General features: G+C 44.3%; 47 protein-coding genes and 1 pseudogene. 25 read left to right on the forward strand and 23 right to left on the reverse strand.

Going from position 1 to position 40,646, the window contains the following annotated elements; genetic code table 11:
* Positions 1–646: 646 nt before the first annotated feature.
* Both IM496_RS08005 and IM496_RS08010 read left to right on the forward strand, forming a co-directional pair.
* Positions 647–1,633, forward strand: coding sequence for an RNA polymerase sigma factor, RpoD/SigA family (locus tag IM496_RS08005; RefSeq protein ID WP_185238535.1), 987 nt, complete (start codon positions 647–649; stop codon positions 1,631–1,633).
* Between the two features lie 100 nt (positions 1,634–1,733).
* The gene (locus IM496_RS08010) at positions 1,734–2,207 is read left to right on the forward strand and encodes a DUF29 domain-containing protein (RefSeq protein ID WP_194013584.1); all 474 of its coding nucleotides are present in this window, start codon (positions 1,734–1,736) and stop codon (positions 2,205–2,207) included.
* 337 nt (positions 2,208–2,544) lie between these two features.
* Here IM496_RS08010 and IM496_RS08015 read toward each other — a convergent pair whose 3' ends face one another.
* Both IM496_RS08015 and nblB read right to left on the reverse strand, forming a co-directional pair.
* A complete protein-coding gene (locus IM496_RS08015; protein WP_194013582.1) occupies positions 2,545–3,636 on the reverse strand; it encodes a tetratricopeptide repeat protein in 1,092 nt (363 codons plus the stop codon).
* 73 nt (positions 3,637–3,709) lie between these two features.
* Entirely contained in the window at positions 3,710–4,375 is a 666-nt protein-coding gene (nblB, locus tag IM496_RS08020; protein WP_287661691.1) for a phycobilisome degradation protein NblB, read from the reverse strand.
* Between the two features lie 44 nt (positions 4,376–4,419).
* On the opposite strand from nblB, the gene IM496_RS08025 reads away from it, so the two are divergent.
* The gene (locus tag IM496_RS08025) at positions 4,420–5,172 is read left to right on the forward strand and encodes a tetratricopeptide repeat protein (protein WP_287661692.1); all 753 of its coding nucleotides are present in this window, start codon (positions 4,420–4,422) and stop codon (positions 5,170–5,172) included.
* 363 nt (positions 5,173–5,535) lie between these two features.
* Here IM496_RS08025 and IM496_RS08030 read toward each other — a convergent pair whose 3' ends face one another.
* The gene (locus IM496_RS08030) at positions 5,536–6,489 is read right to left on the reverse strand and encodes an ABC transporter ATP-binding protein (RefSeq protein WP_194013576.1); all 954 of its coding nucleotides are present in this window, start codon (positions 6,487–6,489) and stop codon (positions 5,536–5,538) included.
* A gap of 402 nt (positions 6,490–6,891) precedes the next feature.
* Between IM496_RS08030 and IM496_RS08035 the strand changes: the two genes are divergently transcribed.
* A complete protein-coding gene (locus tag IM496_RS08035; RefSeq protein WP_002735656.1) occupies positions 6,892–7,092 on the forward strand; it encodes a hypothetical protein in 201 nt (66 codons plus the stop codon).
* A 96-nt stretch (positions 7,093–7,188) separates the two neighbouring features.
* On the opposite strand, the gene IM496_RS08040 is transcribed toward IM496_RS08035, so the two are convergent.
* The gene (locus tag IM496_RS08040; protein WP_194013574.1) at positions 7,189–8,010 is read right to left on the reverse strand and encodes a sulfotransferase family protein; all 822 of its coding nucleotides are present in this window, start codon (positions 8,008–8,010) and stop codon (positions 7,189–7,191) included.
* A 90-nt stretch (positions 8,011–8,100) separates the two neighbouring features.
* Here IM496_RS08040 and IM496_RS08045 point away from each other — a divergent pair, with 90 nt between their 5' ends.
* The gene (locus IM496_RS08045; protein ID WP_287661693.1) at positions 8,101–9,042 is read left to right on the forward strand and encodes a hypothetical protein; all 942 of its coding nucleotides are present in this window, start codon (positions 8,101–8,103) and stop codon (positions 9,040–9,042) included.
* A gap of 310 nt (positions 9,043–9,352) precedes the next feature.
* Here the strand turns inward: IM496_RS08045 and rpmE are convergent, their stop codons facing one another.
* From rpmE to IM496_RS08100, 11 genes are all read right to left on the reverse strand, one after another.
* On the reverse strand, positions 9,353–9,586 hold the full coding sequence (gene rpmE / locus IM496_RS08050; protein ID WP_002760058.1) for a 50S ribosomal protein L31: 234 nt from the start codon (positions 9,584–9,586) through the stop codon (positions 9,353–9,355).
* 19 nt (positions 9,587–9,605) lie between these two features.
* Positions 9,606–10,019, reverse strand: a complete 414-nt coding sequence (gene rpsI / locus IM496_RS08055; protein WP_002737094.1) for a 30S ribosomal protein S9 — start codon at positions 10,017–10,019, stop codon at positions 9,606–9,608.
* Positions 10,020–10,023: 4 nt separating this feature from the next.
* The gene (gene rplM / locus IM496_RS08060; RefSeq protein WP_002780818.1) at positions 10,024–10,479 is read right to left on the reverse strand and encodes a 50S ribosomal protein L13; all 456 of its coding nucleotides are present in this window, start codon (positions 10,477–10,479) and stop codon (positions 10,024–10,026) included.
* Between the two features lie 132 nt (positions 10,480–10,611).
* On the reverse strand, positions 10,612–11,427 hold the full coding sequence (gene truA, locus IM496_RS08065; RefSeq protein WP_287661694.1) for a tRNA pseudouridine(38-40) synthase TruA: 816 nt from the start codon (positions 11,425–11,427) through the stop codon (positions 10,612–10,614).
* Between the two features lie 2 nt (positions 11,428–11,429).
* Positions 11,430–11,780, reverse strand: a complete 351-nt coding sequence (gene rplQ / locus IM496_RS08070) for a 50S ribosomal protein L17 (protein ID WP_002736334.1) — start codon at positions 11,778–11,780, stop codon at positions 11,430–11,432.
* A gap of 21 nt (positions 11,781–11,801) precedes the next feature.
* Complete coding sequence (locus IM496_RS08075; protein WP_002737965.1) at positions 11,802–12,743, reverse strand: DNA-directed RNA polymerase subunit alpha; 942 nt, start codon at positions 12,741–12,743, stop codon at positions 11,802–11,804.
* 193 nt (positions 12,744–12,936) lie between these two features.
* Positions 12,937–13,329 (reverse strand): 30S ribosomal protein S11, encoded by a 393-nt coding sequence (rpsK, locus tag IM496_RS08080; RefSeq protein ID WP_002735413.1) that lies wholly within the window; start codon positions 13,327–13,329, stop codon positions 12,937–12,939.
* A 39-nt stretch (positions 13,330–13,368) separates the two neighbouring features.
* Positions 13,369–13,752 carry a 30S ribosomal protein S13 gene (gene rpsM / locus IM496_RS08085; RefSeq protein WP_002735415.1) on the reverse strand — a complete coding sequence of 128 codons (384 nt, stop codon included), beginning with the start codon at positions 13,750–13,752 and terminating at the stop codon, positions 13,369–13,371.
* Positions 13,753–13,845: 93 nt separating this feature from the next.
* Positions 13,846–13,959 carry a 50S ribosomal protein L36 gene (gene rpmJ / locus IM496_RS08090; protein WP_012593611.1) on the reverse strand — a complete coding sequence of 38 codons (114 nt, stop codon included), beginning with the start codon at positions 13,957–13,959 and terminating at the stop codon, positions 13,846–13,848.
* 127 nt (positions 13,960–14,086) lie between these two features.
* On the reverse strand, positions 14,087–14,317 hold the full coding sequence (gene infA, locus IM496_RS08095; protein ID WP_002737109.1) for a translation initiation factor IF-1: 231 nt from the start codon (positions 14,315–14,317) through the stop codon (positions 14,087–14,089).
* A gap of 303 nt (positions 14,318–14,620) precedes the next feature.
* Positions 14,621–14,887, reverse strand: coding sequence for a YciI family protein (locus IM496_RS08100; RefSeq protein ID WP_002736524.1), 267 nt, complete (start codon positions 14,885–14,887; stop codon positions 14,621–14,623).
* Between the two features lie 160 nt (positions 14,888–15,047).
* Between IM496_RS08100 and IM496_RS08105 the strand changes: the two genes are divergently transcribed.
* Together IM496_RS08105 and glcD are read left to right on the forward strand one after the other, a co-directional pair.
* A complete protein-coding gene (locus IM496_RS08105) occupies positions 15,048–15,599 on the forward strand; it encodes a 2'-5' RNA ligase family protein (protein ID WP_194013572.1) in 552 nt (183 codons plus the stop codon).
* A gap of 147 nt (positions 15,600–15,746) precedes the next feature.
* Positions 15,747–17,213: a glycolate oxidase subunit GlcD gene (gene glcD, locus IM496_RS08110; protein ID WP_194013569.1), complete on the forward strand. Its 1,467-nt coding sequence runs from the start codon at positions 15,747–15,749 to the stop codon at positions 17,211–17,213.
* A gap of 141 nt (positions 17,214–17,354) precedes the next feature.
* On the opposite strand, the gene IM496_RS08115 is transcribed toward glcD, so the two are convergent.
* Positions 17,355–18,119: a hypothetical protein gene (locus tag IM496_RS08115; protein WP_194013567.1), complete on the reverse strand. Its 765-nt coding sequence runs from the start codon at positions 18,117–18,119 to the stop codon at positions 17,355–17,357.
* Between the two features lie 320 nt (positions 18,120–18,439).
* On the reverse strand, positions 18,440–19,195 hold the full coding sequence (locus IM496_RS08120; protein ID WP_287661695.1) for a creatininase family protein: 756 nt from the start codon (positions 19,193–19,195) through the stop codon (positions 18,440–18,442).
* 69 nt (positions 19,196–19,264) lie between these two features.
* On the opposite strand from IM496_RS08120, the gene IM496_RS08125 reads away from it, so the two are divergent.
* The 3 genes from IM496_RS08125 to phoU all read left to right on the forward strand — a co-directional run bounded on the left by IM496_RS08125 (position 19,265) and on the right by phoU (position 22,275).
* A complete protein-coding gene (locus IM496_RS08125; protein WP_104397878.1) occupies positions 19,265–20,020 on the forward strand; it encodes a response regulator transcription factor in 756 nt (251 codons plus the stop codon).
* A 47-nt stretch (positions 20,021–20,067) separates the two neighbouring features.
* Positions 20,068–21,369 carry a sensor histidine kinase gene (locus tag IM496_RS08130; protein ID WP_194013563.1) on the forward strand — a complete coding sequence of 434 codons (1,302 nt, stop codon included), beginning with the start codon at positions 20,068–20,070 and terminating at the stop codon, positions 21,367–21,369.
* A gap of 237 nt (positions 21,370–21,606) precedes the next feature.
* Positions 21,607–22,275: a phosphate signaling complex protein PhoU gene (phoU, locus tag IM496_RS08135; RefSeq protein WP_287661696.1), complete on the forward strand. Its 669-nt coding sequence runs from the start codon at positions 21,607–21,609 to the stop codon at positions 22,273–22,275.
* 48 nt (positions 22,276–22,323) lie between these two features.
* On the opposite strand, the gene IM496_RS08140 is transcribed toward phoU, so the two are convergent.
* Complete coding sequence (locus IM496_RS08140) at positions 22,324–23,193, reverse strand: ABC transporter permease (RefSeq protein ID WP_194016827.1); 870 nt, start codon at positions 23,191–23,193, stop codon at positions 22,324–22,326.
* 312 nt (positions 23,194–23,505) lie between these two features.
* Here IM496_RS08140 and IM496_RS08145 point away from each other — a divergent pair, with 312 nt between their 5' ends.
* Complete coding sequence (locus IM496_RS08145; RefSeq protein WP_002747620.1) at positions 23,506–23,982, forward strand: NAD(P)H-quinone oxidoreductase subunit N; 477 nt, start codon at positions 23,506–23,508, stop codon at positions 23,980–23,982.
* A 147-nt stretch (positions 23,983–24,129) separates the two neighbouring features.
* Here IM496_RS08145 and IM496_RS08150 read toward each other — a convergent pair whose 3' ends face one another.
* Positions 24,130–24,417: a hypothetical protein gene (locus IM496_RS08150; protein WP_287661697.1), complete on the reverse strand. Its 288-nt coding sequence runs from the start codon at positions 24,415–24,417 to the stop codon at positions 24,130–24,132.
* A gap of 296 nt (positions 24,418–24,713) precedes the next feature.
* Here IM496_RS08150 and gltX point away from each other — a divergent pair, with 296 nt between their 5' ends.
* Positions 24,714–26,156, forward strand: coding sequence for a glutamate--tRNA ligase (gltX, locus tag IM496_RS08155; RefSeq protein WP_287661698.1), 1,443 nt, complete (start codon positions 24,714–24,716; stop codon positions 26,154–26,156).
* A 314-nt stretch (positions 26,157–26,470) separates the two neighbouring features.
* Positions 26,471–27,553 carry an ATP-dependent 6-phosphofructokinase gene (locus IM496_RS08160; RefSeq protein ID WP_287661699.1) on the forward strand — a complete coding sequence of 361 codons (1,083 nt, stop codon included), beginning with the start codon at positions 26,471–26,473 and terminating at the stop codon, positions 27,551–27,553.
* 322 nt (positions 27,554–27,875) lie between these two features.
* Here the strand turns inward: IM496_RS08160 and IM496_RS08165 are convergent, their stop codons facing one another.
* On the reverse strand, positions 27,876–28,466 hold the full coding sequence (locus tag IM496_RS08165) for a PEP-CTERM sorting domain-containing protein (protein WP_287661700.1): 591 nt from the start codon (positions 28,464–28,466) through the stop codon (positions 27,876–27,878).
* Between the two features lie 276 nt (positions 28,467–28,742).
* Between IM496_RS08165 and IM496_RS08170 the strand changes: the two genes are divergently transcribed.
* The 4 genes and pseudogenes from IM496_RS08170 (at position 28,743) to IM496_RS08185 (ending at position 30,224) form a co-directional block, all read left to right on the forward strand.
* Positions 28,743–29,018 carry a BrnT family toxin gene (locus tag IM496_RS08170; protein WP_287661701.1) on the forward strand — a complete coding sequence of 92 codons (276 nt, stop codon included), beginning with the start codon at positions 28,743–28,745 and terminating at the stop codon, positions 29,016–29,018.
* Positions 28,999–29,256 carry a hypothetical protein gene (locus IM496_RS08175; protein WP_287661702.1) on the forward strand — a complete coding sequence of 86 codons (258 nt, stop codon included), beginning with the start codon at positions 28,999–29,001 and terminating at the stop codon, positions 29,254–29,256. The genes IM496_RS08170 and IM496_RS08175 overlap by 20 nt, the downstream gene beginning before the upstream one ends.
* 79 nt (positions 29,257–29,335) lie before the next feature.
* Positions 29,336–29,620, forward strand: a pseudogene (locus IM496_RS08180) (AvaI/BsoBI family type II restriction endonuclease); the annotation flags it as partial.
* 235 nt (positions 29,621–29,855) lie between these two features.
* Positions 29,856–30,224, forward strand: a complete 369-nt coding sequence (locus IM496_RS08185; protein ID WP_287661704.1) for a SpoIIAA family protein — start codon at positions 29,856–29,858, stop codon at positions 30,222–30,224.
* Between the two features lie 525 nt (positions 30,225–30,749).
* Here the strand turns inward: IM496_RS08185 and IM496_RS08190 are convergent.
* Positions 30,750–31,691, reverse strand: a complete 942-nt coding sequence (locus IM496_RS08190; protein ID WP_287661705.1) for a DUF1517 domain-containing protein — start codon at positions 31,689–31,691, stop codon at positions 30,750–30,752.
* Between the two features lie 238 nt (positions 31,692–31,929).
* Here IM496_RS08190 and IM496_RS08195 point away from each other — a divergent pair, with 238 nt between their 5' ends.
* Positions 31,930–33,189 (forward strand): phosphopantothenoylcysteine decarboxylase domain-containing protein, encoded by a 1,260-nt coding sequence (locus IM496_RS08195; RefSeq protein WP_287661706.1) that lies wholly within the window; start codon positions 31,930–31,932, stop codon positions 33,187–33,189.
* A 43-nt stretch (positions 33,190–33,232) separates the two neighbouring features.
* Positions 33,233–33,532: a 2Fe-2S iron-sulfur cluster-binding protein gene (locus tag IM496_RS08200; RefSeq protein WP_002801057.1), complete on the forward strand. Its 300-nt coding sequence runs from the start codon at positions 33,233–33,235 to the stop codon at positions 33,530–33,532.
* 70 nt (positions 33,533–33,602) lie between these two features.
* Here the strand turns inward: IM496_RS08200 and psbQ are convergent, their stop codons facing one another.
* Together psbQ and IM496_RS08210 are read right to left on the reverse strand one after the other, a co-directional pair.
* Entirely contained in the window at positions 33,603–34,043 is a 441-nt protein-coding gene (gene psbQ, locus IM496_RS08205) for a photosystem II protein PsbQ (RefSeq protein ID WP_045360899.1), read from the reverse strand.
* Positions 34,044–34,282: 239 nt separating this feature from the next.
* Positions 34,283–35,413 carry an FAD-dependent oxidoreductase gene (locus tag IM496_RS08210; protein ID WP_287661707.1) on the reverse strand — a complete coding sequence of 377 codons (1,131 nt, stop codon included), beginning with the start codon at positions 35,411–35,413 and terminating at the stop codon, positions 34,283–34,285.
* 219 nt (positions 35,414–35,632) lie between these two features.
* On the opposite strand from IM496_RS08210, the gene phaA reads away from it, so the two are divergent.
* The 6 genes from phaA (at position 35,633) to IM496_RS08240 (ending at position 40,464) form a co-directional block, all read left to right on the forward strand.
* The gene (phaA, locus tag IM496_RS08215) at positions 35,633–36,823 is read left to right on the forward strand and encodes an acetyl-CoA acetyltransferase PhaA (RefSeq protein ID WP_149974201.1); all 1,191 of its coding nucleotides are present in this window, start codon (positions 35,633–35,635) and stop codon (positions 36,821–36,823) included.
* Between the two features lie 12 nt (positions 36,824–36,835).
* The gene (gene phaB, locus IM496_RS08220) at positions 36,836–37,552 is read left to right on the forward strand and encodes an acetoacetyl-CoA reductase PhaB (RefSeq protein ID WP_194017910.1); all 717 of its coding nucleotides are present in this window, start codon (positions 36,836–36,838) and stop codon (positions 37,550–37,552) included.
* A gap of 75 nt (positions 37,553–37,627) precedes the next feature.
* Complete coding sequence (locus IM496_RS08225; protein WP_228009836.1) at positions 37,628–37,921, forward strand: BrnT family toxin; 294 nt, start codon at positions 37,628–37,630, stop codon at positions 37,919–37,921.
* Positions 37,905–38,117, forward strand: a complete 213-nt coding sequence (locus IM496_RS08230; RefSeq protein ID WP_002784823.1) for a hypothetical protein — start codon at positions 37,905–37,907, stop codon at positions 38,115–38,117. Before IM496_RS08225 ends, IM496_RS08230 begins: the two co-directional genes overlap by 17 nt.
* Before the next feature lie 79 nt (positions 38,118–38,196).
* Positions 38,197–39,192 carry a class III poly(R)-hydroxyalkanoic acid synthase subunit PhaE gene (gene phaE, locus IM496_RS08235; protein WP_194017912.1) on the forward strand — a complete coding sequence of 332 codons (996 nt, stop codon included), beginning with the start codon at positions 38,197–38,199 and terminating at the stop codon, positions 39,190–39,192.
* Between the two features lie 177 nt (positions 39,193–39,369).
* Positions 39,370–40,464: a class III poly(R)-hydroxyalkanoic acid synthase subunit PhaC gene (locus tag IM496_RS08240; protein WP_002744485.1), complete on the forward strand. Its 1,095-nt coding sequence runs from the start codon at positions 39,370–39,372 to the stop codon at positions 40,462–40,464.
* The last annotated feature ends 182 nt before the right edge of the window (positions 40,465–40,646 follow it).

Below are 40,646 nucleotides of genomic sequence, written 5' to 3' on the forward strand. Positions count from 1 at the left end.
GCAAAATTAATTACACATATCTAACCCCCTCTTGCCTTTTGCCTCTTGCATGAGTGCCTATCTTTACTAGGAAATTAATTTTGCACGACTACTTATTATACGCCGCGAGCGGCGGGGAATTAGACCCGAAGAGATTAAAATTTTGTAGCAAATACTACAGAAAATAGTTCGGAAATCCGCAATGATTACATCTCACTTTGCTGGTGTTGATCGGTCATTATATATATAGAAGTCGGTTCTCGGCTGTCAGTCTTCCTCTCAAAGCTGAGGGTGGAAGGGTCGGAAGTCAGCCGGATTGTTGAAGGCTAATCGGGAAAACCACCTTTTTGTCTTGTAATCTTACCTAAAAGTATAAGCGGCACTGCCGATGATTCAGGAAAAAGCGACCCAAAAACAAGCGATTGTAGTTGATAGTTCTAGTCTATAATACTTTTGTTCTAGATGTTGGGGGAAAAAGGATAAACCTAACATCATACCAAAGAATGAATTAACTATGAACCTTTAGGGGGTTGTCTGCGTCTAAAAGCACAGGATACAATCAAAAAAATTCCGAATCAAACTCATACCGACTTCAGATAAGCCAGACTCACCCGCGAGTCGGAATAGTAACAGACTTTTTCTGTGTCAAGGAGTCACCACCAAACCAATGCCCACAGCAAAAACCAACCAAACTCAACCACAGCCCACCCTCAATGCCGATATGGTGCGTACCTATCTGCACGAAATTGGGCGGGTTCCCCTCCTAACTCACGAACAAGAAATTATTTACGGCAAACAAGTCCAACGGATGATGAGCCTGTTAGAAGCGAAAGAAGGACTATCGAAACAATTAGGACGGGAACCACAGCGCTTGGAGTGGGCGGATTCGGTGAATTTAAGCGAAAATGAACTGGATCGCGCCTTGAAAACTGGCGATCGAGCTAAACGGAAAATGATTGAAGCTAACCTCCGCTTGGTAGTTGCGATCGCCAAGAAATATCAAAAGCGGAATATGGAATTCCTGGATCTAATTCAAGAGGGTAGTCTGGGATTAGAAAGAGGTGTAGAGAAATTTGATCCCACCAAAGGTTATAAATTTTCTACCTATGCTTACTGGTGGATTCGGCAAGCGATTACTCGTGCGATCGCTCAACAAGCCCGCACCATTCGTTTACCGATCCATATCACCGAAAAACTGAACAAAATCAAAAGAACCCAGCGCGAACTCGCCCAAAAACTGGGCAGAAGTGCCACTCCCGCCGAGATTGCCCTGGAATTAGAGCTAGAACCCGCTCAAATCCGCGAATATCTCAGTATGGCTCGTCAACCCATCTCCCTTGATGTGCGCGTCGGCGATAACCAAGATACGGAATTGTCGGAATTATTAGAAGATAGCGGAGTTTCTCCCGATACCTTCATCACCCAAGAGTTATTACGGCAAGACTTAGCCAATCTCCTGGCCGAATTAACTCCCCAACAACGGGAAGTAATTACTCTCCGGTTTGGTTTAACCGATGGTAAAGAGTTATCCTTAGCCAAAATCGGTCAGAGAATGAACATCAGCCGGGAACGAGTCCGACAATTAGAACACCAGGCCCTGGCCCATTTGCGCCGTCGCCGGGCCAACGTCAAGGAATATATTGTCGCTAGTTAGTAAGATTAGCAAATAACCAAGAAGGAGAGTTCAAGCTCTCTTTTTTTTGGGTTTAATTAATATAGAATCCCGATTAGTTTTCACCTGTGGCAGTTCCGTCATGACTAGATCAACAGAAACAGCGACCCCAACACTATACGAAGAAGATTTTTATCTCTGGCTAAAAACCACGGCAGAACAATTAAAAAAAGGCCAGTTTGCCGAGGTGGATTTAGACAATTTAATTGAGGAGATTGAATCGATGGGGAGAAGTGAAAGACACGCGCTCAAAAGTCTTTTAACTCGTCTCCTAGAACATTTACTCAAATTAACTTACTGGCAATTGGAAAGAGACCGGAATGGTAATCATGGTCATGGAGAAATCAATAATTTTCGGGCAGAAATCCAAGATTTACTGAAGGATAGTCCTAGTTTAAAGCCCTATCTTCGGGAGGTTTTTGAGCCATCCTACCATACAACTTTAGAGACCGTCCGGAAAAAAATGGGTTTATCCCCCGGCGGTTTACCTAGTCAGATAATTTTTAATCTCGAACAGGTTTTAGATCATCAATGGCTGCCGATCGATTGGGAATAAACTATTGACTATAGCGTTTCCTAAGCTAGTGAGGTACATCTATTTTTCTTCCCTTTTGCCTTTTGCCTCTTGCCTAAAACCCATAACTTTTGTACCTCAGCAGACAACGCTATATCTAAATCACTTCTTAAATCGCTAAACAGTCATCAGTGAACTGAAAACTCAAATCTGATAACCGATACTAAATCCGTTGAGTATAGGATACTTATGAGGACAGGCACTCATGCAAGAGGCAAAAGGCAAAAGAGGGAATAGATAATCAGTTTTTAATAACTGGATTTAGTATGATAACTGATAACTGATAACTGGTAACTGATAACTGATAACTGATCTGGTTTTACTCAACCAACTTCTTCAGCAGGGCATCCACTTCCTGGAGGCCGGATTGATTATTTTTCAGCACATAAACCGCTCGCGCTTGCTTAAAAGCTTCCTCCGCCTCTCTTTTTCGTCCTCGGCCCGCGTAGGCCCGACCGAGATTAAGATAGACATCGGCGTTATTGGGGGCGATTTCGGCCAAATCTTGATAGGCGATAATTGCTGCAAGATAATCTTTTCTGGCCAGATGGATGCGACCGATTCCCGCTTGTGCTTCCAAAGATTGGGGCTGCAGGAAAACAGCCCGACGATAAAAGGGGAGAGCTTCGTCAAAACGCTCTTGTTTTTCGAGTAAAATCCCTATTTTTAGCTGAATTAAAAAATTTCCTGCATTTTGTCGTTCTATTTCTTTTAAAATCTGGGTTCCGCCATTTAAATCGCCCTGTTTGAGCAAAAGGCTGGCCAGTTGCAATCTTAATTCACTATTGTTAGGGAATCTTTGCAGGGATTTTTGGAGAAAATCGAGGGCTTCGCTGCTTTTATTCTGTTCTATCAAAGCTTTGCCCATGATTTCGTGAGCTTGCTGATTATTGGGGTCGAGAGCTAAAACCCATTGGTAAACTTCGCCCGCTTTAGCATAGTTTTTTTGGCGTAATAACACCACCCCTAAACCGAGGTAGTGTTGGACGTTTTTCGGTTCTATTTGGATAGCGTAGTAGTAAGCGGTGGCTGCATTGTCATAATCACCGATATTAGCCAAACTATAACCGAGAGCATGGAAAAAGTCGGGATTACTCGGATCGAGACTTAAAGCTTTTTGGTATGCTTGGGCGGCGGCGTTATAATCCCCTTGCCGCGTTTGTAAAAAGCCAATCCCAGAGAAAATTTTGGCATTATTGCCATCAAGGGCGGCAGCCCGCTCGTAAACGGCTATAGCTTCCCCATAATTGCCATTTTTGACCAATTGCCGCGCTTGACGCAGTAGTTCGTTAACCTGTGAATCCTTGCTCACGATTGCCCCCGCCGGATTATCAGCGATCGCAATTGAGGCAGAGAAACAGCCCCCCGCGAGAAGACCGACGAGCAAGATTAAACGGGTAAATTGTTTCATCGCTTTACCTTTGTTAACGATTCTTAATTAAAGTTTATTGTAAATGGTATTGACAAAAATCAACTATTTTGCATCACCCTTGTACGAGATTATTGCGGGCCTCTTGGGCGACTTGGGCGCTTTTGTCGCCGGTTAACTGGGTCAAAACAGCGATCGCATCTTCCCCCCCTAAGCGGCCTAAAGCTTGAGCGAGACGATAGCGCAGTTGCCAGTCATCATCATTAGCCAAGGGAACGAGTAAAGAGACGGCGCGAGGGTCGCCTAGTTCCCCAAAAGCGCTAACGGCGGCCGTTTTTACCAATTCATTATCGGAGTTTAGGGCGATTTCGAGCAGTTCAAAGCCCCGGGGTTCCCCCAATTCGCCCAAGGCCGCCACAATGCTAAATTGAATTAACCAGTCGGAGGATTGTTGATAGACGGCCACCAGATCATCGTAGGCTGCCGTTAATTTTAACCCCCCGATCGCATCGGCCGCGGCCGCTTTCACGTCTGCTTCGGGATCATTTAACAAACGATCACGTAAAATAGTTAAGGCCAGATCAAGATTCTGACCACCGAGGACATCTAGCTGACTTACCGCCGAATAACGCACCCTAGCGTTACTATCGTTAATTAAAGGCTGTAACATCTCGAAGGCGATTTCTGAGGCTAAATAACGCAGTTGATTAACTCCTGATAAGCGATCGCCATAATCATTGGAATCGAGCAGCCGTTGCACGGATTCAGGGGAATAATTCATAATTTGATGACACCCTTAACAATTGGACTGGTATTAATTGTCCCATGAATAGTTATCGACTCCTGACTATTTTGATCATGTTTAGTTCCCCGGTTTTTTGGGGCTGTAGTCCCCCCTCTCCTATTAAAAAAGAACCGACGGCTAAGATAATCGTTTCTCCTTCTCCCAGTCCGATTATTTCCGCATCGGAGATTAAGGCCGCTAATCGTTATCGTCAATTGGGATTACAGTATCGTCAACAGGGAGATTTTATCAAAAGTATTGAGGCTTTAAAAAAATCGCTACAGTTAAACCCCAATCATCTAGACGGGAGAGTAATTTTAGGATGGACACAACACCTAGCTAAACAACCTTTAGCGGCACAAACAACCCTCGAAGAAACGATTAAAATTGCTCCCGATCATGTGGCGGCTTATAATGCTTTGGGTATTGTTTATCTAGTGGCGGGTCATCTTGAAAAAGCCGTAGGCACTCATACTAAAGCCGCTAATTTAAAACCCGATAATGAAATCGCCTACTATAATTTATCCCTTGCCTATCATCGCCTAAAAGATTTTGATTCAGCTATTAATAACGCTAAAAAAGCAGTTAAACTAGAGCCGAATAATCCCCATCCTCTTGTGGCTTTGGCAATGATTTATTTAGATCAAGGTGATAGTAAAAAAGCGCAGGATACCTATAGAAAGGCTAGGGATTTAGACGGTCGTTATCGAGAAAAATGGTTTCTGGCACACCTGAAGGAAGCGGGTTTTAGTCAGGAGCAAATTAAATTAGTCGAAAAGTTACTATTTAGTTAGGGTTTGCTGAAAAAGTTTGTTGGTGGGGTTAGGAGTCAGTAGCCGGTCGTTTCAGGCTTTGTTGTCCTCTTTTTTTTGTACCAGTTTGTGTACTCAAATAAGGGTAATGCAAGGTTTTTGGGCGTTGCTGATTTGAGATATGAATCTTCTTTTCTGGTATTTTTAAAACCTAGAGCCAAACTAACTTTTTCATCTGATGCACAGTTGGCATTCATACCTTGATTCAGCAACGCCGGTTTTTGAAGGTCTTAATCCTATTTTCGCAGCATGAACATCGGATTTTAGCAGGTCAAAAGCCTTATTTTAAAAGGGTTTTACTATTATTCAGCAAACCCTAGTTAGATTTAAAATTATTATTTCCCCTTAAGATGCCTGTCGATGTCCCAGTTTTAGGAAAATAGTTTCTAAATCTTCGCTGCAAGTATAAAACTCGCTTAAAGTCAGACCAGAAACGACTAAAGATTTCAACAATTCGGCACTATCTTCTAGGGTTCCCGTAAATTTAACCCGGAGAGTATTAGTATTAATAATTTTTTGCCAACTTTCCACAAAAACACATTGTTTAAGAGCGGTTTCTAAGGCTTCTAAATTGCCTAGAGTCGTAATCTGCAAGTATTGACTGGCTAGACGTTGATTTAATTCCTCTAAAGAGGTACTTTCCACTAGATAACCTAATTCCATGATGCCCACAGAACTACAAAGTTCGGCTAAATCACTAAGGACATGGGAGGAAATTAAAATAGTCATACCTGCCGATTGTAAGACTTTAATAATCTCACGAAATTGTAGGCGAGCGATCGGGTCTAATCCAGAAACCGGTTCATCGAGAAGTAAAATTAAAGGTTCATGGATAATGGTTCGGGCTAAACTTAAACGTTGTTTCATTCCCCGGGACAAAGTAGCGATCAAATTATGGCTTTTATTGGTTAATTGTACCAGTTCTAGAACCTCATAAATGCGGCGATGACGTTGGGAGCGAGGGATATGATAAAGACGGGCAAAATAATCCAGATAATTCCAGACATTTAAGTCATCGTAGAGAGGAAAATTATCGGGTAGATAACCTAAATTTCTTTTCAGACGGGGATTACTCTCATCTCTTAAAAGACGTTCTCCGTGCAGATATATTTCTCCCGTTGTTGGTTCTTCTGCTGCCGCTAACATCCTAATTAAAGTGGTTTTTCCCGCTCCATTTGGACCGATTAACCCGTAAACTTCCCCCGCTTCAATCTGTAAATCTACTTGATTAACAGCCCCATGGCGGTCGAATTGTTTGGTTAAACCAACGGTAGCAATGGCTAATTCGGGTGGGTTCATAAAGTTTTTTAGTTAGGTTCTGAGGGTGACTCGCTAACCACGAATACAGGGTTTATCTCCCATGACTTCCGCTGGTTGTTGTCAAATTGTTTAAGTCTTAATATCTTCTCAATTTTTTGATAATTGACCACTGTTACATTTAGTCAATCGAGGAGTTGCTCAAAATTTATCCAGATAACCCACCTCCTATTATGTATTGATATTATAACATCCTCACACAGAACCTAGGAGAGCCGCCTCATCTTCTGACCATTAATAATTGATCGGTAAACACCTTGTATAAAAAGAGTCCAGGCGAAAAAAAGCCAAAAAGCATCCGACTGTATAGCGCGGCACTACATCTCAGAAAAAACATCCTACAATGGAGACAAGAATAATCGGAGATCAATGGGGGTGAGCGTCATGTTAGTGATTTTAACCGACGAACACATTCTCGATACGGGTTCTGTATGTCAAGGCTGTCTTTTAGCCAACCAGCAGGGGCAACCCCGGTGGCGAGAGGGTAAACTAGGCTGTGGTCACTCCTTAGGCAAAGGAGGCAGCCAACAGCCCAATCTCTACGAGTGTCAGATGGGCTTTACAATTGCTAATATTGAAGGCTAATCAGACCTTTTAAATGATCAACTTAGAGTTGAATTAGGGTGGGTTTCTTTGGACTCCGAGGAGAGAATCAAAGCTATTGCTAATCCCCAATTCAGCTTAGATACAATGACAATAATGGCTAAGGGTTTCGTAGCATTGATCGTAGGCTTTTTGCGCTTGGGTTAAAACATCGTCGGAAATTTCTATATCTAATTTTCTGGCTTGTTTAATAATTTTACCCGCTTTGATATTCTCGGAAGAATCTCCTATACCACGGCTGCCAGTAGTGTTTAAAACTCGATATTCTTCAGAAAATCCCGTTTTAGTATCGAGATGACTCTGTAAACTATTAAAGACCAATTGACTTTGGTTTAATACTTGATCGTGGGTGATAAATAAACTCTTTTCTTTGCTGTTAATTAATCGAGCATAACTTTCTAAGGTGGCTAAACGACCAGTATAATAACCCAGGGCGTGCTGCTCATTTTGATGGGGTTTAATATCTAAAATACTAGCTAAAGTGCGCCGCGGTTCTCGTAGTAAAAATATGGTTTTAACTGGATCAGATTGTAAAAAACTATGATCTAAAAACTTCTGATCGTGAAGAACTTTATCTAAAATATATTTATGATTCATGTTTAAATCTTTCAAACGCCAGTAGAGTTTAAACATTAAAGTTTTAAAATCCTGTTCACTCTCATAAACCAGATGAGTTTCGCCAAAACCGATAATTTCGGGATTAGAATTGAGGATATGGGTCAATAAAGACGAACCCGATCGCATATGGCTAAGGATAAATAAAACCTGATAGGGTTGGGGACGAAAGAGGATTTTATAGGGGTCTTTGGGTGTATCAATGCGTACCTGAAAATACTTATAAGTTAAACGATGGGTTAAACCCTGCCAAGATTGGGGTAGGCGATCGAGGGCTATAGTCATAGGTTAATAAAGAATTGTGTCAACTTGTCGCTAAGATTCCCCTATAATGTATCCCATTTAAGACCCAAACAAAAGTGAGGTTTATACAAAATGGGATTGCCAAGTTGTTCGCTCTGGTTTTTTACGGCGCGAACCGATGTCTGGTTTATGATGAATACTATCCCTCATCTAGTCAAAATGAGTCAGTTTCCCTTCCAGGAAAAGGTACTCGCTATTGATACGGCCCCTTTAAGCGGGGAAAAGGTTAATCGCCCCGGACTGGGTACAATGGAGGAATTAAGAGCCTGTGGTGAAAAATTAGTTGAACATGGCATAATTGATCGCCTAGTGGATTTTAACTACGATCCCAGCTATCGTCAGCGTATCTATCAAAAGCATTTCGGCAGTCCCCTCCGTTCCACCCATAACTACAAAGGTTATCCGATTTTTGGCTCGATCTTCAAAATCGAGTCATGTCGCAGCGACTATATGGTTCATTATGACAGTGACATGATGCTCTACCAAGAACCAGATTACAGTTGGATCCGCGAAGGGATCGAGTTAATGGAAACCCATCCAGAAATGATGTTTGTGCGTCCTTTGTCCGGTCCACCGCGGCCTGATGGTACGATTTATTCTCAGCATCCTTACACAAAAAATCCCGATGGATTCTATCAATTTAAATTTTTTGGCAGCCGTGCCTATCTACTTAATTGTCGTCGCTACGATCGCCTTTTACCGATGACCCCCCTCTGGCGCTCTTATAAAAATACCTTTCTCGATCACTTACCCGATGGTTTAAAAGCTTGGGGCAATATTTTGACCGGCAAAGGAAAACTCGACTCTTGGGAAATTATGGTTTCTCGCTCCCTAGAACAAAGCAACTATTATCGCGCCACTCTCACCAATGCCAAGGGTTGGACTCTGCACCCCAACGAGCGCTCTGCCGCTTTTAGGCAAGCTTGGCCGACTATTATCGAAAAAATCGAAGCGGGTGTTTACCCACCGCCCCAAGCTGGTTATTATGACCTGATTCCGGAATTATGGTACTAAGAGAGCCTTAGTTCTCTAGATTTGAGGTGAGCGCTCTTTCAGGACTCTGGGAAAAGTCTTCAAGTCTCTAAACTCTAGCTCTCTTATGGGGTAAGCCTTCAAGCTATCGCTAACTAACAGAAACCAGAAATTTGAGTTTTTATTAGAAAAAAAGTTAGCGATCACTTGTCAAGCAAGGGTTTCAGAATCTGGATTCGGTCAGGGATTTCCGAAAGTTCCCGAAGAGCGATAATGACTCTACTAGCCTAAAGATAGCAAAAAACCCGGCGGGAAAATCTCCCCACCAGGTCAAAAAGGCAAAAGTAAAGAATTATTTCTGATCGGCCTTTTTGCTTGACTTATCACCCATTTTGTACTTACGCAAGAAGCGATCGACCCGACCCTCGGTATCGATCATCTTCTGGGTTCCCGTATAAAAAGGATGATTACCCGACCAAACCTCCACATGAATTTCTGGTTTTGTCGAACCCACCGTCATCACCAGTTCACCATTACAGATCACCTTGGCTTCCGGATACCAAGTAGGATGAATTTTTTTCGGCATAATAAACCTCTCTATTAACCTAACGTTTCGAGTATTGAGGCGCTTTACGCGCTTTGTGAAGACCGTATTTTTTCCGTTCCTTCGCCCGGGGATCCCGAGTCAGATAACCTTCACTCTTGAGGGGAGGACGATTTTCTGGTGCTAATTGACATAAAGCTCTAGCGACACCCAATTTCACTGCGTCCGCTTGGCCGGTCAAACCACCGCCCTCGGCCTTAACGATGATATCATACTCGTTTTCCAGTCCCAAAGTCTCCAGAGGAGCCTTGATCGTCTGGATATAGGTGGGAATGCGGTTAAAATGGGTTTCTCCATCGCGACCGTTAACGGTAATTGCCCCCGTCCCCGGCACCAGACGCACGGAAGCGACCGCCGATTTGCGTCGTCCCGTTCCCCAATAAACTACCTTATTTTTACTGTCCGTGGCTTGCATTGACTTAATTTCCTCCTGCGGGAATCGTATTAATTGCTAAAACTTCCGGTTGTTGTGCCTGATGGGGATGTTCCGCACCGGCATAAACTTTCAGTTTCGTGAACAATTTCCGACCTAAGCTATTTTTCGGGAGCATTCCCTTAACAGCGTGTTCGATAATCCGTTCGGGAATGCGTTTTTGCAGTTTATCGAAGGTTTCTACCTTCATACCACCCGGTCTGCCGGAGTCGCGGCGATAAACTTTCTGTTGACGTTTTTTGCCCGTCACCGTCACTTTTTCGGCGTTAATAACAATGACAAAATCCCCCGTATCCAGATGGGGGGTGAAGGTGGCTTTATTTTTGCCCCGTAGAATCATTGCGATTTCGGTGGCCAGACGACCTAGACGCTGATCGGCCGCATCAATGACGTACCATTTCTGCTCTAGAGTCTCTAAATTTGGTAGAGGTGTTTTGTTCATGGTGAGTTTGCCTTGGTTTACAAAAATTAATTTTTTTTATTGCCCACCTGGGTGTTGGGGGGTTAGGGTTTTAGGGTTTTAGTTGGAATTCCCCTATTTCCCTATTTCCCTATCTCCCTATTCCCCTATCCCCTATGCTCGGAAATAATAAAGAGGCTGAGTCTCGCACCAGACGCTATCGGCAAAGGGAAAATCGGCGTAACCCACCCGCAGTAAACATAGTCCTTTAGCTGGTGCGGCGTATTTGACCAATTCTCGGCGCTGATTGACCCAGATGTCGGTAAAGTTTTCTAGCGATCGCTCACCAGTTCCCACCTCCACCAACATTCCCACCAATAACCGCACCATCCCGTACAAAAAGCCATTGGCTTGAATTTCCATCTGTATAAACGGCCCTTGACGGTAGCATTCCACCCCCTGTACTTCTACCCAGGAATGGTCACGACTAGAGTTGGCACGGTGAAAGGCGGCCAGATGGTGCTTACCCAATAGGGGAGCCAGGGCCCTGGCCATCAAATCGGCATCGAGGGGACGATGGTAGTAGTGCCAACTAAAGGGGGTAACAAAGAGATTGGGGATGGGGTCGGTATAGAGGGTGTAACGATAACGTCGCCAGAGGGCCGAGAAACGGGCGTGCCAGCGATCGGGAACTTGAGCCGACGCCCGAATGACGATATCGTCATCTAGCCGAGCATTGAGAACCTTGGACCAATGGGAGGGTGGGATCGGACTCTGCTGCTGGAAATGGGCAACTTGGGCGGCGGCGTGAACACCGCTATCGGTACGTCCGGCCCCGTGCAGAGTGACGGCATGACCGAGAATATCGGCCAGAGCCTTCTCGATTTCCTCCTGCACGCTCCTGTGATGGGGTTGCCGTTGCCAGCCGTGGAAATTAGTTCCCACATACTGGATAATTAGGGCGATCCGCGACTGGGGGCAAGCTGTCATCGTTACATCAGTTCGATAATCGCCATGGGGGCATTATCCCCGCGACGGCGCAGGGTACGCACCACCCTGGTATAACCGCCGTTACGACTGCCATAACGGGTCTGGGCGCCTTCAAAAAGGGCGTGAACCAGTTGTTTGTCGTAGATGTAGCCCATGGCTTGGCGACGGGCGCTCAGAGAACCGTCTTTAGCTAGGGTGATAATGTGGTCTACCTCTGCTCGCACCGCTTTCGCTTTCGCTAGGGTGGTGGTGATCTGACCATGGCGAATTAGCTGGGTGGCCAAGCTGCGCAGCAGTGCCTTTCTTTGGTCAGCTGGTAGACCCAATTGAGGCACTTTACACCGATGTCTCATGGTATTTTCCTGGAATTGGGTTTACTTGCTTTTTTCTTGGGGTAGGGTGATGCCTAACCGTTTTTGTAGGGCTTCAATGACTTCTTCCGCCGATTTCTGCCCAAAGTTTTTGATTTCTAAGAGATCTTCTTGGCTGTAATCGAGGAGGTCGGCTACGGTGTTGATCTGCGCTCGCTTCAGGCAATTGTAGGCGCGCACGGATAATTGTAGTTCCTCGATCGGAATTTGGTTTTCTTGGTTGATCTCTTGGTCGTCAAAGTTACCGGAGGATTCGAGGGCGTTGAGATCCTTGAGCGGGTTAAAGAGATTAACTAGCATATCGGCCGCTTGGGAAAGGGCTTCTTTGGGGTTAATGCTCCCGTTTGTCCAAATTTCTAAGAGCAGACGATCTCTAGCTTGACCGCTTTCGGAACGGATATCTTCGACGCTGTAGTTGACTTTGGTTACGGGCATAAAGATAGAGTCGATTTGCAGAAAATCTAGCGAAGTGGCTTCTTCTTTACTGCGATCAATTGCCCGGTAGCCTTTGCCTTTTTCCACGCGAAATTCCATCTCTAGCTTGGCCCCTTCGGCTAGGGTGGCGACGTACTGATTGCGATCAACTATCTCGATTTCTGAGGGTAAATCGAATTGTGCCGCCACTACTGTCGCCGGTCCAGTTGCCACTAAACGCCCGATCTGGGTTTGATTGGTGTAGCTTTTGAGGATGATTTCTTTCATGTTGAGCATGAGTTCCATCACGTCCTCGCGTACCCCCTCGACGGTGGCAAATTCGTGATTGACTCCCGCGATCCGCAGGGCCGTCACGGCCGCTCCTTCCAGATTGGAAATGAGAATCCGTCTCAGGGCATTACCTACGGTCGTACCCTGGCCTCTTTCCAGAGGTTCTAGTACGAATTTACTGTACTGACTCTGATTCTTGTAAGTTTTTGCTTCTACACACTCGATTTGAAATTGCGCCACCGATTGACCTCCCTTGTTCAGTTTTCAGTTATCAGTTATCAGTTATGAGTTTTCTTTGGCTTTCAGCGTTTAGCGTTCGGCGTTCGGCTTTTTGAGCAGATGGTCTTTGACGACCGGATTCTGCGGCTGATGCGCTCAAAGCTAACGGCTGCTGGCCTCAAGATCCCTGTCACCTGAAAAAGCTGTTCACTGTTTACACTCTCCGGCGTTTGGGAGGACGACAACCATTGTGGGGGATGGGAGTCACGTCCCGGATCAGGGTGATTTCTAATCCTGCTCCTTGCAGGGCCCGGATTGCGGTTTCCCGTCCTGCCCCAGGGCCACTAACCATCACTTCTAATTGACGCATTCCCTGTTCGATCGCTCGGCGGGCAGCGTTATCGGCGGCGGTTTGGGCGGCGAAGGGGGTTCCTTTTTTGGCTCCTTTAAAACCACTCGATCCCGCCGATGCCCAAGAGATCACATCGCCTTTGGTATCGGCGATCGTGACAATGGTATTGTTGAAGGTCGATTGAATGTGAGCGACTCCGGTAGGAATATTTTTCTTCTGTTTTTTCGGTCCGGTTTTTTTGGTTGGTCGCGCCATAGTTTTTCTTGATTGGGGGATATCGCAATGAATAAAAAATTATTTCTTGGAGGGGGCTTTTTTCTTCCCTGCCACTGTCACCCGACGACCGCGACGGGTCCGCGCATTGGTTCGCGTCCGTTGCCCGCGCACGGGTAATCCTAGCCGATGCCGACGACCTCGATAGGTGCCGATATCGGCGAGGCGTTTGATGTTCATCGCCTCCCAGCGTCTCAAATCCCCCTCGATTTGATAATTTGTCTCGATATAAGTCCGTAGCGCCGCCACGTCTTCATCGCTGAGATCCTTGACCCGAGTGTCAGGGTTAACACCCGTCGCAGATAAGACTTCTTGGGAACGCGATAGACCCACTCCGTAGAGGTAGGTCAGGGCGATTTCCACACGCTTATCGCGAGGTAGGTCTACACCAGCTATCCTTGCCACGCTTTTTTTTTCTCCCTATGAACGATTTTTTTTCCAAAAACGACTACAATTAACGGTAACGATTCTCTGCCCCAAGACAGTGACTTTGGTGGTTTAACCTTGTCTCTGCTTGTGTTTGGGGTTAGAACAAATTACCATGACTCGACCGCGCCGACGGATGACGCGGCACTTTTCGCACATTTTTTTGACAGACGCTCTAACTTTCATGCCTAACTATTCTGGCAACACTGCAAGCTTATTATTATATCAGATTTCTTTTACTCGTGTCACCTATTTTTTTAAAATAAATTTGGCCGCTTATTAGACTTTTTGGCTTCTCTGCCCCCATTTGTCCCTATTTTTTTTGATTTTTCAGGCGATAGGTAATTCTTCCTTTGGTTAGGTCGTAGGGGGTGAGTTCCACTTTGACTCGATCGCCGGGGAGGATTTTGATATAATTACGGCGGATTTTGCCGGATATGTGAGCTAAGACGTTGAAACCGTTATCTAAATCCACCCTAAACATGGCGTTGGGCAAAGATTCGGTGACGGTTCCTTCCATTTCGATGAGATCTTGTTTAGACAAAGTTAATTCCTCAATTTCACTGGAGACAATTTATTTAATGATTCGGCAGCAGCAAGCGTGCTGTCACCACAGTTCCCCCAGTATAGCTTATCAGTGATCAGTGATCAGTTATCAGATGCGAGTTTTCAGTTCACAGCAAAAAAGCTCCCCATCTTCCCTCTCCCATCTCCTGACTCCACTCTCCACCCCCATCTCCCCACTACTAGGCAGTATTGAGTAGTAAGATTTAGACAATAAACATTTTAACATTGCTGTCTTTTCACTGATGACTGATTACTGTTCACTGTTCCCTGAAAAGCTGGATTATTCTACGACAATTCGCCATTCATGTAGTTCATATTCCACACAACCATTCTCGATTAAAGGATCGCGAACTATAATTGCTTGGGCTTCCTCAAGAGAATCGGCCTTAAATAATAACATTCCGCCGCCCCTTTCTGCCCAATAACCAGTTTTTGCTGCTCGTCCTTGGCTAATTAAATCACGCACATAGTCCTTATGGGCGCTGACATAGCGATCAAAGGTAGTTTTATCAACAATGCCTTTTTCTATCTTGACAAACCAGGGCATAAATTCTCAGGAGGCTAAGACTGATTAACAATCATATAATTATACCGATTAATCTTGACCGTCGAGGGTGCAATGTAACAGAGCTATACAATTAGCTAGAGTTGTTGAAGACTGCTAGAATCGAGGTGACAGCTTCATTTCTGTAGCTTTGCTTGCTTCCATGAATCAACCCCAAGGATCTCTATTTTTTATCGCACTTTTGCCGCCGCCAGAAGTACAGGAAATTGCCACAAAAATCAAGGTAGAGTTTGCAGAAATTTACAATAGTCGCGCCGCCCTGAAATCGCCTCCCCACGTCACTCTCCAACCCCCTTTCCGGTGGAATTTAGAACAATTACCGGATTTAGAAAGATGTTTAGAGGAATTTGCTGGCTTGCACGCTCCTATTCCCCTAATTCTCCAGAATTTTGCCGCCTTTAAACCGCGAGTCATTTATATTAATGTCCAGAAAACCCCAGAATTATTAACCCTACAAAAACGGCTTTTACAGCAGCTAGAATCTTCCTTGAATATCAGCGATAATGCCTCAAAAAGCCGAGCTTTTTCGCCCCATTTAACCGTTGGCTTCCGAGATTTAACTAAAGATAATTTCTGGAAAGCTTGGTCAAAATATGCTGATCAAGAGCTATTTTTTGAGGTGATAATCGATGAAATTACCCTCCTAATTCATAACGGCAAGCACTGGGAAATTTATCGGCAATTTTCTCTATAATCCAGACCCTTGGGGGTTTCTATCTACAGAGGAAGGGGTTATAGTGCTAAAATAGGAGAGAGCAGTTTTTAAAGCTTCATTTCAGGCTTTTTTGCGATATTTTAACCTATAGAGCCATTTTACTGCGACTCCGCCGCCCTGAAACCTATGTTACTCAAAAATCCCCCGAAAATCTCCCCCAATCTGATCAAACAGCTAGAAGCGATCCTCGGTAAAGATGGTGTCATCCGTCGCAAAGATGAATTATTAACCTACGAGTGCGATGGTATTACAGGATACAGACAAAGACCGGCTCTTGTGGTGCTGCCCCGCAGCACCGCAGAAATTGCGGCGGTGGTGAAACTCTGTCACGATAACGAGATTGCCTGGGTAGCGAGGGGTGCAGGAACGGGCTTATCGGGAGGGGCGTTACCCTTAGAAGAGGGGATTCTCATCGTTACGGTGCGGATGAATCAGATTCTCAGGGTTGATTTAGATAATCAAAGGGTGGTGGTGCAGCCCGGGGTGATTAATAATTGGGTGACACAAGCGGTAAGCGGGGCGGGATTTTATTACGCACCAGATCCCTCTAGTCAAATTATCTGCTCGATCGGCGGTAATGTGGCGGAAAATTCCGGCGGGGTTCACTGTTTAAAATACGGTGTCACTACCAATCACGTTATGGGCTTAAAAATCGTCCTTCCCGATGGTTCAATTATCGATGTGGGGGGGGCAGTACCAGAACAACCGGGCTACGACTTAACCGGTTTATTTGTGGGTTCCGAGGGAACTTTAGGCATTGCCACGGAAATCACCTTAAGAATTCTGAAAACTCCCGAGTCTATCTGTGTTTTACTGGCTGATTTTACCAGTATCGAGGCGGCGGGCCAAGCGGTGGCGGATATTATTAAATCGGGAGTGATTCCGGCGGGGATGGAGATTATGGATAATCTCAGTATCAACGCCGTGGAAGACGTGGTGGCTACCGGCTGTTATCCCCGGGATGCCGAGTCGGTTTTATTAGTGGAATTGGATGGTTTAGGGGTAGAAGTAGCCAGGAATAAACATCGGGTTGCCGAGATTTGCCGTCAAAATGGGGCGAGAAATATCACCACGGCTAATGATGCCGAAACCCGATTTAAACTCTGGAAGGGCAGAAAAGCGGCTTTTGCGGCGGCGGGGAAAATTAGCCCTAATTATTTTGTCCAAGATGGGGTGATTCCGCGCACTCAATTGGTGTCTGTTCTTCAGGAAATTAAGGCTTTAAGTGAAAAATACGGTTATAAAATCGCCAATATTTTCCACGCCGGGGATGGCAATTTACACCCGTTGATTCTCTACGATAACAGGGTAGAGGGGGCCTGGGAAGAAGTGGAAGAGTTAGGCGGTGAAATTCTCAAACTTTGTGTGCGGGTTGGGGGCAGTTTATCGGGCGAACATGGTATCGGCATCGATAAAAATTGTTATATGCCCGCTATGTTCAACGAGATTGACTTAGAAACTATGGGCTATGTGCGGGACTGTTTTAATCCCAAAGGTTTAGCTAACCCGGGGAAATTATTCCCCACCCCGCGCACCTGTGGGGAAGCCGCTAATGCCAAAATACAAGGGTTTGCGGGGGTGGATGTGTTTTAGGTGGCGTTGCTGATTTGAGATATGAATCTTCTTTTGTGGGATTTTTAAAACCTAGACCCAAACTAACTTTTGGATAGGTGCAAGGTTGTCATTCATACCTTGATTCAGCAACGCCATCGGCAAGTATTGACTGATGACTGATTACAGTCCAGCTTGGGGTCCTAGGGGCAGATTGATATTAGAGGGGAAAACCTGGACTTGTCTTTCCAGAAAGCGTTGAGTGATTAATTCTCGGAAAATCTCTAGATCTTTTTGCCATTGTCCCAGAGATTGTTTGAGCAGATTTAATCGATCGCTGCCCTCGGCCAGATTATAGTTAAAGTTACCGGCAAATAATAGTGCCGCTAAGGTTTGGCCATCGGGTAATTGCAATTTTGCCTCGTTAATCGCCACGGATAGCTGAGAGGTTTCTAACTGATAAAGTAGATTTATGCCGGCTTGTAGAGGGGCTATACCGAAATTGAGCCAGGGACCGGGGGCCAGAAGAGTTTCGGTGATGTATTTTTTAGCGGCATCGGGGCTACTAGGGAGAGGAACAATATTTTTTGGGGCGATACTCAGGGCTTGATATTCGGCTAAAGGGAGTTTATCTAGATATAAACCGACAATTTCCGGCAGTTTCAGGTTCAGGCTATCGGGAGAGTTAATCATCTCCACAAAGGTAATTTTCCGGGGTTGGGCGACGATGCTGATACCATTTTGAAAATTAACTTGAGCGTAATTAGGATTGAGTACTGGCTGGCCATTTAATTCCCAGTCGGGGGGAACTATTCCCGAATATTTGAGGAAATCAACTGTTAGCATGGCGGGATTGAGGCTTTTGGCGGTAATTGCGATGGAAAGTTCTTGTATTTCCCGCAAACTAACCAGAGGTTGATTAGAGTTATTGTCAGTGGTGGCAGTCATCAATTTTCTCCTTGGATATTTAAGTTTTCTTTCTAAGTGGGTGGGGGTTAAAAATTGTTCAGATCTGCCCCTTATTAAGGGGGATTAAGGGGGGATCGGCACCCCCCTTATCAAGGGGGGCAGGGGGGATCAAAGACAAAATCTATCTTCAATTTAATTGAAACCACTTAAGTAGGTAGGCGTTAAAAGTTGTCAGACACCCCCCTTATCAAGGGGGGCAGGGGGGATCGAACCTAAAATCCATTTTTAATTTAATTATAACCAGCTACTTACTTAGGGTTACAGTTAAATTATTCCGGATCTCGGTGGCTTAGTCACTATCACTCAGACACAGGACAAGAGAGCCATTCCAGATAAGTATTACTCAATTCTTTCACCGCTAATTCATAGAACCTCTGACCGTGTTCGGGAGTGGCTAAAGCAGGATTGGAACCCATACGACCATCGGGGTAGTTTTGGCGAAAATTAGCCGCACCGTAAATATCATGACCAGAAGCCACTTTTTCGGATAAAAAGGCGTTTTTAAGGCTCTCAGGGTAAAGATACTGAGTTAACGCCACTTCGCTCGGTGTAGCGTGGGAACCCTCCTGATCTCCATATAATTCTTTGGCTAAAAGATAAACTTCTCGCACCATAAACCAATTGGCCACTTGACATTTAACCTCGTTTGTGTTACGTAAATTGAGGGAATCCAAATGATAATAGGTTTCCGAAAAAGCGGCTTTTAGGGTGGCAATATTGCCCCCGTGACCATTAATGAAGAAAAATTGACGAAAACCGGCTCTAGCTAAACAAGTCACATAGTCGAGGATGACTTGAATCAAAGTGCTAGGACGAAGACTAATTGTACCGGGGAAAGCCGTGTGATGTAGGGCCATACCGACATTTAAGGTGGGTGCTACCATTGCTCGTACCTGTGTCCCTACTCCTTTAGCGATCGCCTCAGCACATAGAGCATCTGTACCAATAAGTCCCGTCGGCCCGTGTTGTTCCGTGGAACCAATAGGAATAATAATTCCCTGAGATTGTTCTAGATAGGATTCCACCTCTAACCAGGTGGATAACTGTAATAACATTCGGCTCTACCCCCCCGAGTGCAGGTTGACCAATTGAGATAAAATTAGGACGAATAATCAAGTATTTTTATGTTAACCCTTGACACCCCCCCCTTGTCGGCGAGTACGGATTTCGTTCCCAATCATCGGATTTTAATCGTTGAAGACGAAGAAGTGATTCGGGATATGATTATTTTGGCTTTGGAAGAAGAAGGTTACGAGGCTCTCGGTGTTAGTGATGGTCGCGCTGCTCTAGAATTACTGCAAAGTCAAGAATCTAGTAATCACGGTGAATCTCGGTTTGATTTGGTCGTTTTGGATTTAATGCTACCCCAAATCAACGGTCTTGATATCTGCCGTCTGTTGCGCTATCACGGCAATATTATCCCGATTTTAATCTTAAGTGCTAAGGCCAGCGAAACCGATCGAGTTTTGGGTTTAGAAGTGGGTGCCGATGATTATCTGACTAAACCCTTTAGTATGCGAGAATTAGTCGCTCGTTGTCGCGCTCTGATTCGTCGTCAAGGATTTACTTCCCTAGCTGCCGCTCCCGTGCGAAAATTCCGCGATGTTTTTCTCTATACCCAAGAATGTCGGGTGACAGTGCGAGATGAAGAAATTAACCTTTCTCCTAAAGAATTCCGTCTCCTCGACCTATTTATGAGTTATCCGCGCCGAGTTTGGTCAAGAGAGCAATTAATTGAACAAATTTGGGGGCCAGATTTTTTAGGAGACACCAAAACCGTCGATGTTCACATTCGCTGGTTACGCGAAAAACTAGAAATCGATCCCAGTCAACCGGAATACCTGATTACTGTACGCGGTTTCGGTTATCGTTTTGGCTAGGTGAGCGATTATATTTTCCCGATTAGCGATCGCCGCTCGCGCAGACAATGACTATTTTCGCTTTTATTTTCGGAGTAGTTTTAGGTTTGAGTATTTGTTATTGGCAAGTCTCACGCTTAAATGGAGAGTTAAAGCGAAACCTAAGCGCTCTCTCGGATTCGGTGGATTTGTCGGCCTCTTTTCCCGTTACCTCCCTAGTGCGTCGAGAATTACAGTTTCTCTCCCAAAGTCTGCAAGAGCGAGAAAAGAGTTTAGAAATTCAGAAATCCTTGCTAGAACTAGCGCCGATCGCCTATCTTCATATAGATGCCGATAATCAACTACTCTGGTGTAATCAACAGGCAATTACCCTCTTAAAACTCGATCGCTGGCAGCCAGATCAGGTACGTCTGCTGCTAGAATTGGTGCGCTCCTACGAATTAGATCAATTAATTCAAGAAACTCGCCAAAAACAGAGTCCACAGGTGCAAACTTGGACTTTTTACCCGACTAATTATCCTGTCACTCCCATTAGCGATCGCCAAGTGATTGCTCCTAAATCGATTGCCTTGAAGGGTTACGGTTATCCCTTGCCAGAAGGTGAAATCGCTGTATTTATCGAAAATAGACAGCCTTTAGTGGAATTATCGCAAAATCGCGAGCGAGCTTTCTCTGACTTAACTCACGAGTTACGCACTCCCTTAACCTCCATTTCTCTGCTCACCGAAGCTTTACAAAAACGCCTCCAAGCTCCCGAAAGACGCTGGTTAGAACAAATGGGGAAAGAAGTGGAGCGTTTGAGTCAATTAGTCTGCGATTGGCTAGAAATCAGTGAATTACAAGCGGATGCGGGGCGCTCTTTACAATACCAGATGATTAATCTAGAGGACTTAATCACCGCTGCTTGGCAAACTGTCACCCCAATAGCCGCCCAAAAACAGATTAGCTTAGATTATTCCTCTCCGGTGGATTGGACGGTAGAAGTTGATCGTTCTCGTCTGTTGCAAGTTTTCCTGAATCTCTTTGATAATGCCATTAAGTATAGTCCCGATCAGGGGAAAATTCGCCTAGAAATTCGAGAAATATCCGATACTATCGGGGAAAAATGGCTGAAAATTGACGTTATCGACAACGGCAAAGGATTTAACGAAGCTGATCTACCCTACGTTTTTGATCGCCTCTTTCGCGGTGATCCTTCCCGCACCCGTCAAAAACAAGGCACAAAGGATTACAGTACTGGTTTAGGTTTATCGATTGCCAAAGAGATTATTCAAGCCCACGGTGGTTCGATCGTCGCTCAAAACGATCCTAACACCGGGGGCGCTCGCCTACAAGTCACTCTCCCCCGTCAAAAAAAGGCGGTGGGGTGATGGGTGTGAGGTGTTGGGGTTTTAGGGTGTTGGGGTTTTAGGGTGTTGGGGTTTTAGGGTGTTGGGGTTTTAGGGTTTTAGTTGAATTCCCCCATTTCCCCATCCCCCCATTCCCCCATTCCGCCATTTCCCCTAGAGAAAAAAATCTGTCAAGTTCTCTAGACAACTATACAAAATCTAAAATTTTCTTGTTATGACTGTAGAGAAAGAGTAGTTTTATGTTAAGCGAATCTGACCGTGAGCCTATCCAAAGAAACCAATCATCCCGATCGCACCTATTTCGCTCGTTCTCTCCAGCGATTGGAGCAGGATGTGCTGAGAATGGGAACCTTGGTCGAAGAATCCTTTCGTCTTAGCCATCAATCCCTTTTTGCTAGGGATTTGGAAATGGCGAAAAAAATCCCCCTCCTTGACAAGGAAATTGATCGCTACTACCGTCAAATCGAGTTAGATTGTGCCACTCTCATGACTCTACAGGCTCCCGTAGCCCAAGATTTGCGGCTTTTAAGTGCTTTTATGCAATTAGTGCGCGATTTGGAACGGATCGGCGATTATGCTAAGGATTTAGCCGAAATAGCACTCAAGTTATTCGCCTATACTCCCCACGATTGTATGAGTGAGATCGAGGCTATGTCCCACCATGCTCAGTATATGTTAGCCACGAGCCTGGTTGCCCTGGCCGACCTCGATCAAGAAGCCGGTCCAAAGGTCAAAGAACTAGATAATACGGTCGATCGAGCCTATGATTATCTCTATCACACTCTCGCCCATCAAAGAGATATCAAGGGTGTGGTGGAACCAATCCTGCTGATGGCTTTACTAATCCGTCATCTGGAACGTATGGCCGATCACGCCACCAATATCGCCCAAAGGGTATCCTACATCGTTACTGGACAGAGAGGCTGAGGGTGTGGAGGCCTTGAGTTGATTTCTCTCGAACTCTGGCCCGCGCTTTTAGCGTTTACGACTCAGGGGGTTAAAAATTTCACTTAATCCCTCTCCCAAGAGGGATAAACCCACCACCATCGTGGTCATTGCTAATCCGGGGAATAAAGTGGTCCACCAGATGCCTGTAGATAAATCCGCCAAAGCTTCCTTGAGATCATGACCCCATTCCGGCACTTCTTCTGGTAATCCTAAGCCTAAAAAGCCTAAACCGCCTAAAACAAGGATCGCATCCGCCGCGTTGAGGGTAAAAAGAACCGGGACACTCTGGACGACATTAAAGAAAAGATATTTTGATAGTATCCGGACTGGACTAGCGCCGATCGCTCGCGCCGCTTCGATAAATAACTCATTTTTAACGCTGGCGGTTTGATTTCTGACCACGCGAAAATATTGGGGAATATAGGCAATGCTAACAGCGATCGCTACATTGAGGATACCACGACCCAAAACGAAGGCCAGAGCCACCGATAATAATAACCCCGGCAAGGTGTAGAGGGTATCCATGAGAAAGAGGAGAACGCGATCGATCTTACCCCCCAAATAACCGCTAATTAACCCTAAAGGAACCCCGATGACTAAAGATAATCCTGTGGCCAAAAATACCACGGACAAGGCCGCCCGGGCCCCGAATAGGGTGCGGGAAAAGACATCATAACCGCGCACATTCGTCCCGAACCAATGGGCAAAACTGGGGGCTTGTAGGGGATAATTGCTTAAAATGTCGGTTGGATCCTGAATCAGTCCGAACGCTTGCAGAAGGGGCGAAAACAGGGCAATCAGGATAAAAATAATTGTCAATACCAACCCAACCCCTAGGAGTTTAGTGGTTAGGTTGGGTTTCAGAAAAGGATCGATCGGCAATTTAACAGGAGTCATCGACAAAATTTAGCCATTGCATAGAACGCTAATTGTAGAAGACAAGGCTAACCTGAGACAAGAGCAGTGTTTTTTTCAGACAGCTGGGGCCGAAACGACCATAAACCAGAGCAAGACTGCTAAAGCTAAAACAGTTAGTTTAATCAGGATATAAAGCAGTCCGTTGGGATAAAGGAGATCGTGAAACATATTGCCTCCTTGGGAGAGTAGCGATTGTCCCTCTCTATCTTTGATCTTAAGTCTTTTTCTGTTCACTTGACGCACAACTTAACAAAACGTGCGATTATAGGGAAAAAGATTTTTTTACTAGCTATGGCACTACTGACCACAGGAAAACCATTTATTCGCGATCTGGAACAATACGGTGCTTTAGGTGTTTACGCACCCTTAGAAGGGGGTTACGAGGGACGCTATCAAAGACGTTTACGGGCTACCGGTTACAATGTCCTGCATATCACCGCTAGAGGTCTGGGCGATTTAAGTGCCTATCTTACCGGCATTCATGGAGTCCGTCCCCCCCATTTAGGTAAAAAAAATATCGGTCGGGAAGCAGCCGTGGGACCGGTTTATTTTATTCCTCCCATTGCTACCTATCAATTGGAAAATTTACCCCCCAAATCTAAAGGTTTAGTGATTTGGATTATTGAAAGTTTTGTTTTGTCCTCGGAAGAAAAACAATACTTAATTAATCTTAGTCAACAGGAACCTCGGTTAAAATTTGTCCTCGAATTGGGTGGGGAAAGATATTTCCGTTGGCAACCTTTGAGCAAATCTTTAATCGCTGCCTAGAATTATCGAAATAACACGGTTATTGAAATATCTCTGCCTCAAACCCTCTCCCCAGAGAGGGAAACTTCATTTATTGAGAGTTTGTTGTTCCTCCCTCACCTTTTGGTAGCTATTCATTTTGAGAACTGATATTACCTCAAGATATAGCTAGAATCCCCTAGATTCCCAGCGCTGAAAGCGCCAAGGTTTTGACCAATAGGCTTTTATCTGTCTATTTCCTTCTTTCCAAGTGCATTGAATCTGAGAATTAGCAGGATTCGCACCACATTGGGGCTGAAGATTCAAAATACTAGAGATTTCGCTAGGATTAATCTGAGGATCGGAACCAAAACTTTTTTCGACAATTCTTCTCTCCACTGCCACCTTATTAGTGGGAGTCAGATGGAAATAATCAGACTGGGTAAGCAAAATCGAAGATAATAGAGTTCCAAACATTGTGATTAATCGCAAACTCAGAGATAAAACCAATAGATATCTCCAAAATTTATAAACGACATTCCGCACATCTTCACATACTTTTATATATTCTTACATTCCCCAAGATGTTTTATTGTTCTTCGATTCCCCAGTGTGGTTACTCAGGCCTAACACTCCCAGCTTAATCGGTACAAAAGAACTGATAATTGCTGCTGGCAAACCTGGCTGAAAACTGTCTTAATTTTGCCAGTTGACCTAGGTGAATTTGCCATAATATGGGATATCGTTGCCGCAAAAAACCTAGGAGTTAGATCGTGACAGTAAGAGTTCGTATTGCCCCCAGTCCCACGGGAAATTTACACATTGGAACAGCGCGCACAGCCGTGTTTAACTGGCTTTTTGCCCATCATCACCGGGGTAAATTTATCTTGCGCGTGGAAGATACAGATTTAGAACGTTCTCGACCAGAATATACGGAAAATATTCAAGCGGGCCTACAATGGTTAGGACTGAATTGGGATGAAGGTCCTTTTTTTCAAACTCAACGTCTTAATTATTATCGTCAGGCCATTCAAACCCTGCTCGACCGAGGTTTAGCCTATCGTTGTTATTGTACCCCGGAAGAATTGGAAAAAATGCGGGAAGAACAAAAAGCCCGCAATCTTGCCCCCCGTTACGATAATCGTCATCGTTATCTCACCCCCGAACAACAAGCTCAATTCGAGCAAGGGGGGAGAAAAGCAGTAATTCGTTTTATTATTGACGATGATCGAGAAATTATTTGGCAGGATTTAATCCGGGAAAAAGTTATCTGGAAAGGTAGTGATTTAGGTGGCGATATGGTGATCGCTCGTACCCCAGAAAATGCGGAAGAAAAATTCGGTCAGCCTCTCTATAATTTAGCGGTAGTTGTTGATGATATCGATATGGCAATTACCCATGTTATTCGTGGGGAAGATCACATTGCTAATACGGCTAAACAAATTCTTTTATACGAAGCTTTGGGGGCAAAAGTGCCGGAGTTTGCCCACAGTCCTTTAATCTTAAATCAGGAGGGTCGCAAGTTATCTAAACGGGATGGAGTCACTTCGATCGATGATTTCCGAAAACTGGGTTTTCTGCCGCAAGCTTTGGTTAATTACATGACTCTCCTCGGTTGGACTCCTCCCGATTCCACTGAAGAAATTTTTACCCTTAAAGCGGCCGCTGAAGTGTTTAGTTTAGAACGGGTAAATAAAGCGGGGGCAAAATTTGACTGGACTAAATTGGATTGGATTAATAGTCAATATCTCCATCGTTTAACCGGTGAGGAATTAGTGCCTTTACTTCTCCCTTACTGGCAAGAAGCAGGGTATAATTTTGATGCTGAAACCGATCGAGCTTGGTTGATCGGTTTGGCTACTCTCATCGGTCCGAGTTTAACTCGTTTAAGCGATGCTGTCGCTGAAAGTCGCCTACTTTTAACCCCTCTGGCTAATTATAATCAGGAGGCTTTAAGTCAATTACAATTAGAGGGAGTTAAGGATATTATCAAGGATATTCTCGCCGCTATTACTCCCGATTTGACTGGAGAAGTTGCTAAGGGTATTGTGGAGACAATAACTAAAACCCATCGGGTTAAAAAAGGTCTAGTAATGAAGTCTCTGCGTGCCGCTTTGATGGGGGAGTTACACGGTCCGGATTTAATGCAGTCTTGGCTACTTCTCAATCAAAAAGGTTGGGATATATCCCGTCTTCAACAAGCAGTAAATAGTTAAATTGATTGGCTATCAGTTATCAGAAAATTTCTTGTATATTAGGGTTGACAAATGCCCTAAGATTGCTATATACTTTCTAGTATAATGGGAATCCGTGTCGCCCTGCATACCCTGCTCGTGATCGATTGACCAGTATTAAAGTTAAAAACCCGGAGGTGGGTCAAACTTTCTGCTAGAGAGACTGAGGGGATAGGGTCTGATTTTTCAATTTTTTCCCCTAGCTGTCAGGGACGATCTAGAAACTTTCTTAATTTTTAGGCATTATCCGCAACTTTTCCCTAAATATAGATTTGTTGATCTCCTGACAAAAACCTATGGGTGAAAAAAAACGAATTGGAATTCTCACCAGTGGTGGCGACTGTGCGGGTTTAAATGCCGCCATTCGTGCCGTTGTCCACCATGCCAGTGGCAATTATGGCTGGGAAGTGGTGGGTATTCGAGAAGCAACGAACGGATTAGTTAGCCGTCCCCCCAAAACCACGATCTTTGATATTGAAGGAGTTGATCGCCTGTTGGTGATGGGAGGAACAATTCTCGGTACTACCAATAAGGGGGATCCCTTTGCTTTCCCGATGCCGGATGGAACCCTGATTGATCGCTCTCAGGACATCATCGACGGCTATCATAGTCTGGGACTGGATGCCCTGATCGGTATCGGTGGCGATGGTAGTCTGGCGATTTTGCGCCGTATTGCCCAACAGGGAGGCATTAATCTGATTGGTATCCCCAAAACCATCGATAATGATGTGGGAGCTACAGAAGTCTCCATCGGCTTCGATACAGCTACTAATATCGCCACAGAAGCCCTCGATCGCCTCCATTTTACCGCCGCTAGTCATAACCGGGTGATGATTCTAGAAGTTATGGGTAGAGATGCCGGCCATATCGCCCTAGCTGCCGGTATTGCGGGGGGGGCCGATATCATTCTCATTCCCGAAATTCCCTACCGATTAGAGAAGGTCTGCGAGAAGATCCGGCAACGGCAGCGTATGGATAAACAGTTTTCTCTGATTATTGTCTCCGAGGCTGTGCGTACCGAAACTGGCAATCGCCTAGTGCAAAAGGAAGCCCTAGGGGAAGATCGTCTCGGGGGTATCGGTCGCTATTTAGCCGAAGAAGTTGCCAGGGAAACCGGGGCCGAAACGAGAGTGACTTTCCTGGGCCACATTCAACGGGGGGGCATTCCTTCTCCGATCGATCGCTTACTGGGGGCGGCTTTTGGCGTGGCGGCCGTGGATTTGATCGCTCGGGAAGAATTCGATCGCATGGTGGCCTGGCAAAATCGGCAAGTGGTCAGTGTTCCCATTGAGGAGGCGATTAAAACCTATCGCGTCGTCGATCCCGAAGAAACTTTAGTCAAAACCGCCAGGGGTTTGGGTATTTGTCTAGGGGATTGAGATTAAATCTAGGGGAATCGGTGCGAGAATTAACCCTTAAGTATCGCCCTTTCCCCACCGATTAAAATTACCAATCAAATAAAGAAGTTATTTCACCATTAATATAACTGCTGTAATTAACTTCCTTTATGGCATAAAATTACAATATCTATTAAATTTTACCCTATCGATCCAAAAAATCTTTTTCTACCACAAGAAACTACTTTTGAGCAATTAATTAATAAAATTTAATAAGTAGAAGCACAGGCAAAAAATAAAACCCCCTCAACTGACTGAATGAAGGGGCATTTATGGTATTTTTGGTGGGCAATTTAGCCTACTTTTATGGTTTGAGTTTGCGCTTGAGGGTTGAAGCTGCGCCGAGAGTGCCGAGAGCTAGGAAGCTGAGAATCGCGGATGGTTCGGGAGTGTCACGAGGTACTACGCTGAATCCATTAAATCTCCGACAAAAAGGAATCTCTGGAAGAGAGTCGGTCGTACATTTTCTTCTGAATGTCTGAGGCAGTGGATTATTACCATCATTATATTCGGTATTAAAAAAAGTCACAAATGCTGATTTAAAGAAAACATCTGGGATACCATCTTTAACAGGTATAAGGACTTTAAAAGTATATGTTCGAAGTTCTTTGCCTGCAGTTAAATTACTATCATAAGTTTGATCAAATGATAGGATTTTCTCATCCTCTCCCTCCCTAATAGCTAGTTCATCAATGCCTAATGCAAATTCTATTCGACGAACAGGATACTCAGGATCAATCTTTTCTATTGCTACTGATGCACTAACTAAATCACCGGGTTCTGCTGGTATTTGCTTAGGTGCTGGTTTAATAATAAGCAAATTTACAGCTTTCGCTGGTAAAGAAAGGCCAGAAAGAGTAAACATTGTAGCCAATAAAAACGATTTTTTAGACATTTTTGACCCCCTCGAATTTAATTAGTTATGGAGTAGTTTATTGCACACTGGTCTTGCAGTAATTGAATCCTCCTCTTTGCCAGATCAAGCAACAGAGCAACCCAACACCAAATGAAGATGACAAAACTCTACACACTACCCCCCCCCACAACTGTATTAAAAGCTACAATTTAATAAATCTTTACATTCCTCTCCCCTTAGTCCCTCGCCTTCGGGAGCGATAGGTTAGTATAGAGTGGGTGAAAACAATTTTTCTCCATTGATTTCGGGTATCTCATGCGTATTCAATGGGATGAAGCCAAACGACAGCGAGTTTTAACAGAACGTGACATTGACTTCACTCGGTTAAACGATCTGCTTTACAAACCTCACATCGAAGACCAACGCTCTGAGCAGCCAGAACAATATCGGATTGTTGGCTTTGCGGGCGGAACGTTAACAACATTCATCGTAGAATACAGAGTCGATGAAGTCGGTGATTACATTTGGGTTGTCACCGCTTGGAAATCAACTAAACAGGAGCGCAAAAGCTATGAGGAAACAGTCAACTGAAATTAAAGATATTGAGGAAATTGCTCAACAAGCACATCTAGGGAAAGATGTCTCTGAGCATTTCACAGGTAATTTTCAGGTTAAGCAACAAATTAATCTTGATTTTCCCCCGGAATTACTACGAAGCATAGATGTAGAGTGTCAATTGCAGAACATGAGTCGTCAGGATTGGATCAAGATGGTTTGCGTTGAAAAACTCCGTGCAATTCAATCTAGCAGAATAGCCAATAATGTTTAGTGGGGTCAAAGTATCCTAAGCTACAATTTAATAAATATTTACATTTCTCTCCCTAGCTTAGGGATTGAAACAAACCTGACAATCTCCTGATTTATACATTGCTTTGGGAGAATTGAAAGGTGGGATTGATCCCGCGGGAGCAGATGAACATTGGAAAACTGCTCGTACTGCTTTGCAGAGAATTGATGAGGCTTTTAGAAAAATCTCTAAGCATCCTTATACTTTTTTTATCGGCGCTGCTATTGAAACAAAAATGGCTAGGGAAATTTATCAGCAATTAGAGACGAAAAAACTCACCAATGCCGCTAACTTAACCAATGATAATCAACTGGTTTCAATTATGCGTTGGCTATGCCATCTTTAACCTAGTTAACAGCTAGAAAATTACCCCTCAAATAAAGTCCAGTTGGGTTGGTTAGGCACAGCCTAATCCACCCCAATTCTGATTGGATGGGAAGAAGAATTAACCAGCCTAATCTTTGTGTCCTTTGTGTCTTTGTGGTTATTTTCTGCGATCGCTTATTGATTTTGCCTCAATCTTTGTCCCACTATTTGTGATAGCATATAGTTAGACTTCGACCATTTGGGAGAGGCAAACTATGATAGATTATAATTTAGACGCGGCGCATAGCATTCTCTATATGCAACCTAAATCTGCACTTGCGGCGGAAGATTTTGTCAAGATTGCGGAGGCAGTGGATCCCCACATTGAAGCCACTGGTGGCCTTGCTGGCGTAATCATCGAAGTACCTACTTTCACCGGCTGGGAGAGTTTTGGTGCCTTGATTGCTCATTTCCGGCTGATACGCGACCATCACAAGTACGTCAGTAAAGTTGCCGTGGTGACTGATTCCACTCTGGTTAAACTGATTGAAAGTCTGGCTTCCCACTTTGTCGCCGCTGAAGTCAGGCAGTTCCCATGGGGGGAAACTGAGGTAGCGACCCAATGGCTCTTGGGTGGCTCCTGATTCCCTTGCAGTAAAATAGACATCTCCAGCAATTAACCTCAATCTAGCCTGAATTTTGGAGATGTCTAATACCAAATCCGTTTTAATATAGCGTTTCTGATTCACAAGAGGTACATTCCCGATCCTGAACAGCTTAATCAGCAAAGGTTTAAGTGTGCCGCACAGATGCGAGAACCGCTATAGTATGATTGACTGCCAAGTTATGAATTGTTTTTCGCTGCTCCCTGCTCTCCTATGCCTTTTAACAGGATTTAGGCATAATCGGTGGAGTTGTTAGGTTTCGTTCCGAGGGACTAATACCAATTTTCAATAGTCGTGACTAACATCTAAAAGCGCAATTCCTGTCCGAGAGCGGAATTGCGCTTTGGAATAATCAACTAAGTCTGTCATCACTTTTGAAAAATGATATAACCTATGAAACTCACCCCATCACCAGCCAATTGACTTTTTGCCGCAAACCCTAATCAAAAAATCTCCCCGTAAAAGGGAGATTTTGGGCAATATCTAGAGTTATTACCCGAAAAACTACACCAATTTCAGATCGGGATAATTAGCGAGAATGTCATCTTGACTGAGAACATCACCCTCGCTTTGGGGAGTCCAAATCACTTCTACTGCTAAAAGTCGATCGCCTCCCATACTACCAATTTGTTGCAGGGCCTGTTTCAAGTCTTGGGAATCATTAATTTTGGGCAGAGAAAATTTACCGACAATGCCGGCTAAAATAGTCACCAAAATATAGCCTTCCGGTGCGGTTTTAGCTAATTCTCCAGCCGATTCGGGTAAAATATTTTCTGTAGAACCTTGACGCAATTGATTATTGTAATTAGTTAAGGTTTCCGCCGTTAGTTTGCCGCGTTCGTTGAGAGACCACTGATTAAACTTCGCTTCTGCACTGCTAAGGCTGGTTTGTTGGCAATCGACGTTACCATAAACCCAGTATTCTGGATGACGTAACAGGGCGAGGGCTGATTCTTGTAAGACTTCGACTCGTCCCTCGGAGGTGCTAGTATCGACAGTTAGGGCGATTTGATTTAATTCTTGTTGCAGATAACGGGCATTAGCCAACAAACCCACCTGTACTTTAGCCACGGAGACGGTTTCATAACCGGATTCTATCGTCATACCATTCTCGTCACTGCCTCCACCATTACGGAAAGCATTAACGAGGAAATTGGCAATAGCAAAAAAGATTAACAGAGAAATTAAGCCACCGCCACCACCACCCCAAAAGAAGGGTAAAAGGAAGGGAAAACCAATACCTCCACCGTAACCCGGGGAACTGTAACCACCACCTCTAGAAGGGCTAATACTGCGACTAGGGGCGCGAAAACTACCGCCCCCCATTCTACCCCCCGATGCCGCTAAAGCACTGGGAACATTGCCGAAAATCAGCGTTGTCACTAATCCCAGAACTAATAGCGGCTTGGCAAGCGATCGAACTTTAGTTAAAATTTTGTCAATCATAAGAACACCGAAGCAACCCTTTATTTACTAGCATAACCAGTTTCTCGCTCAGAGATAGACAAATCCCGAATAGGGATAACCGAATCAGTTATCAGTGATCAGTTATCAGTTAGAAGGTGTTGGGTATTGAGATTTTAGGGTTTTGGGGTTTTGGGGTTTTTTAGTTGAATTCCCCCATTCCCCCATTTCCCCATTCCCCCATTCCCCCATTCCCCCATTCCCCCATTTCCCCAAATTTATGACTTGGAATTTCTCCTCTCCCACGGATTCGGACTTAGGCGATCGCGAAGTACCCTTAGAAAATCATCATCTCTGGGGTAAAAGGATTGCTTTACTGGTGACAGGAGGGATTGCGGCCATGAAAGCGCCGCTAATTGCCCGATCTTTGCGGAAATTCGGGGCTACAGTCGTGGCTTTTGTCTCGGAAGAAGCTTTAAGATACGTCACTAGGGAAGCTTTGGAATGGAGTACGGTTAATCCCGTAATTAGCCAATTAACGGCAAAAGCAGAACATTTAAGCGATCAATCTCCCTTTGATCTTTATTTGGTCGCTCCCGCTACCTATAACACCATTAATAAGTTTCGTTACGGAATAGCTGACGGAGTGATCACTTCATGCCTGGCCTCGGCCTTGGGACGACTAGAAAAGGGAAAAACTAAAATTCTGCTTGTCCCCACCATGCACGGCAGTTTACATAATGCTATTCTGACTGAATCTTTGCAAACTCTTGATCGCTGGGGAGTTCAGATTATGCCACCCCGGGATGATTACGGTAAACACAATCTCCCCGGGGAAAAAGAGATTACCGTGGCAGCCTGTGGGATTCTCAGTAATTCTGTCCTGAAAAATATGCCGATTTTAGTCACTGGTGGACCCACACCCGTGATTATCGATAATATTCGTCGTTTAACCAATCGTTTTACTGGACAGTTAGGGGTCGCTATCACAGAAGAATTATACCTGCGCGGGGCCAAGGTGCAGTTAATCCACGGACGCGGCAGCTATACACCCCCCGCTTATTTACCCCATGAAATTATTGAAACTTATGACGAGTATCTAGGGAAGGTGATGGGAGAATTAGAGAGTAAAGATTATAAATTTGGGATTTTCTCGGCAGCAGTGGCAGATTATCGCTTAGAAAAACCTTTTTCTGGTAAGATTCCCAGTGGAGGGCAGTTAAATCTTAATTTTGTGCCGACGGAAAAAGTGATTGACAAGGTGAGAGAAAATTTTCCCGATTTAGAGATGCTGACTTTCAAGTATCAGGAGGGAGTCAGTCAGGAGGAGTTACTGGAAATCGCCCGTAAACGCCTAGAAAAGGGCTATCAGGCGGTCATTGCTAATAGGGGTGAGGAAAAGGGCGATCACGGGGAACAGGTGGCTTATTTGGTCACAAAAGCGGCATTGAGGAAATTTATCGGCAAAAAAGCGATCGCTATTGGCATCGCCGAATATTTAGAAGAGCGAGCCAAAAATGTTACAATCAAAAAAATTTAATATTTTTTAATATTAATTTGCAAAAATTTAGGGTAATACAGTCATGGGTAACATCAACTTCGTCAAAGAGAATAAGATCGTGGTAGCGGCAGATGGGGCGAATTTACGAGAGAAAGCAATCCAGAATGGCGTTGATATCTACACTTTTGGCGGTAAATTGATGAATTGTGGCGGTTACGGTCAGTGTGGTACTTGTATAGTGGCAATTGTCGAGGGTATGGAAAATCTCTCCGCTAGAACCGACTTTGAGCAGCGCTGTCTGAAGAAAAAACCCGAAAATTATCGTTTAGCCTGTCAAACCATGGTTAATGGCCCTATTAGCGTCCAAACTAAACCAAAATAGCATTTATCGGTTTTTTAGCTGCGGCCTGGTCGGTGATCACTGATAATTGATCAGTGATCACTGATAAAAACTAACTAGGAACAATATTTAAGAAAGCATCGAAGTCTTTTAATGCTTCTTGGAATTGATTAGCAGCGAGACTAGCATCTTTTTCCTTGGCTGCCGCATCGATGCGTTCAAAGTGAACGAAAAGATTTTTCGCTAACTGCTTGGCTTTTTCTTGGTCTTTGGGCAGTAAATTACGGGATAATCCTACCATTTCCTGACGCAATTGCCCCAAAGGGCCGTGGATATAGGTGCGAGTATCTACCCAATTTTTGTCAGCGATGAGGTCTTGCAAAACGCTCATTTTTTCGCGAAATCCTTCTATGGGTTGTATGTAAACCTGTAACTGTTCGATTTTTTGGGGACTATAGACGGTGGGGATAGTTGCTTGGGGACCACTGCAACTAACCAGCAGGGTAGTAACTAGGACTAAAACTAGGGAAATAATCGAGCGAAGACGTGGCATTGGTTTATATGTACTATTTAACAAACTATTGACGTTCTCTCCCGATAACTGGTCAAGCTATCGGGACGATTTTTACTTTATCAGGTTGTGGGATTCCCAAATCAGATTTTACTCCCAACGACCTTGACAGTAACTCGGTGCTATTGGACGATAATCAGCAATTTTGCCTCTGATCCCCCCTTAATCCCCCCTTGACAAGGGGGGTGTCTGATAATTTTTAACACCTACCTACTTATTGATTACAGCTTAAACTGTTTCATAAAAGCTCGATCGATCCGATCTTTCCATAACCATAATAACGGTGATTGCCACGAAAAACCGCCCCAAGATGCGATCGCTTTTTGGTCTCCTGTCCCGATTAAACTCAGATAATTTTTCTGGGGAAAATAGGGTTTTAAGGGCCGATTTTGCAGAATTCTTGCCAAATTATCGAATAGGGGTTTTCCTTGTCGGACGGCAAAAACTCCCGCTTTCGGACGGGGATAATCTGGAATCGTGGCAATATCTCCCACGGCAAAAATATGGGGATGGGAAAGAGATTGCAGATAATTATTCACTAAAATAAACCCTTTTTCATCTGTCAGTAATCCTGACGCTTTAATCCAACTAGGGGCCGAGGCAGTCGTTACCCAAATTGTATAATCCATCGGTAAAATTAACCCCGATGAACAGATAATCCGATCTGCTTGCACTGCTGTCACATCCGTTGATAAATATAATCTAATTCCCCTTTGTTGACAAATATTCTCTAAACGTTGACCGACCCAATTATTATGGGCTGATAGGAGTTTTTTTCCTCGATGAATTAGAGATAAATTCAAATTACTGCTAGAGTTGAGAATTTTGGCCAAACGGGACTGCATATTTAAAGCTAATTCAACTCCGCCCGCGCCACCACCAACAATGACGATATTGAGAGTATTATTAGGGTTACTAACCGCTTTTTTCAGGATTTCTTGCCATCCTTCCCGAAAAATCGGCACTGGTTTGGCGGGGATAGCGTACTCTTTAGCACCGATAACATTATCCACTGCCGGAATGCTGCCAATATCGATCGAGAGATAATCAAAAGGAATCGGTGAAGAATTATGACAAATTACTTGACATTTTTCCGTATCTATGAAATTAGCCTTGTCTAAACAGAATTGCGATTGAGAATACCTAGCTAGAGAAGGTAAATCGATATGAGTCTCGGCAAAATCATAAAAACCGGCGATGTGGCCAGGTAACATTCCCGAATAGGGGGTATGGGTGACATCGCTAATTAAAGTTAATTGAACGTTTTTTAGGGGTGATTGCCCCCAAAGACGAAGGGCGATCGCATGACTATGGCCACCACCGATAAAAACTAGACGCTTGACTAAATCCATAAAAAAAGGGGATTGCTGCCGGAAAAGTTAAATTCTAATGAATATATCTTCTGACACAGAAATTCTGTTGCAAGATCGAGGGTAGATAGACAAAAACTCAAGACATCGGGGCCAGGAACTTTTAACCAATGACAGTCAATTGGGATTTTGATCTTTTCGGACTCGATATTCTTAAGCAAATTCTATCTAGTATCTTCGCTTCCCAATAGAGAGAAGTCTATGCAAGAAGTTTATATCGTGGCCGCTGTCCGGACTCCAATTGGTCGTTTTGGTGGGGGATTAATGGGATTATCCCCGGCCGATTTAGGGGCAACAGTGATGAAATCCGCCCTAGAAATCGCTAATTTGCCCCCAGAAGCCCTCGATTTGTACATTTTCGGCAATGTTTTGGGATCGGGTCATGGTCAGTTAATCCCCCGACAAGCGGCGATTAAAGCGGGAATTCCCGTAAGCGTGGACGGATATCGGGTGGATATGGTTTGTTCTTCCGGAATGATTGCCGTTAGTAACGCTGCCACCTCAATTCGCGCCGGAGAAGCGGATCTCGTCCTCGCTGGTGGTATTGAATCCATGTCCCAAACTGGCTTTTTTCTCTCCCATCGGGCCCGGTGGGGTTATAAATTCCTTATGGGTGCGCCGGAACAATTAACCGACCTATTACTGCACGATGGCTTAACCGATGCTACCACGACTGAGGGCATGGGTTCCCAAGTTGATCGCCTCTGTCTCGATCGCGGGGTTTCTCGGCAAGCATTAGATGAAATTGCCGCCTTATCCCACCAAAGAGCGGCCACAGCCACAGAAAAAGGCTGGTTTAAGGGCGAAATCGTGCCAATTGAGCTTAAATCTAAGAAAGGTTCCACAATTCTTGATCAAGATGAGGGTATTCGTTCCGATAGTACCCCGGAAGGTTTAGGAAAACTGCGGCCGGCTTTTAATCCGTCGGGAGTTTTAACCGCAGGGAATAGTAGTCAGATTTCCGATGGGGCCGCCGCTATCCTTTTAGCCAGTCAAAAAGCTGTGGATCAGTACGGTTTAAAACCAATTGCCAAAATCCTTGGCGGCGCTGTGGGTGCTGGAAAAACCGATCGCTTCCCAGAATTCCCCGTCCTCGCGGTGAAAAAATTACTGGCATCTCTGGATAAAACGATCGAAGATTTCGATTTAGTGGAAAATAACGAAGCTTTTGCCTTAAATAATCTGCTTTTTGAGATGGATCTGGGGTTAGCGAGGGAAAAACAAAACGTTCACGGTGGTGCGATCGCATTAGGTCATCCCATCGGTGCTTCCGGCGCACGGATTCTGGTGACGTTAATTAATGCGTTGAAAGTACAGGATAAAACCCTCGGTATGGGGGCCATCTGTCATGGGACCGGTGGCGGAACAGCGATCGCAATTGAAAGAGTTTAGGAGGAAAAAGCTATGGTATCTCTCGGACTAGAGGAGAAAGTTATCGTCGTTACCGGCGGAAATCGAGGCATTGGGGCGGCTATTGTCTCTCTTTTGATAGAATTGGGGGCCAAGGTGGCTTACACGGATTTAGTCACCGATAATCCCCAGGGTTTAGGCATTGTCGCCGACGTGACTAAGTTGGAATCCATGGAAGCGGCAGCTCAACAAATTGAAGCGGAATTGGGACCGGTTTACGGTATCGTCGCTAACGCGGGGATTACCAGAGATAACTTTTTCGCTAAATTAACGCCGCTAGATTGGGATTTAGTGATTAATGTCAACTTAAAAGGGGTTAATCACACGATTAAGCCGTTTATTGAGGGAATGTACGAACGACAAGCGGGATCGATCGTTTGTATTAGTTCTATTTCCGGTGATCGCGGTAATGCCGGCCAAACTAATTACGCAGCCACAAAAGCGGCAGTTATCGGTTTAGTCAAATCCCTAGCGCGAGAAGCTGCCCGTTATAATATTCGCGCCAATGCGATCGCACCGGGGTTTATTAACACGGAAATGACTTTAGCGATTCCCGATAAAGTTCGCGATAAAATCACCGCCGAAATTCCCTGTCGTCGCTTCGGTGAACCCGCAGATATCGCCTGGGCAACTGCCTATTTACTCTCTCCTGTTGCCAGCAGTTATGTCTCTGGAGAAGTCCTCAGAGTTAATGGGGCCCATCACACCTAATCAGTTATCAGTTATCAGTTATCAGTTATCAGTGGGTAAGTTATCAGTTATCTAATTCAAAGATGGAAAATGTGTTTGTTATTGTCCCTGCTAAGTTGCTTGATATGGGATCAAGACAAGGCAAATAACAACATCAAAAAACATAGTATATCTTTTGAAGAAGCAGTGACCGTATTTGGGGATCCATTGGCCGTAACGATTTTAGATCCCGATCATTCAGTGGGTGAGTTTCGTTTTCTGACGATAGGACAGTCAAAATCACAAAAGCTGTTAGTCATATCTCATACAGAAAGAGAAAATGAGATTCGCTTAATTAGCGCCCGTTTAGCTAGTAAACAGGAGAGAAAAAATTATGAATCAGGAGTCTGAAGAAACGGTTAATGACGAGATGCGAACTGAATATGACTTTTCTGGTGGTATTCGTGGCAAATATTATCAAGCTTATCGACAGGCTAGTAATGTGATAATTCTCGATCCCGATGTGGCGGAAATTTTTCAAGATTCAGCCTCAGTCAATGAAGCGTTAAGATTACTAGCAAAAATTGCCAAGTCTGGAAAAATATGACTTATCAGTTATCAGTTATCGGGTGTAGAGTGGGTTAGTAAACTAGCGAAATCAGCGTTAAAGGAAAAGGGCAAAAATAATGGATAAACCGACACAAGCTTGGAGTGAGATGGCCGCCGATTACGTCAATCTTTGGACAGAAACCGGGGCAAAAATGTGGTCAAGTTGGTTTGATATGATGGGGGCGATACCGACTCCTATGGGCAATATTAAACCAGAATTGCAAGAGGCAACCCAGCGCTATTTTGATAATCGGGATTTATTGATCAAATTCCTAAAATTATCGATGGAAGCTTGGGAAAGTATCTTCCCGAAAATGCAAACAGGAGAAGACTGGCAAACAATTTTAGATAATTATACCCAACAGATGCGCGGTCAACTGAATAGTTTTACTACTACCACTTCCCAAAGTAGTCAAGATGTCAGTCAACTATGGACAATTTACCTGCAACAATTACAAAGTCTCAATCATTTATGGTTCGATCCTTTCGTCCTGTCAAATGACACAATAACCAAAGCTTGGTTAGGTAATACTTCTTCCTTGATCGAACTCAATAATATCTATTGGCAGAAGTTTTATGATGAAACTTTTGGCCAATGGTTACAGATGCCTTTATTGGGATTGCCGCGAGAATTTAACCGCAAATTACTCGATAGTTTTGAAACTTGGCGCGTTCTTTATCAAGCTAGTATTAACTATCAAATTGTGCTGGCTGATATTCAAGTGAAATCCTTTGAAGCTTTAACTAAAAAATTAGTTTTCCTAGCAGAAAAGGGTCAACCTGTCAAGGATTGGCGAGAATTTCAAGATGTGTGGAGTGTCGTCGCTGATGATATTTTTGAAAAGGCTTTTTGTCAACCAGAAAACCTAAAAGTAAGGGGAAAATTTATTAATTCCCTCAATGATTATCGCCTCAAACAGCAGGATTTAATGGAAATTTACCTGCGCTCAATGAATCTGCCTACCCGCAGCGAAGTCGATGAAATTCATCGGACTATCTATGAATTACGCAAAGAGGTAAAAAGTCTCAAAAAAGCTTTAGGAGAAAAAAAAGCAGTAGAAAGTAACAATTAGTTAATTGTGCTTGACAATCAGGTAAGCTATCAGGAGTCAGGAGTCAGGATTCAGGAGATAGGGTGATGGGGTGTTGGGGTGTTAGGGTTTTAGGGGTTTTAGTTGAAATTCCCCCACTTCCCCACTTCCCCACTTCCCCACTTCCCCACTTCCCCACTTTTCTAGGAGAATTAAATTATGTGGCCATTTTTGACGCAAGTGAAACTGGAAGATTTTACCCAAGATTATCTAGAATTAACTCAAAAAAATCTCAAAGGTTTGGACAATCTCAAACGAGTTAAAGAAGAAGATATTCAGTGTGGAGTCTCGGAAAAAGAAGCAGTTTATCGGGAAGATAAAATCATTCTCTACCACTTTAAACCCGTGGTCGAAAAACCCTTCGAGATTCCCTTGTTGATGGTTTATGCCTTGGTCAATCGTCCCTACATGGTAGATTTACAGGAAGGGCGTTCTTTAGTGGCAAATCTGCTGAAATTAGGCTTAGATATCTACTTAATTGATTGGGGATATCCCACCAGAAGCGATCGCTGGTTAACCCTTGATGATTATATCAATGGTTATGTGGATAATTGCGTCGATTTTATTCGTCAAAGTCACCATCTCGACAAAATTAATCTGTTAGGAATCTGTCAGGGAGGAACCTTTAGTTTATGCTATAGTTCCCTCTATCCCGATAAGGTAAAAAATCTGGTGACAATGGTGACACCGGTGGACTTTTATCAAACCGAGACCCTCTTAAATATGCGGGGGGGGTGTTCCTTGGGAGCCGAAGCATTAGACATCGATTTAATGGTAGATACTATGGGCAATATTCCGGGAGATTTTCTCAACTTAGAGTTTCTGGAATTGAAACCTTTACAGTTAGGTTATCAGAAATACCTCGATTTTCCTGACATCATGGAAGACGAATCAAAATTAGTTAATTTTCTGCGTATGGAAAAATGGATTTTTGATAGTCCTGACCAAGCAGGAGAATCCTACCGACAGTTTCTCAAGGATTTCTATCAGCAAAATAAACTGATTAAAGGGGAAGTGATGTTAGGAGATAAACGGGTAGATTTACACAATCTGACCATGCCAATTCTCAATCTTTATGCGGATAAAGATCACCTTGTCCCTCCCGCTTCTTCCCTCGCTTTAGGGAATTATATCGGTACTTCTGACTATACCGCTTGTGCTTTCCCCGTCGGACATATCGGAATGTATGTCAGTGGCAAAGTGCAACGGGATTTACCCCCCGCTATTAGCGATTGGTTGAAAGCAAGAGGTTAACAATCCTCGCACCTATCCCCTTTTCCCAGTTTGGGAGAGGGGTTTAGCCTGCATTATTCACCAACTGGCAAAAACCTGATTGTGAGGACATCTCAAAAAACAGACTGTTTTTCAGCCAGATCGCTAGATGAACTTCTTGCCAAGGCTTTCGAGGATTTTCCAAAGTCTTCATGAATAATGCA

Source organism: Microcystis sp. M049S2 (genome assembly GCF_020245625.1).
Classification (GTDB): domain Bacteria; phylum Cyanobacteriota; class Cyanobacteriia; order Cyanobacteriales; family Microcystaceae; genus Microcystis; species Microcystis ichthyoblabe_A.

Coding starts and splice junctions, on each gene's coding strand:
- IM496_RS08005 (WP_185238535.1), top strand. CDS start 647: ATGCCCACAGCAAAAACCAACCAAACTCAACCACAGCCCACCCTCAAT.
- IM496_RS08010 (WP_194013584.1), top strand. CDS start 1,734: ATGACTAGATCAACAGAAACAGCGACCCCAACACTATACGAAGAAGAT.
- IM496_RS08015 (WP_194013582.1), bottom strand. CDS start 3,636: ATGAAACAATTTACCCGTTTAATCTTGCTCGTCGGTCTTCTCGCGGGG.
- nblB (WP_287661691.1), bottom strand. CDS start 4,375: ATGAATTATTCCCCTGAATCCGTGCAACGGCTGCTCGATTCCAATGAT.
- IM496_RS08025 (WP_287661692.1), top strand. CDS start 4,420: ATGAATAGTTATCGACTCCTGACTATTTTGATCATGTTTAGTTCCCCG.
- IM496_RS08030 (WP_194013576.1), bottom strand. CDS start 6,489: ATGAACCCACCCGAATTAGCCATTGCTACCGTTGGTTTAACCAAACAA.
- IM496_RS08035 (WP_002735656.1), top strand. CDS start 6,892: ATGTTAGTGATTTTAACCGACGAACACATTCTCGATACGGGTTCTGTA.
- IM496_RS08040 (WP_194013574.1), bottom strand. CDS start 8,010: ATGACTATAGCCCTCGATCGCCTACCCCAATCTTGGCAGGGTTTAACC.
- IM496_RS08045 (WP_287661693.1), top strand. CDS start 8,101: ATGGGATTGCCAAGTTGTTCGCTCTGGTTTTTTACGGCGCGAACCGAT.
- rpmE (WP_002760058.1), bottom strand. CDS start 9,586: ATGCCGAAAAAAATTCATCCTACTTGGTATCCGGAAGCCAAGGTGATC.
- rpsI (WP_002737094.1), bottom strand. CDS start 10,019: ATGCAAGCCACGGACAGTAAAAATAAGGTAGTTTATTGGGGAACGGGA.
- rplM (WP_002780818.1), bottom strand. CDS start 10,479: ATGAACAAAACACCTCTACCAAATTTAGAGACTCTAGAGCAGAAATGG.
- truA (WP_287661694.1), bottom strand. CDS start 11,427: ATGACAGCTTGCCCCCAGTCGCGGATCGCCCTAATTATCCAGTATGTG.
- rplQ (WP_002736334.1), bottom strand. CDS start 11,780: ATGAGACATCGGTGTAAAGTGCCTCAATTGGGTCTACCAGCTGACCAA.
- rpsK (WP_002735413.1), bottom strand. CDS start 13,329: ATGGCGCGACCAACCAAAAAAACCGGACCGAAAAAACAGAAGAAAAAT.
- rpmJ (WP_012593611.1), bottom strand. CDS start 13,959: ATGAAAGTTAGAGCGTCTGTCAAAAAAATGTGCGAAAAGTGCCGCGTC.
- IM496_RS08100 (WP_002736524.1), bottom strand. CDS start 14,887: ATGCCCTGGTTTGTCAAGATAGAAAAAGGCATTGTTGATAAAACTACC.
- IM496_RS08105 (WP_194013572.1), top strand. CDS start 15,048: ATGAATCAACCCCAAGGATCTCTATTTTTTATCGCACTTTTGCCGCCG.
- glcD (WP_194013569.1), top strand. CDS start 15,747: ATGTTACTCAAAAATCCCCCGAAAATCTCCCCCAATCTGATCAAACAG.
- IM496_RS08115 (WP_194013567.1), bottom strand. CDS start 18,119: ATGACTGCCACCACTGACAATAACTCTAATCAACCTCTGGTTAGTTTG.
- IM496_RS08120 (WP_287661695.1), bottom strand. CDS start 19,195: ATGTTATTACAGTTATCCACCTGGTTAGAGGTGGAATCCTATCTAGAA.
- IM496_RS08125 (WP_104397878.1), top strand. CDS start 19,265: ATGTTAACCCTTGACACCCCCCCCTTGTCGGCGAGTACGGATTTCGTT.
- IM496_RS08130 (WP_194013563.1), top strand. CDS start 20,068: ATGACTATTTTCGCTTTTATTTTCGGAGTAGTTTTAGGTTTGAGTATT.
- IM496_RS08140 (WP_194016827.1), bottom strand. CDS start 23,193: ATGACTCCTGTTAAATTGCCGATCGATCCTTTTCTGAAACCCAACCTA.
- IM496_RS08145 (WP_002747620.1), top strand. CDS start 23,506: ATGGCACTACTGACCACAGGAAAACCATTTATTCGCGATCTGGAACAA.
- IM496_RS08150 (WP_287661697.1), bottom strand. CDS start 24,417: ATGTTTGGAACTCTATTATCTTCGATTTTGCTTACCCAGTCTGATTAT.
- IM496_RS08160 (WP_287661699.1), top strand. CDS start 26,471: ATGGGTGAAAAAAAACGAATTGGAATTCTCACCAGTGGTGGCGACTGT.
- IM496_RS08165 (WP_287661700.1), bottom strand. CDS start 28,466: ATGTCTAAAAAATCGTTTTTATTGGCTACAATGTTTACTCTTTCTGGC.
- IM496_RS08170 (WP_287661701.1), top strand. CDS start 28,743: ATGCGTATTCAATGGGATGAAGCCAAACGACAGCGAGTTTTAACAGAA.
- IM496_RS08175 (WP_287661702.1), top strand. CDS start 28,999: ATGAGGAAACAGTCAACTGAAATTAAAGATATTGAGGAAATTGCTCAA.
- IM496_RS08185 (WP_287661704.1), top strand. CDS start 29,856: ATGATAGATTATAATTTAGACGCGGCGCATAGCATTCTCTATATGCAA.
- IM496_RS08190 (WP_287661705.1), bottom strand. CDS start 31,691: ATGATTGACAAAATTTTAACTAAAGTTCGATCGCTTGCCAAGCCGCTA.
- IM496_RS08195 (WP_287661706.1), top strand. CDS start 31,930: ATGACTTGGAATTTCTCCTCTCCCACGGATTCGGACTTAGGCGATCGC.
- IM496_RS08200 (WP_002801057.1), top strand. CDS start 33,233: ATGGGTAACATCAACTTCGTCAAAGAGAATAAGATCGTGGTAGCGGCA.
- psbQ (WP_045360899.1), bottom strand. CDS start 34,043: ATGCCACGTCTTCGCTCGATTATTTCCCTAGTTTTAGTCCTAGTTACT.
- IM496_RS08210 (WP_287661707.1), bottom strand. CDS start 35,413: ATGGATTTAGTCAAGCGTCTAGTTTTTATCGGTGGTGGCCATAGTCAT.
- phaA (WP_149974201.1), top strand. CDS start 35,633: ATGCAAGAAGTTTATATCGTGGCCGCTGTCCGGACTCCAATTGGTCGT.
- phaB (WP_194017910.1), top strand. CDS start 36,836: ATGGTATCTCTCGGACTAGAGGAGAAAGTTATCGTCGTTACCGGCGGA.
- IM496_RS08230 (WP_002784823.1), top strand. CDS start 37,905: ATGAATCAGGAGTCTGAAGAAACGGTTAATGACGAGATGCGAACTGAA.
- phaE (WP_194017912.1), top strand. CDS start 38,197: ATGGATAAACCGACACAAGCTTGGAGTGAGATGGCCGCCGATTACGTC.
- IM496_RS08240 (WP_002744485.1), top strand. CDS start 39,370: ATGTGGCCATTTTTGACGCAAGTGAAACTGGAAGATTTTACCCAAGAT.